49 protein-coding genes and 1 tRNA gene (1 of these 50 only partly in view) are annotated in these 56826 nt (G+C 61.1%); 28 read left to right on the top strand and 22 right to left on the bottom strand.

The genetic code is table 11. The annotated features are described in order from the left end of the window. From HBR94_RS10275 to HBR94_RS10265, 3 genes are all read right to left on the bottom strand, one after another. On the bottom strand, window positions 1-215 hold the 5' end (the start) of the coding sequence (locus HBR94_RS10275) for an ABC transporter permease (RefSeq protein ID WP_057437111.1). 481 nt of this gene lie to the left of the window's left edge; 215 of the gene's 696 nt are visible here — the first part of the coding sequence; it begins with the start codon at window positions 213-215; its stop codon lies beyond the left edge, outside the window. A gap of 74 nt (window positions 216-289) precedes the next feature. Then, the gene (locus HBR94_RS10270) at window positions 290-1042 is read right to left on the bottom strand and encodes an ABC transporter substrate-binding protein (protein WP_170044683.1); all 753 of its coding nucleotides are present in this window, start codon (window positions 1040-1042) and stop codon (window positions 290-292) included. Window positions 1043-1055: 13 nt separating this feature from the next. Then, complete coding sequence (locus HBR94_RS10265) at window positions 1056-1829, bottom strand: ABC transporter ATP-binding protein (RefSeq protein WP_057437115.1); 774 nt, start codon at window positions 1827-1829, stop codon at window positions 1056-1058. A gap of 553 nt (window positions 1830-2382) precedes the next feature. Between HBR94_RS10265 and gabP the strand changes: the two genes are divergently transcribed. Then, window positions 2383-3774 (top strand): GABA permease, encoded by a 1392-nt coding sequence (gene gabP, locus HBR94_RS10260; RefSeq protein ID WP_057437117.1) that lies wholly within the window; start codon window positions 2383-2385, stop codon window positions 3772-3774. A gap of 240 nt (window positions 3775-4014) precedes the next feature. Here gabP and HBR94_RS10255 read toward each other — a convergent pair whose 3' ends face one another. Then, window positions 4015-4428: a hypothetical protein gene (locus HBR94_RS10255; RefSeq protein ID WP_057437118.1), complete on the bottom strand. Its 414-nt coding sequence runs from the start codon at window positions 4426-4428 to the stop codon at window positions 4015-4017. A gap of 70 nt (window positions 4429-4498) precedes the next feature. Further along, window positions 4499-5407, bottom strand: a complete 909-nt coding sequence (locus tag HBR94_RS10250) for an alpha/beta fold hydrolase (protein WP_170044681.1) — start codon at window positions 5405-5407, stop codon at window positions 4499-4501. A gap of 322 nt (window positions 5408-5729) precedes the next feature. On the opposite strand from HBR94_RS10250, the gene HBR94_RS10245 reads away from it, so the two are divergent. Beyond that, a complete protein-coding gene (locus HBR94_RS10245; RefSeq protein WP_170044679.1) occupies window positions 5730-7370 on the top strand; it encodes a glycosyltransferase family 39 protein in 1641 nt (546 codons plus the stop codon). A gap of 29 nt (window positions 7371-7399) precedes the next feature. Here the strand turns inward: HBR94_RS10245 and HBR94_RS10240 are convergent, their stop codons facing one another. The 6 genes from HBR94_RS10240 to HBR94_RS10215 all read right to left on the bottom strand — a co-directional run bounded on the left by HBR94_RS10240 (window position 7400) and on the right by HBR94_RS10215 (window position 14388). Beyond that, window positions 7400-9475 (bottom strand): TonB-dependent siderophore receptor, encoded by a 2076-nt coding sequence (locus tag HBR94_RS10240; RefSeq protein WP_057437686.1) that lies wholly within the window; start codon window positions 9473-9475, stop codon window positions 7400-7402. A gap of 305 nt (window positions 9476-9780) precedes the next feature. Beyond that, the gene (locus HBR94_RS10235) at window positions 9781-10449 is read right to left on the bottom strand and encodes a hypothetical protein (protein WP_057437122.1); all 669 of its coding nucleotides are present in this window, start codon (window positions 10447-10449) and stop codon (window positions 9781-9783) included. A 207-nt stretch (window positions 10450-10656) separates the two neighbouring features. Continuing rightward, window positions 10657-10732: transfer RNA gene (locus tag HBR94_RS10230), tRNA-Phe, on the bottom strand. Between the two features lie 103 nt (window positions 10733-10835). Next, window positions 10836-11108, bottom strand: coding sequence for an oxidative damage protection protein (locus HBR94_RS10225; protein ID WP_038445278.1), 273 nt, complete (start codon window positions 11106-11108; stop codon window positions 10836-10838). Continuing rightward, window positions 11105-12172 (bottom strand): A/G-specific adenine glycosylase, encoded by a 1068-nt coding sequence (gene mutY / locus HBR94_RS10220; protein WP_057958032.1) that lies wholly within the window; start codon window positions 12170-12172, stop codon window positions 11105-11107. The genes HBR94_RS10225 and mutY overlap by 4 nt, the downstream gene beginning before the upstream one ends. Then, a complete protein-coding gene (locus HBR94_RS10215) occupies window positions 12169-14388 on the bottom strand; it encodes an AsmA family protein (protein ID WP_170044677.1) in 2220 nt (739 codons plus the stop codon). The genes mutY and HBR94_RS10215 overlap by 4 nt, the downstream gene beginning before the upstream one ends. A 296-nt stretch (window positions 14389-14684) precedes the next feature. On the opposite strand from HBR94_RS10215, the gene HBR94_RS10210 reads away from it, so the two are divergent. The 7 genes from HBR94_RS10210 (at window position 14685) to HBR94_RS10180 (ending at window position 20468) form a co-directional block, all read left to right on the top strand. Beyond that, on the top strand, window positions 14685-16346 hold the full coding sequence (locus tag HBR94_RS10210; RefSeq protein ID WP_057958034.1) for an OFA family MFS transporter: 1662 nt from the start codon (window positions 14685-14687) through the stop codon (window positions 16344-16346). Window positions 16347-16600: 254 nt separating this feature from the next. Then, window positions 16601-17194 carry an imidazoleglycerol-phosphate dehydratase HisB gene (gene hisB / locus HBR94_RS10205; RefSeq protein WP_003218037.1) on the top strand — a complete coding sequence of 198 codons (594 nt, stop codon included), beginning with the start codon at window positions 16601-16603 and terminating at the stop codon, window positions 17192-17194. Then, a complete protein-coding gene (gene hisH / locus HBR94_RS10200) occupies window positions 17194-17832 on the top strand; it encodes an imidazole glycerol phosphate synthase subunit HisH (protein ID WP_057437127.1) in 639 nt (212 codons plus the stop codon). The genes hisB and hisH overlap by 1 nt, the downstream gene beginning before the upstream one ends. Then, window positions 17832-18089 (top strand): DUF2164 domain-containing protein, encoded by a 258-nt coding sequence (locus HBR94_RS10195; RefSeq protein ID WP_029295898.1) that lies wholly within the window; start codon window positions 17832-17834, stop codon window positions 18087-18089. Before hisH ends, HBR94_RS10195 begins: the two co-directional genes overlap by 1 nt. A 39-nt stretch (window positions 18090-18128) precedes the next feature. Next, window positions 18129-18866 (top strand): 1-(5-phosphoribosyl)-5-[(5-phosphoribosylamino)methylideneamino]imidazole-4-carboxamide isomerase, encoded by a 738-nt coding sequence (hisA, locus tag HBR94_RS10190; protein ID WP_038445290.1) that lies wholly within the window; start codon window positions 18129-18131, stop codon window positions 18864-18866. Window positions 18867-18875: 9 nt separating this feature from the next. Further along, the gene (gene hisF, locus HBR94_RS10185; protein WP_003171107.1) at window positions 18876-19646 is read left to right on the top strand and encodes an imidazole glycerol phosphate synthase subunit HisF; all 771 of its coding nucleotides are present in this window, start codon (window positions 18876-18878) and stop codon (window positions 19644-19646) included. 66 nt (window positions 19647-19712) lie between these two features. Beyond that, window positions 19713-20468 carry an ABC transporter substrate-binding protein gene (locus HBR94_RS10180; RefSeq protein WP_057444609.1) on the top strand — a complete coding sequence of 252 codons (756 nt, stop codon included), beginning with the start codon at window positions 19713-19715 and terminating at the stop codon, window positions 20466-20468. 3 nt (window positions 20469-20471) lie between these two features. Here HBR94_RS10180 and HBR94_RS10175 read toward each other — a convergent pair whose 3' ends face one another. From HBR94_RS10175 to gpmI, 4 genes are all read right to left on the bottom strand, one after another. Beyond that, entirely contained in the window at window positions 20472-21245 is a 774-nt protein-coding gene (locus HBR94_RS10175) for a divergent polysaccharide deacetylase family protein (RefSeq protein ID WP_057958035.1), read from the bottom strand. Between the two features lies 1 nt (window position 21246). Then, on the bottom strand, window positions 21247-22554 hold the full coding sequence (locus HBR94_RS10170) for a S41 family peptidase (protein ID WP_057958036.1): 1308 nt from the start codon (window positions 22552-22554) through the stop codon (window positions 21247-21249). A 29-nt stretch (window positions 22555-22583) separates the two neighbouring features. Continuing rightward, window positions 22584-23870 carry a murein hydrolase activator EnvC gene (locus HBR94_RS10165; RefSeq protein WP_169989249.1) on the bottom strand — a complete coding sequence of 429 codons (1287 nt, stop codon included), beginning with the start codon at window positions 23868-23870 and terminating at the stop codon, window positions 22584-22586. A 258-nt stretch (window positions 23871-24128) separates the two neighbouring features. After that, window positions 24129-25655: a 2,3-bisphosphoglycerate-independent phosphoglycerate mutase gene (gpmI, locus tag HBR94_RS10160; protein ID WP_057958038.1), complete on the bottom strand. Its 1527-nt coding sequence runs from the start codon at window positions 25653-25655 to the stop codon at window positions 24129-24131. Window positions 25656-25806: 151 nt separating this feature from the next. On the opposite strand from gpmI, the gene HBR94_RS10155 reads away from it, so the two are divergent. Genes HBR94_RS10155 through secB form a run of 3 tightly spaced genes read left to right on the top strand, consistent with a single transcriptional unit; the run spans window position 25807 to window position 27006 of the window. Beyond that, entirely contained in the window at window positions 25807-26220 is a 414-nt protein-coding gene (locus HBR94_RS10155) for a rhodanese-like domain-containing protein (protein WP_029295907.1), read from the top strand. A 1-nt stretch (window position 26221) separates the two neighbouring features. Beyond that, entirely contained in the window at window positions 26222-26476 is a 255-nt protein-coding gene (grxC, locus tag HBR94_RS10150; protein WP_115127178.1) for a glutaredoxin 3, read from the top strand. A gap of 44 nt (window positions 26477-26520) precedes the next feature. Next, on the top strand, window positions 26521-27006 hold the full coding sequence (secB, locus tag HBR94_RS10145; RefSeq protein WP_057437139.1) for a protein-export chaperone SecB: 486 nt from the start codon (window positions 26521-26523) through the stop codon (window positions 27004-27006). Between the two features lie 157 nt (window positions 27007-27163). Here the strand turns inward: secB and HBR94_RS10140 are convergent, their stop codons facing one another. Beyond that, window positions 27164-27619 (bottom strand): tRNA (cytidine(34)-2'-O)-methyltransferase, encoded by a 456-nt coding sequence (locus tag HBR94_RS10140; RefSeq protein ID WP_057437141.1) that lies wholly within the window; start codon window positions 27617-27619, stop codon window positions 27164-27166. Here HBR94_RS10140 and HBR94_RS10135 point away from each other — a divergent pair. After that, a complete protein-coding gene (locus HBR94_RS10135; protein WP_057958040.1) occupies window positions 27618-28058 on the top strand; it encodes a hypothetical protein in 441 nt (146 codons plus the stop codon). The genes HBR94_RS10140 and HBR94_RS10135 overlap by 2 nt on opposite strands. A 352-nt stretch (window positions 28059-28410) precedes the next feature. Here HBR94_RS10135 and ntrC read toward each other — a convergent pair whose 3' ends face one another. The 3 genes from ntrC to glnA form a co-directional block, all read right to left on the bottom strand. Continuing rightward, a complete protein-coding gene (gene ntrC / locus HBR94_RS10130; protein WP_057958041.1) occupies window positions 28411-29847 on the bottom strand; it encodes a nitrogen regulation protein NR(I) in 1437 nt (478 codons plus the stop codon). Next, window positions 29844-30929: a nitrogen regulation protein NR(II) gene (gene glnL / locus HBR94_RS10125; protein ID WP_057437145.1), complete on the bottom strand. Its 1086-nt coding sequence runs from the start codon at window positions 30927-30929 to the stop codon at window positions 29844-29846. The genes ntrC and glnL overlap by 4 nt, the downstream gene beginning before the upstream one ends. Window positions 30930-31392: 463 nt before the next feature. Beyond that, window positions 31393-32799: a glutamate--ammonia ligase gene (glnA, locus tag HBR94_RS10120; protein WP_057958042.1), complete on the bottom strand. Its 1407-nt coding sequence runs from the start codon at window positions 32797-32799 to the stop codon at window positions 31393-31395. Window positions 32800-33132: 333 nt separating this feature from the next. On the opposite strand from glnA, the gene thiI reads away from it, so the two are divergent. Then, window positions 33133-34587, top strand: coding sequence for a tRNA uracil 4-sulfurtransferase ThiI (gene thiI / locus HBR94_RS10115; RefSeq protein WP_057437149.1), 1455 nt, complete (start codon window positions 33133-33135; stop codon window positions 34585-34587). A gap of 139 nt (window positions 34588-34726) precedes the next feature. Next, on the top strand, window positions 34727-36547 hold the full coding sequence (gene typA, locus HBR94_RS10110; protein WP_053140412.1) for a translational GTPase TypA: 1821 nt from the start codon (window positions 34727-34729) through the stop codon (window positions 36545-36547). Between the two features lie 196 nt (window positions 36548-36743). Here the strand turns inward: typA and HBR94_RS10105 are convergent, their stop codons facing one another. Continuing rightward, window positions 36744-37178 carry a YkgJ family cysteine cluster protein gene (locus HBR94_RS10105; protein ID WP_032862271.1) on the bottom strand — a complete coding sequence of 145 codons (435 nt, stop codon included), beginning with the start codon at window positions 37176-37178 and terminating at the stop codon, window positions 36744-36746. A 240-nt stretch (window positions 37179-37418) separates the two neighbouring features. Here HBR94_RS10105 and HBR94_RS10100 point away from each other — a divergent pair, with 240 nt between their 5' ends. The 6 genes from HBR94_RS10100 to HBR94_RS10075 all read left to right on the top strand — a co-directional run bounded on the left by HBR94_RS10100 (window position 37419) and on the right by HBR94_RS10075 (window position 46649). Beyond that, entirely contained in the window at window positions 37419-39869 is a 2451-nt protein-coding gene (locus HBR94_RS10100; RefSeq protein ID WP_115127180.1) for a glycogen/starch/alpha-glucan phosphorylase, read from the top strand. A 156-nt stretch (window positions 39870-40025) separates the two neighbouring features. Beyond that, complete coding sequence (locus HBR94_RS10095; protein WP_170044676.1) at window positions 40026-43097, top strand: DUF2339 domain-containing protein; 3072 nt, start codon at window positions 40026-40028, stop codon at window positions 43095-43097. Further along, on the top strand, window positions 43097-44434 hold the full coding sequence (locus tag HBR94_RS10090; RefSeq protein ID WP_170044803.1) for a DUF3999 domain-containing protein: 1338 nt from the start codon (window positions 43097-43099) through the stop codon (window positions 44432-44434). The genes HBR94_RS10095 and HBR94_RS10090 overlap by 1 nt, the downstream gene beginning before the upstream one ends. A 112-nt stretch (window positions 44435-44546) precedes the next feature. Further along, window positions 44547-45557: a class 1 fructose-bisphosphatase gene (locus HBR94_RS10085; RefSeq protein ID WP_057437154.1), complete on the top strand. Its 1011-nt coding sequence runs from the start codon at window positions 44547-44549 to the stop codon at window positions 45555-45557. Window positions 45558-45794: 237 nt separating this feature from the next. After that, on the top strand, window positions 45795-46049 hold the full coding sequence (locus HBR94_RS10080) for a lipoprotein (RefSeq protein WP_038445326.1): 255 nt from the start codon (window positions 45795-45797) through the stop codon (window positions 46047-46049). Window positions 46050-46079: 30 nt separating this feature from the next. Beyond that, on the top strand, window positions 46080-46649 hold the full coding sequence (locus tag HBR94_RS10075) for a lipocalin family protein (RefSeq protein ID WP_032862264.1): 570 nt from the start codon (window positions 46080-46082) through the stop codon (window positions 46647-46649). Window positions 46650-46697: 48 nt separating this feature from the next. On the opposite strand, the gene HBR94_RS10070 is transcribed toward HBR94_RS10075, so the two are convergent. Further along, window positions 46698-47006, bottom strand: a complete 309-nt coding sequence (locus HBR94_RS10070) for a hypothetical protein (RefSeq protein ID WP_170044674.1) — start codon at window positions 47004-47006, stop codon at window positions 46698-46700. A gap of 338 nt (window positions 47007-47344) precedes the next feature. After that, window positions 47345-48709 (bottom strand): formimidoylglutamate deiminase, encoded by a 1365-nt coding sequence (locus HBR94_RS10065; RefSeq protein ID WP_170044672.1) that lies wholly within the window; start codon window positions 48707-48709, stop codon window positions 47345-47347. Window positions 48710-48856: 147 nt separating this feature from the next. On the opposite strand from HBR94_RS10065, the gene hutC reads away from it, so the two are divergent. The 7 genes from hutC (at window position 48857) to HBR94_RS10030 (ending at window position 56628) form a co-directional block, all read left to right on the top strand. Beyond that, on the top strand, window positions 48857-49567 hold the full coding sequence (hutC, locus tag HBR94_RS10060) for a histidine utilization repressor (protein WP_233093227.1): 711 nt from the start codon (window positions 48857-48859) through the stop codon (window positions 49565-49567). Continuing rightward, on the top strand, window positions 49564-50124 hold the full coding sequence (locus HBR94_RS10055) for a HutD family protein (RefSeq protein WP_170044670.1): 561 nt from the start codon (window positions 49564-49566) through the stop codon (window positions 50122-50124). The genes hutC and HBR94_RS10055 overlap by 4 nt, the downstream gene beginning before the upstream one ends. Before the next feature lie 391 nt (window positions 50125-50515). Further along, the gene (gene hutU / locus HBR94_RS10050) at window positions 50516-52201 is read left to right on the top strand and encodes a urocanate hydratase (protein WP_057437164.1); all 1686 of its coding nucleotides are present in this window, start codon (window positions 50516-50518) and stop codon (window positions 52199-52201) included. Between the two features lie 175 nt (window positions 52202-52376). Beyond that, complete coding sequence (locus HBR94_RS10045) at window positions 52377-53846, top strand: cytosine permease (RefSeq protein ID WP_057958050.1); 1470 nt, start codon at window positions 52377-52379, stop codon at window positions 53844-53846. Between the two features lie 68 nt (window positions 53847-53914). Beyond that, window positions 53915-54883 carry an ABC transporter substrate-binding protein gene (locus HBR94_RS10040; RefSeq protein WP_170044668.1) on the top strand — a complete coding sequence of 323 codons (969 nt, stop codon included), beginning with the start codon at window positions 53915-53917 and terminating at the stop codon, window positions 54881-54883. A gap of 72 nt (window positions 54884-54955) precedes the next feature. Further along, on the top strand, window positions 54956-55807 hold the full coding sequence (locus tag HBR94_RS10035) for a proline/glycine betaine ABC transporter permease (protein ID WP_170044666.1): 852 nt from the start codon (window positions 54956-54958) through the stop codon (window positions 55805-55807). Next, entirely contained in the window at window positions 55804-56628 is an 825-nt protein-coding gene (locus HBR94_RS10030) for a glycine betaine/L-proline ABC transporter ATP-binding protein (RefSeq protein ID WP_115127186.1), read from the top strand. The genes HBR94_RS10035 and HBR94_RS10030 overlap by 4 nt, the downstream gene beginning before the upstream one ends. The last annotated feature ends 198 nt before the right edge of the window (window positions 56629-56826 follow it).

Raw genomic sequence — 56826 nt, 5'->3', positions numbered from 1 at the left:
TAAATCAGCAGGACCCACAGCAGTTCGGGAATGCCCCGGACAATGGTCGAGTAAGCGCCGCCAAGCCATTGCAGGAACTTGTACGGGGAAGTCTTGGCCAAGGCGCCGGCCAGGCCGAGCACCAGCCCCAGGCATAACGCCGTGAGTGCCAGTTTGACGGTCATCAGCGCGCCGGCAGCGAGTGCGGGGCCGAATCCGTAGAGATCGAAATTCATGGTTTTTTCATATCGCGCAAGGCTTGCGAAAAGCCGGCGCGCTCAAGCGAGCGCGCCGGACTGGCCAATCAGGATCATTCGATGCTGAAAGGGAAGTACTTGTCGTTGATCTTCTTGTAGGTGCCGTCGGCCTTGATTTCCGCCAGGGCCTTGTTCAGGCGCTCGCGCAGTGGGTCGCCTTTGCGCACGGCGATGCCGATCTTGTCGCTTTCTACAACCGGATCGCCTTTGAACTCGTAGGCCGAACCGTCTTTGCTCTTGAGCCATTCGTATTGCACGTACTTGTCGGCGAGCATCCCGTCCAGGCGGCCGGACGTCAGGTCGAGGTAGGCGTTTTCCTGGGTGTCATAGAGCTTGGCGGTGGTGTCTGGCAGTTTGTCTTCCAGGTAGGTACCGGCCAATGTCGCGCGCTGGGCACCGATGATCTTGCCTTTGAGGTAGTCGGCGTCGGTCTTGAAGTCTTTGATGGATTTGGCCGCGATGAATTGCAGCTTGTTGGAGTAGTACGGGTCGGTGAAATCAACGGCCTGCTTGCGCTCGTCGGTGATCGACAGCGACGACACCAGGAAGTCGAACTTCTTGGCGTTCAGGGCCGGGATGATGCCGTCCCAGTCCGAGACATACACTTCGCACTTCTCGACTTTCATCTTGGCGCACAGGGCGTCGCCGATGTCTTTGTCGAAGCCGACAATGTTGCCGCTGGCGTCTTTATTGTTGAAGGGCGGGTAAGCCGCCTCGATCCCCATTTTCAAAGTCTCGGCCATGGCCGTGGCGCTGAACGCCATGGAAACGGCGGCGGCCAGGAGGAATTTTTTATAGTTCTGCATGCATGTTGCTCCGTTAGCGGTTGCTGGACATGAATTGTTTGCAGCGCGCCGAAAGCGGGTTGTCAAACACCTGCTGTGGCGATCCTTGCTCTTCGACCAGCCCCTGGTGGAGGAACACCACTTCGCTGGACACTTGGCGGGCAAAGCCCATTTCGTGGGTGACCAGCAGCATGGTGCGGCCTTCTTCGGCCAGTGCGCGGATCACATTAAGTACTTCCTGAACCATTTCCGGGTCAAGTGCCGAAGTGGGCTCATCGAACAGAATGACTTTAGGTTGCATCGCCAGGGTGCGGGCGATGGCCGCGCGTTGTTGCTGGCCACCAGACAATTGCGCCGGGTAGGCGTGGCGTTTGTCGCCAATGCCCACCTTGGCCAGCAGCGCTTCGGCCACTTCGATGGCTTCGGCCTTGCTCTGGCCGAGCACGCGGCGTGGGGCCTCGATGATGTTGTCGAGGATGCTCATGTGCGGCCAGAGGTTGAAGTTCTGGAAGACAAAACCGATTTCGCTGCGCAGGCGATTGATCTGCTTGCCGTCGGCGGCCATCAGCTCGCCGTTTTTCGCGGCCTTGAGCTTGAGCTCTTCGCCGGCCACCAGGATCTGGCCCTGGTGCGGGTTTTCCAGCAGGTTGATGCAGCGCAGGAATGTGGACTTGCCGGAACCGGACGAACCCAGGATCGAGATCACATCGCCGTCGCGAGCGGTCAGCGAGATGCCTTTAAGCACCTCCAGCTCACCATAGCGTTTATGCAAGTTGCGGATTTCAAGCGCGGGCGCGGCCAAAGCCATGTGCGGTCCTCATTGTGTTCATTGCGTTCCTGCTGTTGGGTCGCCTTCCTGGCGTGGCGCCAAGCTAGCATAGCGTTCGGATGACAGCCAACAGCGCCACGGGCGTTAAACAGGCGGTGTGTGACAGGTTGTCGCATCGGCACAGTAGCGTGTCGCGCCATCAACAACCGAACAGCCGTTTTAACCGATAAACCCGTGGCAGTCGCGTAAAAAAGGGCGCGATGGTGCCAGCTTTGGCCGGGTGTTGGAAGGGTTAAACGGGTAAACGGCACCTATCGGCCCTTTAATTGGGCGTCACTGACTTTTTGTGTGTGTTTTTGGTGCGCTCATTCGTTCTTGAAGTGAGTCGACCGGTAACGCTGTGGCGGATTGCCAGTAATCTCAATGGCTTGCGAGCGTTGATGGATTGTCCTACAGGCCGCGTCAACCTTGGCTTTGTAACATTTTGGCGCAAATCTTGCGTAAAAAATAAAGAACGCCCCGTTTGTTTCTTTTCACGAAGACTCAGCAAACCGGGTGGACCGAATACGCAATTCCTCGCAAAGGTGTGTCAATGAGTAGTACGCAAAGCTCCAATGACCTCGAACAGGGGCTCAAACCGCGGCATGTCACCATGTTGTCGATTGCCGGTGTGATCGGCGCCGGTTTGTTTGTCGGCTCCGGCCACGCGATTGCGGCAGCCGGGCCTGCCGTGCTGCTGGCCTATGCCGCAGCCGGTACGTTGGTGGTGCTGGTGATGCGCATGCTGGCCGAGATGGCCGTTGCTTCGCCAGACACCGGTTCATTTTCCACCTACGCCGACCGGGCCATCGGCCATTGGGCCGGCTTTACCATCGGCTGGCTGTACTGGTGGTTCTGGGTGCTGGTGATTCCCCTGGAAGCCAACGCCGCCGCAACCATCCTGCATGCCTGGTTCCCCGATGTGGCGATCTGGGCCTTCACCCTGGTCATCACCCTGCTGCTGACCGCGACCAACCTGTTCAGTGTGAAGAACTATGGCGAGTTCGAGTTCTGGTTTGCCCTGATCAAAGTGGTGGCGATCATCGGTTTTGTGATCCTCGGCGTATTGGCGATCTTTGGCTTGCTGCCGGGCAGCCAGGTCAGCGGCGTCTCGCACCTGTTCGACACCCAAGGCTTTTTGCCCAACGGCATGGGCGCGGTGCTGGCGGCGATTCTGACCACCATGTTCTCGTTCATGGGCACCGAGATCGTGACCATCGCGGCCGCAGAGTCGAAGAACCCTGGCCAGCAGATCACCAAGGCCACCAACTCGGTGATCTGGCGGATCGGCTTGTTCTACCTGGTGTCGATCTTCATCGTCGTGGCCCTGGTGCCATGGAACGATCCGACCCTGGCAGCCGTTGGTTCCTACCAGACTGTGCTGGAACGCATGGGCATCCCGAATGCCAAGCTGATCGTCGACCTGGTGGTATTGGTCGCCGTGACCAGCTGCTTGAACTCGGCGCTGTACACCGCGTCGCGCATGCTGTTTTCCCTGGGCCGTCGTGGTGATGCGCCGGCAGTGGCCAAGCGCACCAACAAGAGCGGCACGCCTTACTGGGCGGTGATGCTGTCTACCGGCGCGGCGTTCCTCGCGGTGTTCGCCAACTACGTGGCCCCGGCGGCGGTGTTTGAATTCCTGCTGGCCAGCTCCGGCGCGATTGCGCTGCTGGTGTACCTGGTGATTGCCGTGTCGCAACTGCGCATGCGTCAGAAGCGTACAGCGGCGGGCGAGAAGATTGCCTTCAAGATGTGGCTGTTTCCGGGCCTGACCTATGCGGTGATCGTGTTTATCGTCGGCGCGTTGACCATCATGCTGTTCCAGGAAGCGCACCGGGTGGAGATTATTGCGACCGGTGTGTTGAGCCTGCTGGTGGTGTTGGCGGGGTTGCTGGTGGCGAGCCGGCGCCGGGCCCAGAAGTTGGGGGCTGCGGTGCTCAACTGACGAGTTGAAATGCTTGCTGCCTGGCACCACAAAGCACTGTGGGAGCCGGGCAGTTAAGCGCAGATCCCCTGTGGGAGCGGGCTTGCTCGCGAAAGCGGTGGGTCAGTCAACATCAATGTTGGCTGGGCCGACGTCTTCGCGAGCAAGCCCGCTCCCACATTTGCTCTTCACTACTTTGAGCATTGCGTTCGCTTAACTGATCGGCATTGGGGCTTGCCCGGCTCCCTCATTGGTTTTGTATCAATCCTGCGCGCTGGTCAGCGCCTGGGATGCCGCCACGTAGTCCGCTTGGAACTGTGGCGATTCAATCCAGGCCAACGCCGCTGCTTCATCATCGCTGTCGGTGGACCACTGCCGATACTCGATCAGCGCCGCCAGGATAAAGTCCGTGGCGTTTTCTTCGCCCTCCTGCTCCAGCACCAGCGCCAGCAACGGGTGCGCCAGGAATGCCGCACACAGCGCCTGCTGGCTGGTCTCGCCGGCCGCGCGCATTTCCACGAACAGTTCGGTCAAGTCCACCGACTCAAGGTCAATGCGGTCGTCGTCACCGGCAAACGCATCCGGCTTCGGCGCATTGGCGCGCTGGGTGCGGTTCTGCTTGGCCTTGGCTTTTGCCCGTTGGGCACGTTTTTGCTGCTTGTCTGGCGAAGCCATGGGCTCACGTCCTTGGTTCAGGATCTGGGTGGCGTATTGAAGCGCAGGTCTGGCGAAATCCCAAGGGTTTCTACAGCCGGGTGCCCGGTGTGTCGGGCGCCAGTTGGCCGCGCTGCAGCCACGCCAGTGCAATCGGCCACAACCGATCCTGATATTCACTGCGGAAAAACGCGAAATGCCCGACGACCTCTTCGCCAATATCCCCCGGCGCGATACGCAGGTGCGTGCGCTCGCTGGCCTGGAAGTAATTCAGCAGACGCTCAATGGCGGGCACGGTGCCAAACGGGTCGTCGCTGATGCTGATCGCCAGGATCTGTGCCTGCACCCGGGCAAAAGGCAACTCGTCCAAGGCCCGCCCGCTGGGGCGTGTCTCGTAGGTGGGGGTGGGTGTGCTCCAGTCGCGCACCACGCCGGCGGGCGTGTCTTCCAGCCATCCCAGGCGCTTGCCCGGGAAATACCCGCACACGGCAGTCACCAGTGGCATCACCAGGTGCCACTTGGCAAACATCCGCCAGCGCCCGCTCGCTTGATAGTCACGCCAGTAGGCGAACTGCGCGCCCACCGTCACCAGGCGCCTGATCGCGGCGCCGGAGGCCCCGAGACCGGCCGCGCAGCCGCCAAAGCTGTGGCCGACTACATCAATGGGCTGCCCGGCAAACTCGCGTTGCGCCCGTCGCAGGATGGCCTCGAAATCCAGCCGGCCCCAGTCTGACCACGAGGCTTTGAACCCACGCAACGAGCCACTGCGCGACTCGCCGATGCCGCGATAGTCGTAGGTGATGACATCGAAACCCTTGGCAAACAGGTACTCGGCAAAGCGCGAATAGTGGCGGCAGCGCACTGAGGTGGCGGCGTTGATGATCACCACTGGGCGTTCGATATCGCTGCGGATATGGCGCCAGGTGAAGCCGCCAATGGGGTAGTGGTCGGCGGCGGGCTCGTGGAATGTCTCGGGGTGCGGGCGGCTGGGCAGGTTCATCACTGGCCTCGATCCATGCGCTTTCGATGGGGGGGTGACGACCCGTGCGCAGTTTTTATTGGAGGCTGACACTAACAAAATCGTCAGCCAAAGGCGCGCAATACCTGCCAGCCAATCCCGTAAAAAAGGCGGTTGTGGCGAGCGGGCTTGCCCGCGTTGGGTCGCGCAGTGGCCCCAAAAATGGGACAGCCATGCAGCCCAGCGTGGGCAAGCCCGCTCGCCACAGGTGTGTACAGGTAAATGTTGCATTCGGTTCAGGCGTGATTCAGCCGTGCTGCCGGCAATATACGCCAGCATCTCCCCCGCCCTGGCAGGTTAAACCATGGAACACCGCAACCGTTTTCGTGTGGAGGCCCTGGGCATTTTCCTGGTGGCCTTGTTGTTATTTACCCTGGGCATCTGGGATCAGTCGCCGCAAGGGTTTGACGGGCGTTGGGCGGTGTTTATGCAGGAGATGTTTCGCCACGGCGCGAGCCTCTTCCCCACCACCTACGGTGAGCCTTACCCGGATTATCCGGGCACGGCGACCTATTTCAGCCTGCTCTTTGCCCGGCTGTTCGGTGCGCCTAACGACCTGGCTAACGTGTTGCCCACCGCTCTGGCGTCGGCCGGGGTCGTGGCCCTGATCTACCGCTTGCTGGTGCCCTGCGGCCGGACCTGGGCGTTGCTGACGGTAGTGCTGACGGCATTGACCGCGCAATGGCTGGAGAAGTCGCGCTCAGTCTGCCTGGATCAGATGGTCTCCCTGCTGTGCCTGGGCTGTTTTTACTTGCTGCACACCGGCGAGCGCCTGGGCTCGCGGCTGCGCCAATACGCAATCTTTCCCTTGTTCGTGGCGGCGTTTGCCATGCGTGGCCCTTTGGGCTTGATCGAGGTCTGTGGGGTTGCTTGCGTGTACTGGGCGCTGGGGCCTGCCCGCACGCGGGAAGAGAAGATTGGCTTGCTGAAAAAGGTGCTTGCCCACGGCGTGATCGGCCTGGTCCTGCTCCTTGCCTGTTGGTGGGTGTTGCTGAAGCTGGCGCGGATCAGCGGGGGTGATGCTTTTGCCGACGAGGTGATGAAGATGCAGGTGGCCGGTCGCCTGGATGAAAGCGGCGAGCCGTTCTACTTCTACTTCAAGCTGAGCCTGTATCGCTATTTCCCGGTGATCCCGCTGGCGCTGGCGACGTTGATTGCCCTGCGCCACACCTGGTCGGCGCGCAATGCTGATGCCGATGTGCGCCTGATGCTGCGCCTGGGCGGCTGTGGCCTGATGATCCTGCTGGGGTTGTCGGTGCCGAACTTCAAGCGTGCCTACTACATCCTGCCGATGGTCCCGATGTTTGCCGCAGTGGCGGCTTATGGGCTGCTTCAGGCCCGGGGTTGGTTGCTTGGGGTGCGTCGGGGTTATGAGTGGCTGGTGGCGATCCTGCCGCTGCTGGGGGTTGTCGTGGTCTTGGTCTGCCGCCAGTTGTGGAGCAAACACGGTTACTGGCCTGATGTTTCAGTGCCGGGGTTGATTGCGCTGCTGATCGCCCTGCAGTTGGCGGCGGTGGTGGCCTGGCGTCGCTGGCGCAGCCGTGTGGGGGCGCGACTGGTGGTGCTCAGCCTGATCGCGCTGGCCACCCAATGGCTGGTGCTGGTGACGGTCGTGGAGCCGGCCAAGGATCTGCAGTTCGACACCAAAAACTTTGTGGGTGCGGTGGAAACCCTGCGGGCCGAGCACCCCGGGCCGCTGGTGTTTCTCAACCTTGGCAAGGACACCTGGGCCATTCGCTACATCATGAACCTGGATCATGACGAGCAGCCGCTGTTTATCGGGCGCGATGACCTTGCGCGCCTGAACGCACTGCCGCGCTCGTCCTGGGTGATTGTCGCGCGCAAGGAAACCGAACTGCTGCAGGGCACGCCGCTGCAGCATCTGGTACCGGCTTTCAATGGGCGGCTTAATGACAACCCGTTGCTGGTGTTCCGGGTGCCATGATCAGCCGCCGCCGTGGATTTACAACTCAATCAAAAGTTGTAGGCCAGCGTACCGACGAGCGTACGACGGTTGCCGATAAAGCAGTCGCCTCGCGCCAGGCATGTGGTGTAGTAGGTCTTGTCTTCAAGGTTGGTCGCGTTGAGCGTCAGGTTCCAGTTCTGGTAGCGGTACCCGAGCATCGCATCCACCAGGGTAGAAGACGGCGTTTTCAGGCGGTCGGCGCCATCCCAGCTGGTTCCCACATAGCGAATACCGGCACCGACACTGAACCCGGAAATGTCGCCGATGCTGAACCGATGTTGGCTCCATACCGAGGCCATGTTCTCTGGAACGCTGGACAGGCGTTTGCCTTGCTCGGCGGGCGCGCCCTTGATGACGGTGGTGTCGGTGTAGCTGTAGGTGCCAATCAGGTCCCAGTCGGGCGTGACCGTCACCAGCGCTTCGAGCTCCAGGCCACGGGCGCGGGTTTCACCACTTTGCAGGGTGTTCATCGCATCCAGGGGGTCGGGCATGCGGCGGTTCTGCTCGCGAATGTCATACACCGCTGCGGTGTAGAGACTGTTGCTGCCAACCGGCTGATATTTCACCCCCAGCTCCCACTGTTTGCCCTTGAGCGGTACGTAGGGCTCCAGCGTTCGCCGGTTGAGGCCGATTTGGGGCTGGAATGATTCGCTGTAGCTCAAGTAGGGCGCTATGCCGTTGTCGAACAGGTAGGTCAGGCCTGCGCGGCCGGTCACCTTGTCGTCCTTTTGCCGGGCGCTGCCTTGGGTTTGGCTGGCGGCCCAATCCTTGCGCAGGCCGAGGGTCAGCAGCCACTGTTCGTATTTGATCTGGTCCTGGGCATACAGCCCTTGTTGCATGACCCGTTGTTCCGGGTCTGCGGTGAGGCGAATGACCGAGGGATCAAAGGTGCCATACACCGGTTCGTACACGTTCAGTGGTGTTGCGTTACCGCTGGCACCTTCCCGGTTGGAGACCGCATGCTGGTAGTCGCCCCCCAGCAGCAGCGTGTGCTGTAGCGGGCCGGTGTCAAATCGGGCCTCGGCGTTTTGGTCGGCAACCCAGACTTTGACCTCTGGTTTGGAAACGTAATAGACACGGTCGAGGGTCTGGTTATCGGCGTTAAACGGTGGGTTTCTTGCGAATTTCGCATAAATCGACTGGTAGCTGACTTTGCTTTTCTGCCAGCGCAGGTTCTGGCGCAGCGTCCATGTGTCATTCAGGTGCCACGAGAATTGCGACGTCAGGGCTGTCTGGTCACTGTCGTATTCGTCGAACCCTGGCTCGCTGGCGAACCGGTTGCTGTGGATTCGGCCATATGGCGCATTCCAGACGGTACCTTTGTGTGGGAAGAACTGCGTGGTGGAGCCGCTGTCATCGCGCTGGATGTTGGCCATGACGGTCCAGTCGATATCTTCGTTGGGGCGCCAGGTCAGCGATGGCATCAGCACCTGGCGGTTGTCTTTGACATGATCAACCTGGGTGTCGCTGTCGCGCTGGATCGCCACCAGCCGGTACAGCAGCGTGCCTTGCGGGTTCAGGGCGCCGGTGGTGTCGACGGCGACCTGCTTGCGGTTGTAATTGCCGTATTGCAGTTGCAGTTCGGTGTGCTGTTCGGCTTTGGGGCGTTTGCTGACCTGGTTGATCAGGCCGCCCACCGGGCTTTGCCCATACAGCATCGACGCAGGACCCTTGAGCACTTCAAGGCGTTCCAGGGTGAAGGGGTCGGTGCGCACGTTGGTGTAAGTGCCGAAGCTCTGCTGTAAACCATCAAGGAACAGGGCCGGCGAGCTGCCTCGCACTTTCGACCAGTCTCCGCGGCTATCGAGCCCGAAGGTCTCGGCCCGCACCCCGGAAACATATCGCAATGCGTCTTGCACGGTCAGCGCGCCCTGATCGCGCATGCGGTCGGCGCTGATGACGGAAATCGACTGGGGGATCTCAGTGATGGGGGTGTCGGTCTTGGCCCCCGTTGTACTGCGCTTGGCGACGTAGCCTTTGACCGGGCCGTCGGCCGTTTCTTCTGAGGCAGTTGCCGTAATACTTTGGCTGGGCAGTTCGAGCTGGCCTGTTTTCTCGGCCGCGTCTGCGACCGGGACAAGCATCGAAGCGAATCCGAAGGGGGCAAGGCCAAACGCCTTTAACCATGAACCTGACTCGCGTGCAGAGGGCATCGCAGCTCCTTGATTATTTTTAGTGGGGCAGGGGGGATTTTGCGCGCCAGCTTAAATGATAATAATTGCTATTAGCAACCATGAGCTTCAGTCGAGCCTGGCTTTTTGGCGGGGGTGTTTGATGCGGGCGACCGGGTGGGGTCGCCCTCAGCGGGGAGTGGCAATCAAGGCTGGCAGTCAGGCAGGAGTGCGAAGTGACATTCGTCCTGAACTATCTGGAGGGGGGGGGCGGCGAACTATTTGCAGCGATACCCCTCGGGCATCGTGACGGTGTAGTTGCGCTGCACGCGATCCTGGAAGTTCAGGTTCTGCAGGCCCTGCTGCACCAGGAAGGCTTCGACTTTGGCGGCCTGGCAGTCCTCGTTGTAGGACGTTACCCGCAGCAGGTACACCGCGCGTTTGCTCGCTTCATCCCGGGCCGTGGCGGTGAAGGTGGTGAGGGTGGTGTAGCCGGTGCGCTCCGAGCTGCCTACCGGGCCATAGGTGGTGTTTGGCGTGCTGGTGCAGATCATCTGGTCGCTTTTTTTCTTGCTGTTCTTGCACACGGTGGAGGTGCTGGTTGGCACCTGCCCATACTCGGTGGCGGTATAGCGGTAGGTCACCTGGTGACTGTCGATGTCGAGGGTGATCGTGATTTTCGGCGTGCGGTTCTTGGGCAGGGACACGTCGGTATACACCTCGCGAAACCCCTGGTCCTTCATCGCGCTGACCATATCGCGCAGGTAGTAGCGGGCATTGAGCGCGTTCTCGGCATTGCCGCCGACCGACGTCACCAGCACCGTCGCCTGTCGGTCAAAGTGATAGTCCGGGTCAGGGGTTGCGTTGATCGCGACGTCCATCGTAGTAGCGCATCCGCTGAGCAGCGCTGTCAGCATTAACAGCGTGCATAACAAGTACCGGGTCATGAAATAACTACCTTGCTGAAGATTGGATTAAGGCTAGACGGTTGAGCAGGGAAATAAATAACACATCAGGTGCCAGCAAGGCTTGGCGTTAACCTAAAAGTAACCAGAGGGGCGCTGGCGATACTAAATCGCAGGCAACAAAAAACCCGCACTAGGCGGGTTTCTTGGGTGTTCCAGATGATTTTTGCACCACCTGAAACTAATAAGTGGTGCCCAGAGACGGAATCGAACCGCCGACACGGGGATTTTCAATCCCCTGCTCTACCGACTGAGCTATCTGGGCAACGGGGCGCATTAAACGGGTTTTTCAGGGGGTCGTCAAGCAAGTTTTCAAAAAATATTTAATTATTACCGTCGCTTACGTGCCAACCCCGGTTTTTGCTCAATTATTGAGCAGGCGGCACGTAGCCGTCGGCCTTGGCGTAATCCTCGCCGGAAAAGTACTTGTCCATCTCGCCCTGCAGATATTTGCGGTCTTCGGCGTTCATCATGTTCAGGCGTTTTTCGTTGATCAGCAGGGTCTGGTGCTTCTGCCAGTCGGCCCAGGCCTTGGCGGAGACGTGGTCGAAAATGTCCTGGCCCTTGGCGCCCGGGAATGGGGCACGCTCAAGGGCTGGCAGTTCTTCGTGATACTTGCGGCAGATGATGGTGCGGGTCATGACGAAACTCCTGCGTTCAATACGTCGGCCGCGCGCTTCAGCAGTTTTTTCACCGGGGCGGCAAGGCCCAGGCGCGGCGGGGTGGCGAGGTTATACCAGAGCCAGTCGGCCTCGGCCACGTGATGGGCCGATTCCTCGACCTGCACCAGCCAGGGTTCGATAGCCAGCTGGAAGTGGCTGAAGGTGTGGACCAGCCCAGGTAGCGCCTGATGCTTGCCCAGCGCCAGTGAGTGCTGGTTGGCCAGGTGTTCCAGGTCGTTCAGGTCGTCCAGCTCCGGCAAGCTCCACAGCCCGCCCCACAGGCCCGTAGAGGGGCGACGGTAAAGCAGGATCGCGCCCTCCTGGTTGGCCAGCATCGGCATCAGCGTGCGCTTTTGCGGGATGGTCTTGCGCGGCTTGGGGATCGGGTAGCGGGTTTCCAGGCCCAGCATGTGTGCCTCGCAGCCCTTTTCCAGGGGGCACAGCAGGCAACTGGGCTTGCTGCGGGTGCAGAGGGTGGCGCCCATGTCCATCATGGCCTGGGTGTAGGCATTGACGCGGTCGTGGGGGGTAAAGCGCTCGGCAGTGGCCCACAGCTGCTTGGCCACCTTGGGCTCGCCCGGATAGCCCTCCTGGGCAGTAAAACGTGCCAGCACGCGCTTGACGTTGCCGTCGAGGATCGGTGCGCGCAGGCCCATGCTCAGGCTGGCGATGGCACCAGCGGTGGACAGGCCGATGCCCGGCAGTTCGGTGAGTTTCTCTACATCGCGGGGAAACTCGCCGCCGTATTCGGCCACCACGATCTTGGCAGTCTTCTGCAGGTTGCGCGCCCGGGTGTAGTAGCCCAGCCCGGTCCACAGGTGCAGTACTTCATCTTCCGGCGCGGCCGCCAGGGCCTCGACCGTTGGCAGCGAAGCCATGAAACGGTCGAAGTAATTGAGCACGGTGCTGACCTGGGTCTGTTGCAGCATGATTTCCGAGACCCACACCCGATACGGGGTGATGCCCTGTTGCCAGGGCAAGTCATGGCGACCGTGGCGGTCGTACCAGTCGAGCACGGCCGCTGAAAATTGCTCGTTTCTCATCGGTTGAACAAACCTTTGAGGGCGTCTTTGAGCTTGGGGTTGACCTTGTCGAGCTTCTCTTCAATCTTCTCGCTGAGCTTGTTGCCCGCCATCTTGGCGGCCACCTGGCCCAGGCCGTCCTTGTCCAGGCGGCAGGCTTTGGCGCCCAGTTCCAGCGGGCCACGGCAGCGCAGCGGCACTTCGATACCCCGGAAGTTCGAGCCGACCTGGCAGGCCGGGTCCGGCATGTCGCGCTTGTCGCCCTCGACGATGATGCCCACGCGGTAGTCCATGCCCAGTACACGCAGGTCCACGTCGCCATTGCCGTTGACGGTCAGGCCGGGGATGCGCACTTTCAGGTCCGGGTTGCTCGCCACGCCGTTACGGAAAGTCAGGTTGCCCTTGAGTTCCTGGAACGGTGTGTCCTTGCTACGTGGTGTCGTGGTCAAGGTCTTGCGGTTGAGCAGGGCAATACCCGTGCACAGCTGTTGCTCAAGGTTGGCATTGAGCAGCACACCATTGTTGATGACGAAGCTGGCGGTGCCGTTGAGGCTGTCGATCAGCGCTTTCTGGCTGTTGCCACGCCCGTTCAGGTTGCTGTCGAGGGTGATCTGGCCCTTGACCGGCGGGGTTTGCCCCTGGGCTTGCAGGATGCGCTCGACCGGTACTTGCTTGATTTTGGTCTGCAACGCCAGCACCGGCACATCTTCCCGTGCATCGAGGCTGCCGTTGGCCTGGAACGTGCCGTTATAGAGGCCACCGCTCAAGGTGTCGAGCTTGAACTGGCCACCCTGGCCGGAGGCCTTGAGGGCTGCATTCTCGATGGGCAACTGGCTCAGGGTCAGTTGGCCGAAGGACAGGTCGGCAATCACGTCCAGGCTGCGCAGGCGCGCCAGGGGCAGCAGCTTGTCGGTGCTCCAGGCGCCTTTGGTCGGCGCGTCCGGCAACGGCGTGGTGCCACCGGCGGCCATGGCTCCGGCTTCGCTGCTTTGCACTTCGGCCTGGCGTGCGACGGCGGCGCTGTTGGCGGCTTCGGACTTGGCGGGCAGGTAATGGTCGGCATTGAACGTGTCGCCCTTGAGCTGCACGCGCAGGGATTGCTTGGCAAAGTCCTCCACCGCCAGGCGCCCGGTAAAGGTGCTGCCGTCGACTTTCAGGTTGAGGTCTTCCAGGGCCATGCTCGACGGCGTGCCTTGCAGGCGGCTGACCAGTTCAACTTTGCTCAGGCTCCCTGGGGCCATGGCCGGCAGGGGCTGGCCGACGCTGTCGAGGAACTTGGCCAGGTCAAACTGGGCAATCGACAGGGCGCCGCTGATCTGTGGGGTTTTATCCAGGTCGTTGACCTTTACTTCGCCCAGTGCCCGCAGTTGGTTGAGCGACAGCTTGAGGCCGGTCCACTCGGCAATGTTCGCCGACAGGTCCACCAGCAACTGGCCCTGGGTGGCAAAGGTCACGGTCTTGCCTTGCAGCGGCTCGCCGGTGGCTTCGCCTGCGACTTTCATGTCTTCGAACTGATAGCGCTTGAGGGCGCGATCAAAACGCAGTTCGCCGCTGAGTTCGCTCTTGACCCGCATCACTGGCTGGTTGCTGCCGAAGAAGGCAGTGAGTTTGACCGGGATGCTCGCGCCTTCATGCACGGCACCGGTGCTCAACTGAATGCTCTCGGCGCTGAATTGCTTGCCGGTCTGCTCGTCGTTGTACTCGATGCGGGCGTTGTTGACCGTCAGGCTGTCGATATCCAGGCGGATCGGCTGAGCCGGTTTGTCCGGCGCTGGCGCCGTGGTTGGCGCAGTCGTCACGGGTGCCTCGGCGGTGCCGGTGGCTGCAACGGGTGGTGCCTTGCCGATATCTTCCCAGTTGCCGTGGCCTTGCTTGTCGCGGTTGAGGCGCAGGTTCAGGCCCTCGACGCGCACATCGCTCATCTGCACTTCACGACGCAGCAGCGGCAGCACCCGTACCGACAGGCCGAGCATCTGCAGGTCGGCAAACGGCTGGGTAGGATTGCTCAGGGTGGCCACGCTGGCTTCATGCAACTCCAGGCCCAGCCACGGGAACAGGCTCCAGCCGATATCGCCATTGAGCGTCAGCTCGATGTGGGCCTTGTCGCGGGCAATCTGGCGAATCTCGTCTTTGTAGTCGTTGGGATCGAAGAGGTGGGTCAGGGCAAAGCCCAGAGCCACAATGATCAGCAACAGCCCGAGAAGTACCAGACCCAGGATTTTGCCGAACGCTTTCATGGGCGAGTCCTTGTATGTCGATTTCAAAATTTAGCCGCAGAGTATAACGCCGCTGGACCTGCGGCTGTTTACGCATCGTTACATAGTGTCAAACAAAACAGATGAGCCGAAAAAGGTAGTGTCAGTTTGGTTTTTCTCGCGGCGCCAAATGCTAATCTTTGCGCGTTCGCCCGCCTTCTGCGACGAAACGTCGCGCTTACAGGGAGCTTCACTCGACAAAACGGCCACGCATTGCGTGCAAAGGCCGAGGAGGAGAGCGCCTGGCGAACACAGACCAACAACTGGGGGAAACACCAATGAACACTAGCACTGCGGCCGGCATTCCTGCTGCGCAGCCTGCGTTCCTGTCCAAGGAACGCATCATCGCCAAGCCAGGGTTTAACCGCTGGCTGGTTCCGCCGGCCGCCCTGGCTATCCACTTGTGCATCGGCATGGCCTACGGCTTTTCGGTGTTCTGGCTGCCACTGTCCAAGGCGCTGGGCGTCACCGCACCGGTCGCGTGCGCGCCGGACATGAGCTTTATCGCGCAGATCTTCTCGTCGTCCTGCGACTGGCCGATCTCCATGCTGGGCTGGATCTACACCCTGTTCTTCATCTTCCTGGGCTGCTCGGCCGCTATCTGGGGCGGCTGGCTGGAACACGCCGGGCCGCGCAAGGCCGGTGTGGTCTCGGCACTGTGCTGGTGTGGTGGCCTGCTGATCTCGGCGCTGGGGATCTATACCCACCAGATCTGGCTGATGTGGCTCGGCTCCGGAGTCATCGGCGGTATCGGCCTGGGCCTGGGCTATATCTCACCGGTCTCGACCCTGATCAAGTGGTTCCCGGACAAGCGCGGCATGGCCACCGGCATGGCGATCATGGGCTTTGGTGGTGGTGCGATGGTCGGCGCCCCCCTGGCAGCGGCACTGATGGGCCACTTCGCTTCGCCGACGGGCGTGGGTGTATGGCAGAGCTTCCTGGTGATGGCCGCGATCTACTTCGTGTTCATGATCGGCGGCGCCTTGTCCTACCGCGTCCCGCCGACCGGCTGGAAGCCTGAGGGCTGGACCGCGCCGGCGAAAAAAGCCAGCAACGCGATGATTACCCATCGCCATGTGCACGTGAACGTGGCCTGGAAAACCCCGCAATTTCGCCTGGTATGGCTGGTGCTGTGCCTGAACGTATCGGCCGGTATCGGCATTCTCGGCATGGCGTCGCCGCTGTTGCAGGAAGTGTTTGGTGGCAAGTTGCTGGGTGTGGATGTGCCATTTGGCCAACTGGATGCCGGGCAACTGGCCTCCATCGCAGCCATCGCTGCCGGTTTCACCGGGTTGTTGAGCCTGTTCAACATTGGTGGGCGGTTCTTCTGGGCGTCGTTCTCTGACTACCTGGGCCGTAAAAACACCTACTTCGTGTTCTTCGCCCTGGGCTTTGCCCTGTATGCGCTGATCCCGAACCTCGGCCACTTGGGCAACGTCTCGCTGTTCGTGGCGGCGTTCTGCATCATCCTGTCGATGTACGGCGGCGGCTTCGCGACCGTGCCGGCCTACCTGGCGGACCTGTTCGGTACGCAAATGGTCGGTGCGATCCACGGTCGCCTGCTGACTGCCTGGGCGGCGGCCGGCGTGCTGGGCCCGGTGCTGGTCAACTACCTGCGTGAGTATCAGCTGAGCATTGGCGTGGAGCGTGCTGCGGCTTATGACATCACCTTGTACATCCTCGCCGGCCTGTTGGTGCTGGGCTTTATCTGCAACCTGCTGGTGCGTCCGGTGGCCGACAAGTACTTCATGACCGACGCCGAACTGGCCGCCGAACAGGCGCTGGGCCATGACAAGGGTGCCGATGCCAGCACTTCCCTGGAGTGGAAAGCCGCTTCCGGCACCGTGCCATTGGCAATTGCTGCGTGGCTGGTGGTGGGTATTCCGCTGGCGTGGGGCGTGTGGGTGACCTTGCAGAAGACTGCAGTGCTGTTCCACTAACACCGCATAACCCGTGTGGGCCCGGTTCCTGTGGGAGCCGGGCTTGCCCGCGATTGAACCCGCTTGGTGTATCTGTAGTACGCAGGCGTCTGCATCGCAGGCAAGCCAGCTCCCACACACGCCAGCTCCCGCACTTGTACTGACATGTCTATGCCCGACAGGCCGTCAGTCTTATCCCCTTCGATGTTTCTGTTTAGCGCCCGCAGCCCCTATAATGGCCACCTTTTTCGCCCAATGATTTTGCGGAGCTGGTGATGGCCGAACGTAAGGCGTCCGTCGAGCGCGACACTCTGGAAACCCAGATCAAAGCCTCGATCAACCTGGATGGCACCGGAAAGGCCCGATTTGATATCGGTGTTCCTTTTCTTGAGCACATGCTGGATCAAATCGCCCGTCATGGGCTGATCGACCTGGATATCGTCAGCAAGGGTGACCTGCATATCGACGACCACCACACCGTGGAGGATGTCGGTATCACCCTCGGCCAGGCGTTTGCCAAGGCCATCGGCGACAAAAAGGGCATCCGCCGTTACGGCCATGCCTATGTCCCGCTGGACGAGGCGCTGTCGCGTGTGGTCATCGACTTCTCGGGCCGCCCAGGCCTGCAGATGCACGTGCCTTACACCCGCGCCACGGTGGGTGGCTTTGACGTGGACCTGTTCCAGGAATTCTTCCAGGGCTTCGTCAACCACGCTCTGGTCAGCCTGCACATCGACAACCTGCGTGGCACCAACACCCACCACCAGATCGAAACCGTGTTCAAGGCTTTCGGCCGCGCCCTGCGCATGGCCGTGGAGCTCGATGACCGCATGGCCGGGCAAATGCCGTCGACCAAGGGCGTTCTGTAATGCAGACGGTCGCGGTTATCGACTACGGCATGGGTAACCTGCATTCGGTGGCCAAGGCCCTCGAGCACGTCGGTGCCGGCAAGGTGCTGATCACCAGCGATGCGCAGGTGATCCGCGAAGCCGACCGTGTGGTGTTCCCCGGTGTGGGCGCGATTCGCGACTGCATGGCCGAAATCCGCCGCCTGGGCTTTGACAGCCTGGTGCGCGAAGTCAGCCAGGACCGGCCGTTCCTCGGGATCTGCGTGGGCATGCAAGCCTTGCTCGACCGCAGTGAAGAGAACGGCGGCGTCGACTGCATCGGCCTGTTCCCAGGCGCGGTGAAGTTTTTCGGCAAGGATCTGCACGAAGACGGCGAGCATCTGAAAGTCCCGCACATGGGCTGGAACGAAGTGCGCCGCACCGTCGATCATCCGCTGTGGCATGACATCCCGGACATGGCGCGTTTCTACTTCGTCCACAGCTACTACATCGCCGCCGGTAACCCGCGCCAGGTGGTGGGTGGCGGGCACTACGGCGTCGATTTTGCCGCAGCGCTGGCCGAAGGTTCGCGCTTTGCCGTGCAGTTCCACCCGGAGAAAAGCCATACCCATGGCCTGCAGCTGTTGCAGAACTTCGCCAGTTGGGACGGGCGCTGGTAATGGCCAAGAAGATCAAGCCACCGATCCTCAATCTCACTCCCCAGCAGGAGAGTGAGGCGACCGACAAGATCAAGCGTTTCATGGAAGATCGCTTCGAGCTCCGTCTCGGGTCGTTCGAGGTGGCTGAGATCCTCGAGCTGTTCACCACTGAAATTGCTCCGCACTATTACAACAGGGCGATTTTCGATGTGCAGACGCACCTTAAAGAAAGGTTCGAAAGCATCGAAAGCGACTTGTGGGCGCTCGAAAAACCCTGATTTTCCGAGCAATGCTGAATATCGAATAAGGTTTGCCAGATGCTGATTATTCCCGCTATCGATCTCAAGGACGGCGCTTGTGTACGTCTGCGCCAGGGCCGCATGGAAGATTCCACGGTGTTTTCCGATGACCCGGTGAGCATGGCTGCCAAGTGGGTGGAGGGCGGCTGCCGTCGCCTGCATCTGGTGGACTTGAACGGCGCCTTTGAAGGCCAGCCGGTCAATGGCGAAGTGGTGACGGCCATCGCCAAGCGCTACCCGAACCTGCCGATCCAGATCGGTGGCGGTATCCGCTCCCTGGAAACCATCGAGCACTACGTCAAGGCAGGCGTGAGCTACGTGATCATCGGCACCAAGGCGGTGAAAGACCCGGCCTTCGTCGCCGAAGCCTGCCGCGCGTTTCCGGGCAAGGTCATCGTGGGCCTGGACGCCAAGGATGGTTTCGTCGCTACAGACGGCTGGGCGCAAATCAGCACCGTGCAGGTGATCGACCTGGCCAAGCAGTTCGAGGCCGACGGTGTGTCCGCCATCGTTTATACCGACATCGCCAAAGACGGCATGATGCAGGGCTGCAACGTACCGTTTACCGCTGCGCTGGCGGCCGCCACCAAGATCCCGGTGATTGCTTCCGGCGGTATCCACAACCTGGGCGATATCAAGTCGCTGCTGGACGCCAAGGCGCCGGGGATCATCGGCGCCATCACCGGCCGGGCGATCTACGAAGGCACCCTGGACGTCGCCGAAGCCCAGGCTTACTGCGATGCCTACAAAGGCTGAGGACTGACCATGGCGCTGGCCAAACGCATCATCCCTTGCCTGGACGTCGACAACGGTCGGGTGGTCAAGGGCGTCAAGTTCGAGAACATCCGTGACGCCGGCGACCCGGTGGAAATCGCCCGTCGCTACGACGAGCAGGGTGCCGACGAGATTACCTTTCTCGACATCACCGCCAGCGTCGACGGCCGCGATACCACGCTGCATACCGTCGAGCGCATGGCCAGCCAGGTGTTTATCCCGCTGACCGTGGGCGGTGGCGTACGCACCGTGCAGGATATTCGTAACCTGCTTAACGCGGGTGCGGACAAGGTCTCGATCAACACGGCCGCGGTGTTCAACCCGGAGTTTGTCGGCGAAGCGGCGCAGCACTTCGGTTCGCAATGCATCGTCGTCGCCATCGACGCCAAGAAAGTCTCCGGCCCGGGTGAAACCCCGCGCTGGGAGATCTTCACCCACGGCGGGCGCAAGCCGACCGGCCTGGATGCGGTGGAGTGGGCGATGAAGATGGAAGGCCTGGGCGCCGGTGAAATCCTGCTGACCAGCATGGACCAGGACGGCATGAAAAACGGCTTTGACCTGGGCGTGACCCGTGCCATCAGTGACGCACTGGGCATTCCAGTGATTGCGTCCGGTGGTGTGGGCAACCTGCAACACCTGGCCGACGGCGTTATCGAAGGCCACGCCAGCGCGGTGCTGGCGGCGAGTATTTTCCACTTTGGCGAATACACCGTGCCTGAGGCAAAGGCCTACATGGCAGCACGCGGAATCGTCGTCCGCTAAACGTCACTGGACACCATGACAGGCTCGCGGCACTCTGGGGCCTGCCATGGATTCCGGTACCCCTACATGCTCAAAGACCTGCTGCTTGCCCTCGCCAGTTCTTCCATTCTGTTGGCGGGCTCGGCCAATGCCGCTGAGCCGTCTGGCACTTCTCTGGTGCTGCTGACGGAAAACTTTCCGCCCTACAACATGGCGAAAAACGGCAAGAACTTCGCCAAGGACGAGAACATTGAAGGCATCGCGGTGGACATTGTCCGCGAGACTTTCAAGCAGGCTGGCATTTCCTACAACCTCACGCTGCGCTTCCCTTGGGAGCGGATCTATAAACTCGCCCTGGAAAAGCCAGGCTACGGCGTGTTTGTCATGGCGCGCCTGCCGGACCGCGAAGCGCTGTTCAAGTGGGTCGGCCCCATCGGCCCGGATGACTGGGTGCTGCTGGCCAAGGCTGACAGCAAGATCCAGCTGACCGACCTTGAGCACGCCCGTAGCTACAAGATTGGTGCCTACAAAGGCGATGCCATTGCCCAGACCCTGGAAAAGCGCGGGCTCAAGCCGATCATCGTGCTGCGCGATCAGGACAATGCGCAAAAGCTGATGGAGGGGCAGATTGACCTCTGGGCCACCGGCGACCCGGCCGGGCGCTATCTGGCGCGCCAGGTGGGGGTTTCCGGGCTCAAGACGGTGCTGCGCTTCAATAGCGCCCAGTTGTACCTGGCGCTGAACAAGGAGGTGCCGGATGAGGTGGTGGCCAAGCTGCAGGCGGCGCTGGACCAGCTACGCAAGGAAGGTGTGGTGGATCAGATCATGGCGCGCTATCTGTAGGTTTCAGCGGTAAACCCCATCCTTGCCGTGCCCAGCCATCGCTCGATTGCTGCGCACACTGATCATCAGCTTGATATCAATCCACTCGATACCCTGGGCCTTGAGCTTGGGCAGTTCGCGCTCCAGCACCGCCAGGGTCTGTGGATAAGGATGGCCGATCATCACCGCCGAGCCCTGTTTGTGGGCCAGCTTGATAGCCGTCTGCAACTGCGTGGCGATGGCCGCTTCGGTACGCTCGTCATCCAGAAATACATCCCGTGAGACGTGGGCCAGGTTGATTTTCTGAGCCTCGGCGGCCGCCACGGTCTTGGCGCTGGTACGGCTGTCGACGAAAAACTTGTGCCGACGCTGCAGCTCGCCCATCAACCACGCCATGGCGCCAGGCTCGGCCGTCATGCGGCTGCCCATGTGGTTGTTGATGCCGGCGGTGTAGGGCACGGCCTTGAACGCTGCATCCAGGCGCTTGCCCAGTTCTTCGATGGGCAGCTCGGGGTGCCAGGCGAAGGGGCCGGTGGCCGGGTCCATGGGCATGTGCAGAATCACGATCTTGCCGGCGCGGTGGGCTTCGCGGGCGACTTCAGCAGCGTGGGGCGTGTCGGGCATGATTGCCGCCGTCACCGGGCCGGGCAGGGCCAGCACACGACGATCCCTGGGCAGGTTTTGCCCAAGGTCGTCGATGATAAGCGTGAGGTAGGCTTTGTGGGGCTTGTCGGCCGGCGTCGCTTGGGCGACTCCGGCCAGGCTGCACAACATTGCAAGGATTAGCGCAAAACGCATATCAACGGCTGCGCGTAATGCTCAAGCCCTTGAGCAGGCTCAGCGCCTGGGCCAGTTGGTAATCGTCGTCCTGTGGCATCGGCTTGGCTTTCGGGCCGCTGCCGGTTGGCTGGTCGGCGCCGCCGTTGCCATTGCCCAGGTGACCTTGCAGGTCGGCTTCCTTGAAGTACTCGTTGTCGCTTTCGTTGGTGATCTTGGCCCGACGCACCTCGATATCCGGCACGATGCCCTGGGCCTGGATCGAGCGACCATTAGGCGTGTAGTACAACGCCGTGGTGATCTTCAGCGCCCGCTCGTTGTTCAGCGGCAGCACGGTTTGCACCGAGCCCTTGCCGAAGCTGGTGGTGCCCATCAGTACGCCGCGTTTCTGGTCTTGCAGGGCGCCGGCGACGATTTCCGAGGCCGAGGCGCTGCCGCCGTTGATCAGCACGGCCAGGGGGACGTTTTCGCTGAGGTCCTTGCCAGTGGCCGAGAAGCGCAGCTCGGAGTTGGCAATGCGGCCCTTGGTGTACACGATCAAGCCTTTGGTGATGAAGTGGTCGACCACTTCCACCGCCGATTGCAGCACGCCGCCGGGGTTGTTGCGCAGGTCCAGGACGATGCCGTTGAGCTTCTTGCCGTTGTCCTTGCGCAGCTTGGCCAGGGCCTTGGCCACTTCGTCGCCGGTCTTGACCTGGAACTGGGTGATGCGGATGTAGCCGTAGCCCGACTCCAGCAACTGGCTCTTCACGCTCTTGACCACGATGGTGGCGCGGGTCAGGGTCACGTCAAACGGGCTGCCGCCGTCGCGCACCAGGGTCAGGGTGATTTTCTGGCCGACCTTGCCGCGCATCTTGTCGACGGCTTCGGTCATGGTCTGGCCACGGGTCGGCTGGCCGTTGATCTTGACGATCAGGTCGCCGGCCTGGATGCCGGCCTTGGACGCCGGGGTGTCGTCGATTGGCGACACCACCTTGATGATGCCGTCCTCGGCGCCGACTTCGATGCCCAGGCCGCCGAATTCGCCGCTGGTGCTTTCCTGCAGCTCGGCGAAATCTTCCGGGCCCAGGTAGGCAGAATGCGGGTCGAGGTTGCTGAGCATGCCTTTGATGGCGTTTTCCAGCAGGGTCTTGTCGTCCACGGGTTCGACATAGGCGGCCTTGATCCGGTCCATGACCTCGGCAAAGGTGCGCAATTCGTCCAGCGGCAGCGGTGCCTTGGTGGTCGCGGCCATGGCAGACGGTGCGGTCTGGTCGGCGAATGCCATAGGCGCGCCGATCACCAGGGCGATCGTCAGGGCCAGCGAAGTGAGGCGGGACAAATGCAGCATGTCGAACGAACTCCTAATGTAGGTGCGGCCTATCCTTGGGCGCGACACCATTGTGCAGGGTCGCTCGGGCGGCCCTGCTGACGAATAGCAAAGTACAGCGCCGGGGTGTCCTGGCCACCACTGTTACCGACAGTGGAGATGGATTCACCGGCTTTTACAACATCACCTGCGGCCTTGAGTAACGTCTGATTGTGGCCGTACAGGCTCAAATAGCCATTGCCGTGGTCAAGAATCACCAGCAACCCGGCGCCGCGCAGCCAATCGGCGAACACCACGCGCCCGCCGTGGACGGCGTGCACCTGGCTGCCCGCAGAGGCGCTGATCATCACGCCGTCCCACTTGGTACGGGTGTCATCGCCACGTGTTTCACCAAAGCGTGCCAGTAGTCGACCATCAACTGGCCATGGAAGTTTGCCTCGGGCAGTAGCAAAAGGCCCGCCAAACGATTCGCCGGCACTGGAAACCAGCGGGCCGGGTGCTGCACGCGCCGGTTTACGCGGGGCGTCGCTGGCGAGCGCCTCGGCTTCACGCTGGCGCTTTTTTTCTGCTTCCTGCTGGGCGATCAGCGCTTTCTGCCGCGCTTCTTCGGCCTCGCGGGCCTGGCGTGCCAGGGTTTCCTCGATGGTTTTGAGTACTTTGGCCAGGTCGGCCTGGTCCTGCTGACGCGCCTGCAACTTGGCATCACGGGCTTTTACGTCGCTGTTGAGCTTGGCCAGGGCCTGCTGGCGCTCCTTGCGCACTTTGTCCAGTTCGTCGCGCTGGGTGTCCAGGCTGCTCTTCTGGGCCAGCAGTTGGCTTTGCTGGTCAGCGATTTCCTGCTCGACGTTGGCCAACTGGCGCAGGGTCTCGTTGAAACTCTTGAGTTGCTCCAGGCGCGCGGTGCTCAGGTAGTCGTAGTAGGTCAGGGTGCGGGCGAATTTTTCCGGGTTCTGCTGGTTGAGCAGCAGCTTGAGGTATTCCTGGCGGCCGTTCTGGTAGGCGGCACGGGCCTGGATCGCGATCAGGCGTTGCTGTTCAACGCGCGCGCTCTGGAGTTTTTTTTTCTCACCGTCGAGTCGCTCCAGTTCCGACTCGCTCTTCTTTAATTCTTTTTGCAGCTCCTGGACCTGCTTCTCCAGCTTGCCCATTTCGGTTTCCGTGCCGCGCAGGTCTTTCTGCACCCCGGATTTTTCTTCCTGGAGCTTGCCGAGCAGCTTTTTCAGCTCGGTAATGTCCTGACGCGTAGCGTCCAACTGTTGTTGGGTTTGCGCACGTTCGTCGGCCAAGGCCGGTTGGAGCACGCAGACAAGAGCAAGGGTAATCAAGGCGCGAAGCATAGAGGCGGGCGACACCAGGGAAAGGGACGGCCTAGTATGCCCGCCCCACGCTGCAAAAAAAACGCCCAATTCAGGCTGGCGGGCAAGTTAGGTGCCGAGTGGCGGGGGTGTGGCTAAAAGCCACCTTCAAAAACGCCACTTACCCATGTGGGAGCGGGCTTGCCCGCGATTGCGCTGTGTCAGCCATAGCAATGTCGGCTGATCCGTCGCTATCGCGGGCAAGCCCGCTCCCACATTGTTTGGTGGTGGGTTTTAAAATCAGACCAGAATCGAGGTGCCGGTCATCTCGGCAGGTTTCTCCAGGCCCATCAGCATGAGCATGGTTGGTGCCACGTCCGCCAGCACGCCGCCTTCGCGCACCTTGAAGTCGCGTTTGCCGACATAAATGAACGGCACTGGCTCGGTGGTGTGGGCTGTGTGGGCCTGGCCGGTGGATTCGTCGGACATCTGCTCGCAGTTGCCGTGGTCAGCGGTGATCAGCGCTTCGCCGCCGACCTTCTCCAGGGCCTCGACGATCCGGCCTACGCACAGGTCCAGGCATTCCACAGCCTTGATTGCCGCTTGCAGGTTGCCGCTGTGGCCGACCATGTCGCCGTTGGCGTAGTTGACCACGATCACGTCATAACGCTGGTGTTCGATGGCGTCGACAATTTTATCGGTAACTTGCGGCGCGCTCATTTCCGGCTGCAGGTCGTAGGTGGCGACTTTCGGCGACGGGATCAGGATGCGCTCTTCGCCGGGGAACGGTTCTTCGCGGCCACCGGAGAAAAAGAACGTGACGTGGGCGTATTTCTCGGTCTCAGCGATGCGCAGCTGGGTCTTGCCGTTCTTCGCCAGGTAATCACCCAGCACGTTTTCCAGGCTGCCCGGGGCGAAGGCCGACGGGGCCGGGATGTTGGCGGCGTATTGGGTGAGCATCACGAATTCGACCTGCGGGCGGCGCGCGCGCTCGAAGTCTTTGAAACCCTCATCGACGAACACATGGCTCAACTCGCGGGCACGGTCGGCGCGGAAGTTCATGAACACCACGGCGTCGCCATCTTCGACCTTCACCGGCTCGCCGATGGTGGTGGCCTTGACGAACTCATCGCTCTCGCCACGGGCGTAGGCGGCTTCCAGGCCTTGCTGGGCGGTAGCAGCGTTGAATTCGGCGTTGCCGTCGACGATCAGGTTGTAGGCCTGGGACACGCGGTCCCAGCGGTTGTCGCGGTCCATGGCGAAGTAGCGGCCGACCAGGCTGGCGATACGGCCCTTGCCGAGGGCGGCGAAGGTCGCGTCCAGCAGTTCGATGGACGATTGCGCGCTTTTGGGCGGGGTATCGCGGCCATCGAGGAAGGCGTGCAGGTAGATCTTCTCGGCACCGCGCTTAAAGGCCAGTTCGGCCATGGCCACCAGATGATCCTGGTGGCTGTGTACGCCACCGTCGGACAGCAGGCCCATGAAGTGCACGGCCTTGCCGGCGGCAACGGCTTTATCCACCGCGGCGCAGATGGTCGGGTTCTCGAAGAACTCGCCATCGCGGATGGCTTTGGTCACACGGGTGAAGTCCTGATATACCACTCGTCCGGCGCCCAGGTTCATATGGCCGACTTCGGAGTTGCCCATCTGGCCGTCCGGCAGGCCGACGTCCATGCCCGATCCGGAGATCAGGCCATTGGGTACGCTGGCGCACAGGCGGTCCAGTACCGGCTTGTTCGCCGCGAATACGGCGTTGTCGTGGGGGTTTTCACTGTGACCGAAGCCATCGAGAATCATCAGGACCAAAGGTTTAGGCGTGGTAGTCATAGATCCTCTCGCGGCGTTATTAAAGGAAGGCGATTGAAAAGGGAGTGGCAGTTTAAAGCGAAGTTCCGATGCCGTCACCGCTTTACGGGGGTTGGCCCCCCATGGCGGCTGTGTATACTTACCGCCATTTTAACGCCCTGGAACCTCCTTGATGGTTGATCACCTGATTGCATTTGCTACCTCTCACTATCTGCTGGTCGGTGCCTTCGTCGTACTGCTGGCGCTGCTGATTGCTCATGAAGTGAGCCGTGGCGGCCGTAGCCTCAGCACCGCCGAGCTGACCGCGCTGGTCAACAAGGACCAGGCCGTTGTCGTCGACATCCGCCCGGCCAAGGACTTTGCCGCCGGTCATATCGTCGGCGCGCTGAATATTCCCCAGGACAAGCTGATCGCCCGCATCGCCGAGCTGGAAAAGCACAAGGCCAAGACCATTATCCTGGTCGACGCCCAAGGCCAGCACTCCGGTGGCCATGCCCGCGAAATGATGAAAAGCGGCTTCACCGCCGCCAAGCTGTCGGGTGGTATCTCCAGCTGGCGCGCCGATAACCTGCCGTTGGTGAAGTGATATGAGCCAGGTTGTCGTTTATTCCAGCGATTATTGCCCCTATTGCATGCGAGCCAAGCAGTTGCTCCAGAGCAAAAAGGTTGCCTTCGAAGAGATCAAGGTCGATGGCAAGCCTGCGGTGCGTGCCGAGATGGCCCAGAAGGCGGGGCGCACCTCTGTGCCGCAAATCTGGATCGGTACCCAGCATATCGGTGGATGCGACGACCTGTTCGCCCTGGAGCGCGCCGGTAAACTCGACGCGCTGCTTCACGTCTGACTCCAAAAACCTAAAAGACCCCAAGATCAAGAAGGATCTGCGAGATGACTGACCAACCGAACATCGAAGCGGCAGCAGAAGAGGCTCAAGGCCCACAATTTTCCCTGCAGCGTATCTACGTGCGTGACCTGTCGTTCGAAGCGCCGAAAAGCCCGGCGATCTTCCGTCAGGAATGGACCCCAAGCGTCGGCCTGGACCTGAACACCCGTCAGAAGCAGCTCGAAGGCGACTTCCACGAAGTGGTACTGACCCTGTCGGTCACCGTGAAGAACGGTGAAGAAGTGGCATTCATCGCTGAAGTCCAGCAGGCCGGTATCTTCCTGATCCAGGGCCTGGACGATGCGTCCATGAGCCACACCCTGGGCGCGTTCTGCCCGAACATCCTGTTCCCGTATGCCCGCGAGACCCTGGACAGCCTGGTCACCCGTGGCTCGTTCCCGGCCCTGATGCTGGCCCCGGTGAACTTCGATGCCCTGTATGCGCAAGAGCTGCAGCGCATGCAACAGGAAGGCGCACCGACGGTTCAGTAAGCTGAACCCGACGCTGCTCTAAATGTGGGAGCGGGCGTGTGTGGGGGCTGGCTTGCCAGCGATAGCATCACCTCTGTGTCACTGACACACCGAGGTGCCTGCATCGCGGGCAAGCCCGGCTCCCACACACGCCCGCTCCCACATTTGGTTTTGGGGGTTATTTGAACCCGAGCTGGCGCCAGCCTTCATAGACGGCGACGGCCACGGTGTTGGACAGGTTCAGGCTGCGGCAGCCTTCGCGCATCGGCAGGCGCAGGCGCTGGCCGTCGGGCAGGGCGTCGAGTACGTCTGCCGGCAGGCCACGGCTCTCTGGGCCGAACAGGAAGGCGTCCCCTTCGGCAAAGCTGGCATCATGAAACGGCCGCGAGCCCTTGGTGGTGAACGCAAACAGGCGCGGCTGGCCCAGGCTCTCCAGGCAACTGGCGAGGTCGGCGTGGCGCTGCAGGGTGGCGTACTCGTGATAGTCCAGGCCCGCGCGGCGCAGGCGCTTGTCGTCCATCTCGAAGCCCAGCGGCTCGATCAAATGCAGGTGGCAGCCACTGTTGGCGCACAGCCTGATAACGTTGCCGGTATTCGGCGGAATTTCTGGTTGAAAAAGGATGACGTGAAACATGCACGGCTCCGAAGATAAAGATGCAGCGCATTCTACCCCTGAAGACGACCCCAGGCCGAAGCTATTGCCTCGCGTCCTGGGCTCGCTGGCGATTGTCGGCCTGATGGTGGGTTTGATGATCGGTCGCCTGACCACCCCGGACCCGACTGCCTTGCTGCAGGTCGAGCCCGCCGCAGATGGCCTGGTGGTGTGGTTCAACAGCGAGCCGAAGCTGCATGGCGAGCATATCGACGGCACCGTGGCGCTGCTGTTCGACGCCCAGGGCCAGGCCCAGGCGGGGCAATTGAAGGTCAATGACAAGGATGTGAACTGGCGCGTGCGCAAGACCGATGCTGGCTTGCTGCTGAACCTGGTGGCGGCGCGGCCGCTGCGGGGGGAATGGTCGGGCAAGGCGGTCGATGACCGCTGGCGACTGGAGATCCATCTCCTGGAGCAATAAAAGAGGGAGTTCCCGGCCTGCCTGTACCAGGGCTCCCAAAACGGTTTGACGCTCGAATTAAAGAGGGGATTCTCGGCCTGCCTGTACCAAGGTCCCCGAAACTGGGTAGTACCAGGGTTATTGCAGGGGGCGTGCCAGAGTGGCGAGATTGTCTGAGAGTTTTCTTTTATAAAGCGCAAAGCCCCGGATTACGGGGCTTTGGTGTTTTCGGGGCTCAGGACTTATTTAAAAGTGGCCTGGGTTTTGTGCGCGATACCGGTTCATGGTGCGTTGAAGCGGTGCACACCAAACAAATGTGGGAGCAGGCAAGCCAGCTCCCACATTAGGTCATTCATGTGCTGGAGGGCTGTACTCAGCCCTCTTCGCCCTCATCATCATCCCCACCATCGACCTTCATCCCCAATTCCTTGATCTTGCGGGTCAAGGTATTGCGGCCCCAGCCCAGCAGCACTGCGGCATCACGACGCCGGCCTGCGGTGTGCTTGAGGGCGGTTTCGATCATGATCCGCTCAAAGGTCGGCACGGCGCTGTCCAGCAGGCTTGACTGGCCACGGGCCAGGGCCTGGTCGGCCCATTGGCGCAGGGCCTGTTCCCAGTTGGTCACCGGTGCTGAATCTTGCGGCAGGCTCAACAGCTCCGGTGGCAGGTCGCTGATATGCACTTCGCGCCCGGACGCCATCACCGTGATCCAGCGGCAAGTGTTCTCCAGTTGGCGCACGTTGCCCGGCCATGGCAGGTTCTTCAGGTATTCCTCGGTCTCCGTCTTCAGCAGCTTGGGCTCCACCGCCAGCTCCTGGGCGGCGCGGCTGAGGAAGTGGCGGGCCAGGGTCGGGATATCTTCGCGGCGGTCCGACATGCGTGGGATATGGATGCGGATCACGTTCAGGCGGTGGAACAAGTCCTCGCGAAACTTACCGGCGTGCACCAGGGTTTCCAGGTTCTGGTGGGTCGCGGCGATGATGCGCACGTCGACCTTGACCGGCGTATGGCCGCCGACACGGTAGAACTCACCGTCGGCCAGTACCCGCAACAGCCGGGTCTGGGTGTCGGCCGGCATGTCGCCGATTTCATCGAGGAACAGCGTGCCGCCGTCCGCCTGTTCAAAACGCCCGCGACGCAGGTTGGCCGCGCCGGTAAACGCGCCTTTTTCGTGGCCGAACAGCTCGGACTCCATCAAGTCCTTGGGGATCGCCGCCATGTTCAGTGCGATGAACGGCGAGGCCGCCCGTGGGCTGTGACGGTGCAGGGCATGGGCCACCAGCTCTTTACCGGTCCCGGACTCACCGTTGATCAACACGGTGATGTTGGAGTGGCTCAGGCGCCCGATGGCGCGAAACACTTCCTGCATCGCCGGTGCTTCACCGATGATCTCCGGGGTGCGGGTCAGGGTCGGTACCACGGCCTGGCCTTGCTGTTCCTGGGCGTGCTGGTTGGCGCGCTTGACCAGCGCAACCGCCTCATCGACATCGAACGGCTTGGGCAGGTACTCGAAGGCGCCGCCCTGGTAGGACGCGACAGCGCTGTCCAGATCCGAGTGCGCGGTCATGATGATCACCGGCAAACGCGGGTGCTGCTCGCGAATCCGCGCCAGCAAGTCCAGGCCACTGGCGCCGGGCATGCGGATATCGGAGATGATCACGTCGGGCTGCTGGCGCGCCAGGCGGCTCATCACTCCATCGGCGCTGTCGAAGCTCTGGGTGGTCATGCCTTCCTGTTGCAAGGCTTTCTCCAGGACCCAGCGGATGGAACGGTCGTCATCGACGATCCAGACAGTTTCACTACGGCTCATGTCGATGGGGCTCCTTGTTCCAGTGGCAGAAAGATCGAAAAGGTCGTGTGGCCGGGATGGCTTTCACATTCGATCAGGCCCTGGTGCTGGCTGATGATGTTCTGGGTAATGGCCAGGCCCAGCCCGGTACCGTCCGGGCGGCCGCTGACCATTGGGAAGAAAATGGTTTCCTGCAGTTCGGCCGGGATACCCGGGCCGTTGTCGATGATCTCGACCTTGGTTACCAGGCGATGGCGCACATGGCCGATGGTGAACTGGCGCAAGGCGCGGGTGCGCAGGCTGATGCGCCCCAGGCGCAGCTCGTTCTGGCTGCTGATGGCTTGCATGGCGTTGCGCACGATATTGAGCACCGCCTGGATCATCTGCTCGCGGTCGATCAGGACATCGGGAATGCTCGGGTCATAGTCGCGCACCAGGGTGATGCAGCCCTGGCTTTCGGCCTCCACCAACTGGCAGACGCGCTCCAGCACCTCATGGATATTGGTCATTGCCAGCGACGGCAGCTTGTTGGAGCCGAGCATGCGGTCCACCAGATTACGCAGGCGGTCGGCTTCTTCGATGATGACGTTGGTGTAGTCCTTGAGGTTCTCATCCGGCAGCTCGCGGGCCAGCAACTGTGCGGCGCCGCGAATCCCGCCCAACGGGTTCTTGATCTCATGGGCCAGGCCGCGCACCAGCATCTTGCTGGTTTCCTGCTTGGACAGCTGGGCTTCTTCCTTGGTGATGCGCAGCAGGCGATCCCGGGGATGCACTTCCAGCAGCAGCAAGGTGGCGCCGTGGCTCAGGATCGGCGTTACCGCGTAGTCGACGGTCAGGGTCTGGCCGGTGAGGGCCGTGAGCATCGCTTCACGCTTGGTAAACGGGTGGGCCTGCTCCACGGCCTGGCGCAAGGAACTCAAGGCCTCGGCGGACTCGGTGAACAGCTCGCTGATAAATTGCCCATGGCTGCGCTGACCGCTGATGGCCAGGAGCATCTCCGCCGCGGGGTTCATGTACTCAAGGCGCAGTTCGTCATTGAGCAGAATGGTCGCGGTGGTCAGGTTGTCGAGTAGCAAGCGGTGCAGTGCGTCGCTGATGGTCATTAGGACCTCTTTTGGAGCAAGGCGTGGGCTTGAGGCACACGCTGATACCAGGAAAATGCAAAAACCAAACCAAGGCTCCGAAAAGAAGCGTAAAAGCCCTGAAATGGGGGCTTTAGGCGCGAAACTATGGCGCTCGGCCAGCTCTCTCGGGAGATTTCGACCCAAAATGGGTTGATGGGTGGGCCAGGGTGCAACCTATCGCACCAATATAGTGCGAATTCCCACATTCTGTTCAGCGATCAAATATTTCCTGAAAAACCCCAGTCAAACTGTAGGAGCTGGCTTGCCTGCGATAGCGGTGGTTCAGTCAGTCGTGATGTGACAGATACACCGCTATCGCAGGCAAGCCAGCTCCCACAGTTCTGATGGGGTTTGCAAAGGTGGATAGTCATTGTTTCAGGCAAAAAAAAGACCTCCCGAAGGAGGTCTTTTTTGTCACGCCACGTTAAGCAGCGCTACCGGATCAGCAGCTGTAGTACAGCTCGTATTCCAGTGGGTGTACGAAGGTGCGGACCTTGATTTCTTCTTCGCTTTTCAGGGCGATGTAGGCGTCGATAAAGTCGTCGCTGAACACGCCGCCTTTGGTCAGGAACGCACGGCCCTTGTCCAGCTCTTCCAGGGCTTCTTTCAGGCTGCCGCACACTTGTGGGATCTCTTTGGCCTCTTCAGGCGGCAGGTCGTACAAGTTCTTGTCGGCGGCGTCGCCTGGGTGGATCTTGTTCTGGATGCCGTCCAGGCCAGCCATCAGCAGTGCAGCAAAGCCCAGGTATGGGTTGGCTGCTGGATCCGGGAAGCGTGCTTCGATACGGCGAGCGCGAGGGCTGGACACGTAAGGAATACGGATCGACGCGGAACGGTTGCGAGCCGAGTAGGCCAGCATTACCGGTGCTTCGAAACCTGGGACCAGACGCTTGTAGGAGTTGGTCGACGGGTTGGTGAAACCGTTCAGGGCTTTACCGTGCTTGATGATACCGCCGATGAAGTACAGGGCAGTGTCGGACAGGCCGGCATAACCTTCGCCAGCGAAGGTGTTCTTGCCATCTTTGGCGATGGACAGGTGAACGTGCATACCCGAACCGTTATCGCCGTACAGTGGCTTAGGCATGAAGGTAGCGGTACGGCCGTAGGCAACGGCAGTGTTGTGTACGCAGTACTTCAGGGTCTGGACTTCGTCAGCCTTGGCCACCAGGGTGTTGAACTTCACACCGATTTCGTTCTGGCCGGCAGTGGCCACTTCGTGGTGGTGCACTTCGATGACCAGGCCCATGTCTTCCATGGCGTTGCACATGGAGGTACGGATTTCGTGGTCGTGGTCGAACGGCGGAACTGGGAAGTAACCACCTTTGATGCCTGGACGGTGGCCATGGTTGCCGCCTTCCACGTCCTGGTCGGACATCCACGAACCTTGTTCGGAGTAGATCTTGAACATCGAGCCGGAGATGTCGGACTTGAACTTCACTTGGTCGAAGATGAAGAATTCTGGTTCCGGGCCCACGAATACGGTGTCACCGATACCGGTGGACTTCAGGTATTCCTCGGCACGCTTGGCGATCGCACGTGGGTCGCGGTCGTAGCCTTGCATGGTCGAAGGCTCGATCACGTCGCAGACGATGATCAGGGTCGGCTCTTCGGTGAACGGATCGAGTACGGCGGTGGAGTCGTCCGGCATCAGGATCATGTCGGAGGCTTCGATGCCTTTCCAGCCAGCAATGGAGGAGCCGTCGAACATTTTGCCTTCTTCGAAGAAGGCGTCATCCAGCGCATCGCGAGCCGGCATGGTCACGTGGTGCTGAGTGCCTTTTGTGTCCGTGAAGCGCAGATCAATCCATTTAACGTCATGATCTTTGATGAGTTGAACCGACTTCGACATAGTGTCCTCCGGGTGGCTTCGGGCTTGGGTAGTGGAGTAGCCCTTAGAATGTGGGTGATGCCGGCGCGGATAGTCCGCCATGGCAACCTGCCTCACAAGAGAGCAAATTGCATGCCAGTGCCCCGACATGGGTTTTTTGCCTCAAAATCGCCCCTATAAAGGTGCAAATCGAAAAAACGGCAAAAATTGCGCACTGCAATGTAGCGCAATTGCCCGTAAATGCACCTGTTTGGTGCGTTGTGTGCCGTTTGTATATTAACTGGTTAAACCTTGAGCGATTTCCGCTATAATCCGCGCCCCCCTTTTTCGGCTGGCCCTGCGCGCGCTGTTTCCATGAAATTAATCGTTAAAGTCTTCCCCGAAATCACCATCAAGAGCCGACCGGTACGGATGCGTTTCATCCGTCAATTGGCCAAGAATATCCGCGCCGTGCTCCGTGACCTGGACCCGGCTGTGGTGGTGAACGGTGTGTGGGACAATCTCGAGCTGGAAACCCGCATTACTGACGCCAAAGCCTTGAAAGACATGACCGAGCGCCTGAGCTGCATGCCGGGCATCGCGCACTTCCTGCAGGTCGACGAGTACCCGCTGGGCGATTTCGACGACATCACTGAAAAATGCAAACTGCACTTCGGCAACAGCCTTGAAGGCAAGATTTTTTCAGTGCGTTGCAAGCGTGCCGGCAAGCACCCGTTCAGCTCCATGGATGTCGAGAAATACGTCGGCAGCAAGCTGCGTCGCGAGTGCGGCGCCGCTGGAATTTCGCTTAAAGAGCCGCAAATCGAAGTGCGCATCGAAATTCGCGACCAACGGTTGTTTGTGATCCACAGCCAGCACAACAGCATCGGCGGCTACCCGCTGGGCGCGCTGGAGCAGACCCTGGTACTGATGTCCGGCGGTTTCGACTCTACAGTGGCGGCCTACCAGATCATGCGCCGCGGCCTGATGAGCCACTTCTGCTTCTTTAACCTGGGCGGGCGTGCACACGAATTGGGCGTGATGGAAGTCGCGCACTATATCTGGAAGAAGTACGGCAGCTCCCAGCGCGTGCTGTTTGTCAGCGTACCGTTCGAGGAAGTCCTGGGAGAAATTCTCGGAAAAGTCGATAACGGTCATATGGGCGTCGTATTGAAGCGTATGATGTTGCGCGCAGCGTCGAAAATCGCCGACCGCCTGCAAATCGAAGCGCTGGTTACCGGCGAGGCGATTTCCCAGGTCTCCAGCCAGACCCTGCCGAACCTGTCCGTGATCGACTGTGTGACCGACAAGCTGGTATTGCGCCCGCTGATCGCCAGCCACAAGCAAGACATCATCGACCTGGCCAACGAAATCGGCACCGCTGATTTCGCCAAGCACATGCCAGAGTACTGCGGGGTCATCTCGGTGAACCCCAAGACCCATGCCAAGCGCTACCGCGTGGAGCATGAAGAGAAAGAATTCGACATGGCGATTCTGGAGCGAGCGCTCGAGAACGCCAAACTGGTGCCGATTGATCGGGTAATCGATGAATTGGGCCAGGATGTGCAGATCGAAGAAGTCAGCGAAGCCCTGGCCGGCCAGATCGTCATCGACATCCGTCACCCGGATGCCGCTGAAGATGAGCCACTGGAAATCGCTGGCATCGACGTGCAAACGCTGCCGTTCTATGCACTGAACGCGCGTTTCAAGGAACTGGATAACAGCCGTCAGTACCTGCTGTATTGCGACAAAGGCGTGATGAGTCGCCTGCATGCCCACCATTTGCTCAGTGAGGGATATGCCAATGTGCGCGTTTATCGACCGAGCTAAGAGCCCGGGGCTGTTTGCCTGTGGCCTGCGTCACCGGCCCCCCGACTCTGCCGTCAAGCTGTAACGGCAAGGCCTGACTCTACTGTTAATCGCTGCCACGACCTGTCAGCACACCGAATCCTCTGATCGAGATACACAAGTGATCGAAAATCTACGTAACATCGCCATCATTGCCCACGTTGACCATGGTAAAACCACCCTGGTAGACAAACTCCTGCGTCAATCCGGCACCCTGGAGCGCAACGAGCTCAACGACGAGCGCGTGATGGACTCCAACGACCAGGAAAAAGAGCGCGGTATTACCATCCTGGCAAAAAACACCGCTATCAACTGGAACGGCTACCACATCAACATCGTGGACACCCCGGGCCACGCCGACTTCGGCGGCGAAGTAGAACGCGTAATGTCGATGGTTGACTCCGTTCTGCTGCTGGTTGATGCCCAAGACGGCCCTATGCCGCAAACCCGTTTCGTGACCAAGAAGGCTTTCGAAGCCGGCCTGCGTCCGATCGTGTGCATCAACAAGGTTGACCGTCCAGGCGCGCGTCCGGACTGGGTTCTGGACCAGATCTTCGACCTGTTCGACAACCTGGGTGCTACCGAAGAACAACTTGATTTCCAAGTGATCTACGCCTCTGCCCTGAACGGTATTGCCGGTCTGGAACACACCGCCATGGCGGAAGACATGACCCCGCTGTACCAGGCGATCGTTGACCACGTTCCACCTCCGAAGGTTGACCGTGAAGGCCCGTTCCAGATGCAAATCTCGGCACTGGACTACAACAGCTTCCTGGGTGTTATCGGCGTTGGCCGTATCGCTCGTGGTAGCGTCAAGCCGAACACCCCGGTTGTGGCTATCGGCGCCGACGGCAAGAAGCGTAACGGTCGTATCCTGAAGCTGATGGGTCACCACGGTCTGCACCGTATCGACGTTGAAGAAGCTTTCGCTGGCGACATCGTGTGCGTAAGCGGTATGGACTCGCTGTTCATCTCCGACACCCTGTGCCAGCCGGACACTGTCGAGGCGATGAAGCCTCTGACCGTTGACGAGCCAACCGTTTCCATGACCTTCCAGGTAAACGACTCGCCTTTCTGCGGTAAAGAAGGCAAGTTCGTGACTTCCCGTAACATCAAGGAACGTCTGGACAAAGAGCTGCTGTACAACGTTGCACTGCGCGTTGAAGAAGGCGACTCGGCTGACAAGTTCAAGGTTTCCGGCCGTGGTGAGCTGCACCTCTCGGTACTGATCGAAACCATGCGTCGCGAAGGCTTCGAAATGGGCGTTGGTCGTCCTGAAGTGATCATCCGTACCGTTGACGGCGTGAAGCAGGAACCGTTCGAAAACGTCACCATCGACACCCCTGAAGAATCCCAGGGCAAGGTCATGGAAGAGATGGGCCTGCGTAAGGGCGACCTGACCAACATGGTGCCGGATGGCAAAGGCCGTGTGCGTCTGGAATACAACATCCCTGCTCGTGGTCTGATCGGTTTCCGTAACCAGTTCCTGACCCTGACCAACGGTGCTGGCATCCTGACCTCGATCTTCGATCGCTACGACACCATGAAGTCCGGCGACATGTCCGGCCGTCAGAACGGTGTTCTGGTATCGGTAGAAACCGGCAAGGCGCTGACCTACTCCCTGGAAACCCTCCAGGCGCGTGGCAAGCTGTTCGTTGAACACGGTCAAGAGATCTACAACGGCCAGATCGTTGGTCTGAACAGCCGTGACAACGACATGGGCGTCAACCCAACCAAAGGCAAGAAGCTCGACAACATGCGTGCTTCGGGTAAAGACGAAACCATCGCCCTGGTTCCACCTGTTCGCTTCACCCTGGAACAGGCTCTGGAATTCATCCAGGACGACGAGCTGTGCGAAGTAACGCCGAAGTCCATCCGTCTTCGTAAGAAGATCCTGGACGAAGGCGAGCGTACCCGCGCTGCCAAAAAGGCCAAGAACTGATACTTAGTTCCAGCTGAAAAAAAACGCCCCCGGTCGAAAGGCCGGGGGCGTTTTTTTATGCCTGCAGATTGTGTGGTGTCTGGCCTGTGATCGTTCCCACGCTCTGCAGCCTTGGACGCTCTGCGTTTGCCCTTGGCAGCGGGGCGCAGAGCGCCCCAGGAGGCATTCCCACGCGGAGCGTGGGAACGATCATCGGTTAGAACTTGTCGAGCGTACGCAACTTGGTTTCGCGCACCACTTCCTTGGGCTTGTACGCGCAATACCCCGGCCGTGGCCCGATTTTCGGGTGATTGCGGCAGGTATCCGGGCGCTTGTCATAAATAGTGCAGAAGCGCGTCTTACGATCCAGGTACAGGCAATCGTTGTTGCTCATGCGCTGCAGGGTAAAGATCTCGGACTTGGAGTTGAACCGCTCGACGATGCCTTCCTTCTGCAAGCGCTTGGCGATGTTCTTCGGCGGGTCACCACGCTCGAACTCGTCGACGATACCAATGCGGATCAAATCCTTGATCTTCACCTCAACCGGCAGGGTGCAGCAGTTGGATGTGCAGCCGCCGCACATGTGGCTGGAGTATTTCTGCCACGTTTCGAGACGGTCGAGTTCCGCGGCGGCGATCAGTTGAGGCTTCATCAGGTTTCCAAGAGGGGCTTTGTCCGGGCGCGCGATGATACCGGGATTGGTGATTTTTTGAACAATATTTTGCGGGTTTCGGCTCAAAGGCCGGTCCGACGTGCAAACGGGCACGGCCCCTGCATCTAAAACCGGTATGCGTGAATGAGTGAAAAAACTGCCGAACCGTCAGCCATGCCATGGGTCAGACCGTCTAGGCTCTAGGATTTCCCTTCTTCTATCTCGCCCGAGGTTGCACCGATGTCTCAGGAACCGCTTGCACGAGAAGCAGAGGTAGCCGCGTTTCGCGATGCTGTCTTGACCAAACTCACTTATGCGGTGGGCAAGGACCCCGATCACGCCTTCGACCACGACTGGTTCGAAGCCATTGCCCTGGCGGCGCGCGACCATATGGTCGAGCACTGGATGGACCACACCCGGCGTATCTACCGCAGCGGGCAGAAGCGGGTGTATTACCTGTCCCTGGAGTTCCTGATCGGCCGTCTGCTGTTTGACAGCCTGAGCAACCTCGGCCTGTGGGAGGTGGCGCGCGAAGCTGTCGGCGAGTTGGGTGTGGACCTGGAGCGCATTCGCCTGCTGGAGCCCGATGCGGCCCTGGGCAACGGTGGCCTGGGGCGCCTGGCCGCGTGCTTTATGGAAAGCATGTCGACCCTGGGCATTGCCGGCCATGGTTATGGCATTCGCTACGAGCACGGGCTGTTTCGCCAGGCGATTGTCGATGGCTGGCAGCAGGAACAGACCGAGCGCTGGCTGGATTTCGGCAACCCCTGGGAGTTCGAGCGCGCCGAGGTGATCTACCCGATCGGTTTTGGCGGCAGTGTCGAGACCGTGCTGGATGCGTCCGGCAAGTCGATCCAGGTCTGGTCGCCCAATGAAACCGTGCGCGCGGTGGCCTACGACACCCCGGTGGTCGGCTGGCGCGGTGCCAGTGTGAACACCTTGCGCCTGTGGCGCGCGCGGGCCGTGGAAGACCTGCACCTGGAGCGTTTCAATGCCGGCGACCATTTGGGCGCCGTCGCCGAAGTGGCCCGTGCCGAAAGCATCTCCAGGGTGCTTTACCCGGCCGACAGCACCGAAGCGGGGCAGGAGCTGCGCCTGCGCCAGGAATACTTCTTCGTCTCGGCCTCCCTGCAAGACCTGCTGCGGCGCCACAAAAACATGCACGGCTCGGTCCTGAGCCTGGGCGAGCACGCGGCCATCCAGCTCAACGATACCCACCCGTCCATCGCCGTGGCCGAGTTGATGCGCCAGTTGGTCGACTTGCACGATATTGCCTGGGAGGCGGCCTGGCAGGTCACGGTGGAGACACTGTCCTACACCAACCACACCCTGCTCCCCGAAGCCCTGGAGACCTGGCCGGTGGGCCTGATGGAACGCATGCTGCCCCGGCACATGCAGATCATCTACCTGATCAACGCCCAGCACATTGACTCGCTGCGGGCCAAGGGCATCCACGATTTCGATGTGCTGCGCGCCGTTTCGCTGATCGAAGAGGACAACGGCCGGCGTGTGCGCATGGGCAACCTGGCGTTCCTTGGCTCCCATAGCGTCAACGGTGTCTCGGGGCTGCACACGCAGTTGATGCGCAGCACGGTGTTCTCCGAACTGCACAAGCTCTACCCCGAGCGTATCAACAACAAGACCAACGGCATTACCTTCCGCCGCTGGCTGTTTCAGGCCAACCCCAAGCTCACCGCGATGCTGGTGGAAGCCCTGGGCCCGGATATTCTCGACAATATGGAACAGCGCCTGGTGGAGCTGGAAACCTTTGCCGAGAAACAGGCATTTCGCAAAGCCTTTGCCGAGCAACGCCTGCACAGCAAGCGCGTGCTGGCCGATATCATCCATGAACGCCTGGGGATCGCGGTCAACCCGGCGGCGATGTTCGACGTGCAGGTCAAACGCATCCACGAGTACAAGCGCCAGTTGCTGAATCTGTTGCACACCGTCGCCCTGTACCAGGCGATTCGTGCCGAGCCCGAGGTGGACTGGGTGCCGCGGGTGAAGATCTTCGCCGGCAAGGCAGCGGCCAGTTATCACCAGGCCAAGCTGATCATCAAGTTGACCAACGACATCGCCCGTACGGTGAACAACGACCCGACCGTGCGTGGTTTGCTCAAGGTGGTATTCCTGCCTAACTACAACGTCAGCCTCGCGGAAAACATCATCCCGGCCGCTGACCTGTCGGAGCAGATATCCACCGCCGGCTTCGAGGCCTCGGGCACCAGCAATATGAAGTTCGGCCTCAATGGTGCATTGACCATCGGCACCATGGACGGCGCCAACGTGGAGATGCACGAGCGCATCGGCGGCGAGCATATGTTTATCTTCGGCCTGAGTGCCGAACAGGTGGAAGCGCGTAAACAGGCCGGTGAATTCAGCGCCGCTCCCGAAATCGCCGCCTCCCATCGCCTGAACGATGTGCTGCAGGCGATTCGTGGCGGGGTGTTCTCGCCGGATGATCCGGGGCGCTATGTGGGGCTGATTGATTCGTTGATCGACTACGACCGCTTCCTGGTGTGCGCCGATTTTGATTCCTACTGGGACGCCCAGGCACGGGTCGAAGCCCATTGGCATGACTCCAAGGAATGGTGGCGTTCGGCGGTGCTCAACACCGCGCGTACCGGGTGGTTCTCGTCGGACCGCACCATCCGGGAATATGCGACCGAGATCTGGAAAGCCCTGGACTAAACGCCGCAGGAGCAAAATGTGGGAGCGGGCTTGCCCGCGATAGCGGTACGTCAGTTAGCAAATAGTTGACTGATGCACCGCTATCGCGAGCAAGCCCGCTCCCACATGGGTTATGCGTCTATATACTGGGTCTCGGTTTGCTTAGGGATTTGGACCATGCAATGGATGTTCATGCTGATTGGCCTGGTGCTCGGCTGGGCGCTGGATGAATCGTTCAGTGATGCAGGCTTCGGTGCACTGCTGGGTTTGGGGATTGGCCAGGCCATTCGCCTGTCGCACCTCGGTAGTGCCCTGAAGGCGCTGGAGCAACGCCTCGCGCTGCTGGAAAAGCCGCCTCAGGTTGAACCGTCCATGGCCGAACCCGCGCCCGCCCCAGAGCTGGTCTGGGAGTTGCCCGCCGAACTGCAATCCACCCCGGCTCCCGAACCGAGCCCGCCGCTGCCGGACGATCTGTGGAAACCGGCCGCCGTTGCCCGCGAAGCTGAACCCGAAATCCCCCGTAGCCCCACCCTGATCGAACGTGCCATCGGCGCCGCGCGCAACTGGCTGCTGGGCGGCAATACCGTGCTGCGGGTCGGCGTGGTGCTGTTGTTCCTCGGCCTGGCATTTTTGCTGCGCTATGCCACCGAAGGCATGGTGGTGCCCATCGAGCTGCGCTACGCCGGTGTCGCTGCCTGTGCCCTGGGCTTGCTGGGCCTGGGGTGGTGGCTGCGCCTGCGCCGGGGCAGTTATGCGCTGATCCTGCAAGGCGCGGGCATCGCCGTGTTGTACCTGACGGTGTTCGCCGCCATGCGCCTGCACCCATTGCTCGATCCGAGCGCGGCACTGGGCCTGTTGGTGGCGGTGACGGTGTTTTCGGCGATCCTGGCGATTACCCAGGACGCCATCGGCCTGGCCTGCGCCGCCGCGCTCGGCGGGTTTGCCGCGCCAATCCTCGCGTCCACCGGCGAGGGCAACCATGTGGCGTTGTTCAGCTACTTCGCCCTGCTCAACGCCGGGATCCTCGCCATCGCCTGGTTCAAGGCCTGGCGCTTGCTCAATGTGATTGGCTTTGCCGGCACCTTCGGTATCGGGTTTGCCTGGGGTATTCGCTCTTACACACCGGAACTGCTGTGGAGTACCGAGCCGTTCCTGATTCTGTTTTTCCTGATGTACCTGGCCATCGGCTTGCTGTTTGCGCGCCGCAAACTCCTGGAAACGGCCGACGCCCCGGCCGATGACAGCCGTGCCGCGCTGCTGCGCTGGTCGGCGGCCAAGGGCGATTATGTGGATGGCGGCCTGTTGTTCGGCCCGCCGCTTGTGGCATTTGGCTTGCAGTTCACCCTGGTGCAGCACCTGGCCTTCGCCCCGGCCTTCAGTGCGTTGGCATTGGGCATCATCTATATGGTCCTGGCGCGGGTGCTTAGCGGTGGGCGCACCGTGTTGCTGGCAGAAACCTGCCTGGCCCTGGGTGTGATCTTCGCCAGCCTGGCGATCCCGCTGGGCCTGGACGCGCGCTGGACCGCGGCGGCCTGGGCGGTGGAAGGCGCCGGCATCCTTTGGCTCGGTCTGCGTCAGCAACGCTCGTTGGCGCGGGCGTTTGGCCTGCTGTTGCAGTTGGGCTCGGCGCTGGCGTTTCTCAGTGAACTGGACGTGGGCGAACACACGCTGCTGGACGGCGCGGCGCTGGGCGCCTTGTTGCTCGGCGTAGCGTTGCTGTTCAGCTTCCAGCAACTGCGCACGGCCGCGCTGGAGCAGACCTCGAAGTGGGAGCGCCAGGGCTTTCCGGTCCTGGCCGGCCTTGGCCTGGGCTTTGTGTACCTGCTGGCGCCGTTGCTGGTGGCCGAGCAGGGCACCGCGATCAGCTGGGCGCTGGCGGGACTGGTGACGGTGTTTGTCGGCGTATCTATCGCTTCGCGCACCTTCCTGTTCTGCGCGCTCGGCGTGCAGGTGCTGGCGGGGGCTTTGGTTACGCTGACATCCTGGGGCGGCGAAGAACTGCCGGCGTTCCGGCATATCGGTTTCTGGGCGCCGATGCTGGTCGGGTTGGCCGCATTTGTCGGCGCCTGGCGCTTGCGGGGCAGTGATCAACGACTCAAGTTGCCCCATGTATCCAACGGCCTGCTGGCCTGGGGCGCGGCGTGGTGGGTATTGGCGCTGAACCACGAAGTGCTGCGTTTCACCCCGCCAGAGCTGCAAGCCACCTTCCTGTTGGCGGCGGCAGCGGCCAGTGCAGCGCTGTGGACGTTGTTGGCGTTGCGCTTGCGCTGGGCCGCGCTGGGCACCCTCTGCCTGTTACTGATGCCGGCGGTGGCGCTGGTGGTATTGGTGTCGTTGCATCGCTATTACCACCCGGCGGCCGAATGGGGCTGGTTGGCCTGGCTTGCGGTGTTCGCCGTGCATTTCATCGCGCTGCGTTATTTGGCCGACCTGGCGGCGGCAAAAGCCTTGAGCGTCGCCCACGTGCTGGGATGCTGGATGCTGATCGGCATGCTGGCCCTGGAATTGCGCTACGGCCTGTTGGTGCTTTCGGTGCAATACAACGCCTGGCGCTGGCTGGGCTGGGCGATTTTCCCAAGCCTGTACCTGATAGCCATTGCTGCGCCGCGCCAGTGGCCGTGGCCGCTATCGGCTTACCCACGCGAATATCGCCTGCTGGCCGCGCTGCCGTTGGCCGCGCTGATGCTGGTGTGGTTCTGGTTGGCGAATATGTTCAGCGACGGCACGGCCAGGCCATTGCCGTATGTGCCGTTGCTCAACCCCTTGGATCTTGGCCTGCTGTTTGCGTTGCTGGGCGTGTACCTGTGGGCGCGCAGCGCGGCGCCGCAACTGGGCGGCCGCACCCCGTGGATTGCCCAGGGCGTTGCCGGGGTCTCGCTGTTTGCCTTCTTCACTGCACTGGTGATGCGCGCGGCGCACCATTGGGGCGGCGTGCCGTTTGATCTGGATGCGTTGCTTGACTCGATGCTGGTGCAGGCCGGGCTGTCGATTGTCTGGACCCTGATTGCCCTGGGCCTGATGATCGGCGGGCACCTGCGCAATCGCCGGGAAGTGTGGCTGGTCGGCGCGGTGCTGATCGGCGTGGTGGTCGCCAAGTTGTTCCTCGTCGAGTTGAGCAACCGTGGCGGGCTGGAGCGGATCGTGTCGTTTATCGGCGTGGGCGGGCTGTTGCTGGTGGTGGGCTATTTCGCTCCGTTGCCGCCCAAACGCAGCGAACCTGAGATTCAAACCCAAGGAGCGTCCTCTTGATCGGCAAACTGAGCATTGCACTGGTGGGCCTGTGCGCCGCGTTATCGGCGTCGGCCGCAGAAGGCCCCGCAGACTTCACCGCCCAAGTGCCGCTGACGGTCAGCGGCGAAGGCCCCTGGTATCGCCTGGAGTTGCCGCTGGCGGTGCAATTGAGCGCCCGTCAGGCCGATCTCAGTGACCTGCGGGTGTTCAACGCGGCGGGCGAGCCCCAGGCATATGCATTAGTGCGGCAGTCGCCCGCAAGCGCAAACAACTTGGCCCGGCTGAAGGGCTTCCCGCTGTATGCCGCCGACAACGCCAGCGACAGTGTGCCCAGCGTGCGCGTGCAATCCAGCGCCACGGGCACCCTGGTGCAGGTGCAGCCGTCCAGCGAGGCGCCGGCCGGCGCGCAGGTGCGACGCGGCTGGCTGCTGGATGCCAGTGCAATCAAGGCGCCGTTGCAAAAGCTGATCCTCGATTGGGCTGCCGAGCATGATGGCTTCCAGCGTTTCAGTATCGAAGCCAGTGACGATTTGCAGCACTGGCGCTCCTGGGGCGACGGGCAGGTGGCGCGCCTGGCATTTGCCGACGAACGGGTGGAGCAGCGTGAAGTCGCCTTGCCAGGGCAGCCAGCGCGCTACCTGCGCCTGCTATGGCAAGGCCAGGCCGCGCCCGAGTTGACCTCCATTGAAGTGCAGAGCACCAGCAGCCTGCCGTTGTCGCTGGTGTGGTCCGAGCCATTGGCCGGCAGCACCCTGGAGCCTGGGCAGTACAGCTGGCAGTTGCCTGGCGTGTTAAGCATCGAGCGGGTGCGCGTTGAGTTGCGCCAGCCCAACAGCCTGGCGCCGGTGGGTCTGCAAGGGCGGCAGGACAGCAAGCAGGCATGGCAGCCATTGAGCCGTGGTTTGCTCTATCGGTTGACGCAGGGCGGGCAAGAAGTCACCCAGGATCAATTGCAGTTGCCGGGTTACCCGGTACGGCAACTCAAGCTGGACGTAGACGAGCGGGGCGGAGGCCTGGGGGCGCAGGCGCCGGCGTTGAGTTTTGCCGTGCGTGCCACGCAAGTGGTGTTCCTGGCGCGGGGCGAACCGCCGTTTACCCTGGCGCTGGGCAACCCGTCGGCCAAGGCTGCGAACCTGCCGTTGACGACCCTGATTCCCGACTACCAACCCCAGCGCCTCGCGGCTCTGGGCCAGGCTCGGGTCGATGGCGAATGGCACACCAACCCGCCAGCCGCGCCAAATGTCGCAGGTATCAACTGGCAGACAATCGGCCTGTGGGCCGTATTGCTGCTGGGCGTAGCGGCACTTGGGGCGATGGCCTACAACCTGTTGCGCAAGCCGCCTACCAGGCCCTGAGCCGGGGCCTACATGAACTCTGTCAGGGTTATCTCGTCTGATAGGAGGAAATGCGCCCCGACTCGCGCTAAACTGCGCGGGTTTTTAGCCCCCCCATTCTCCGGAGCCGTCCATGTCCCGCGTTACCCTGAGTCGCTATTTGATTGAGCAGACCCGCAGCAACAACACCCCTGCCGATCTGCGCTTCCTGATCGAAGTGGTGGCGCGTGCTTGCAAGGAAATCAGCCACGCCGTGTCCAAAGGCGCGCTGGGCGGCGTCCTGGGCAGCATGGGCACTGAAAACGTGCAAGGCGAAGTGCAGAAGAAACTCGACGTGATTTCCAACGAAATCCTGCTCGAAGCCAACGAATGGGGCGGTCACCTGGCCGGCATGGCGTCCGAAGAAATGGACAATGCCTACCAGATCCCGGGCAAATACCCTAAAGGCGCGTACCTGTTGGTATTCGACCCGCTGGACGGCTCGTCGAACATCGACATCAACGCGCCAGTCGGCACCATCTTCTCGGTACTGCGTTGCCCTAACGAATACCTGAGCCAGAACGAAGCGCTGAACGAAAAGGCCTTCCTGCAGCCAGGCACCGAGCAGGTTGCTGCCGGCTATGCGATCTACGGCCCACAGACCATGCTGGTGCTGACCCTGGGTGATGGCGTCAAGGGCTTTACCCTGGACCGCGAAATGGGCAGCTTTGTGCTGACTCACGAAGACATCTCCATTCCTGCCTCGACCCAGGAATTCGCGATCAACATGTCCAACCAGCGCCACTGGGAAGAACCGGTCAAGCGCTACGTCAACGAGTTGATGGAAGGCGAAGAAGGCCCGCTGAAGAAAAACTTCAACATGCGCTGGGTGGCCGCGATGGTTGCCGACGTACACCGCATCCTGACCCGTGGCGGTCTGTTCATGTACCCACGCGACAGCCGCGAGCCGTCCAAGCCGGGCAAACTGCGCCTGATGTACGAAGCCAACCCGATGTCGTTCCTGGTTGAGCAGGCTGGCGGTGCGTCGACTGACGGCCACCAGCGCATCCTCGACATCCAGCCTGAAGGCCTGCACCAGCGTGTGGCGGTGTTCCTGGGGTCCAAGGAAGAAGTGGCGCGTGTGACGGGTTACCACAAGGCCTAAGGCCTTCTGTAGGAGCAGGCTTGCTCGCGAAGTATTCCCGGCGCAGCGCTGCGTTGGCTGGATGTTTTTCGCGAGCCAGCTCGCCTTTACAATGAATCATGCGCCAGACCAAGGCCCCGAAACGTTTCAGCGATTCGGGGCTTTTTTTGTTTTTGCCTTGCGGGAACCAGACCCCCCTTTTCCCTTCTAAGCTTCTGGCAGACCCCCACTGCTGCGTGTCCCTCCAGGAGCTCTACCATGTCGTTACGCCGTCTCGCCCTCTTGTGCTTTTGCGTGCTGTTGGCCGCTTGCAGCAAGGTCACCCAGGAAAATTACCAGAAGCTCTCGGCTGGCATGGCCAAGGCCGAGGTGGAGTCGCTGTTGGGTAAGCCCACCGATTGTTCTGGCGCACTGGGCATGTCCAGTTGCACCTGGGGCGATAAAAACAGCTTTATCAGCGTGCAGTACGCCGGTGACAAAGTTCTGATGTTTTCCGGGCAAGGCCTGAAGTAAACCGGGGCGCAAGCCTGCGGGAGAAGAAGAATGATGCGTTTTGTTTTATACCTTTGCGCCAGCCTGTTTTTGGCAGGCTGCGCCAGCCATTCTGGCGATGATCTGCAACCCAAGACTGTCGGCAGCGTCAACCTCAAGCGTTACCAGGGCACCTGGTACGAACTGGCCCGCCTGCCCATGTACTTCCAGCGCAACTGCGCGCAATCCGAGGCCCGTTACTCCCTGCTGCCCGATGGCGACATGTCAGTGTTCAATCGCTGCCTGACCACCGAGTGGAAGTGGGAAGAAGCCAAGGGCACGGCCACGCCGCAGGTCCCGGGCAAGACCGACAAGCTGTGGGTCGAATTCAATAACTGGTTCACCGCGTTGCTACCGGGCGTGGCCAAGGGCGATTACTGGGTGTTGTACGTCAGCGATGACTACAAGACCGCCATCGTCGGCAGCCCGAGCCGGCGCTATATGTGGCTGTTGTCACGCACGCCGACCGTCAGTGCCGACACCCGCGAAGACCTGCTGAGCAGGGCGCGCCAGCAGGGTTACGACACCACACGTTTGATCTGGCGTACGTCGGACAAGCAGATGGCCAAGACCTCGCAGTAATGCGAAACAAAGGGCGGGTTTTTTAATAAACCCGCCTTTTTTTTGCCCTCAGGTTCTGGCCGTGGCGGGGTGCAGGTATGCAATGGATCGATCAACCGTGGTCTTGGCGATCTCCAGTAAATGCCACACCGCCAACACCTTTGCCCGTTCGGGGCTTTGCAGCATCTCTCCACAATCGAGCGCCGTCGCTGACGCACTGTCCAGCAGGCTGGCGATGTAGAGCAGGGCGTCTTCGAAGCTCAAATCGTCGCGGGCACTGTGAGCATCTTGGGTCGGCAGGTAGTGGTCGATGGCGCGGTTGAAGGCGGCGCGGTCTTTGGCGGGGTCGCTGGGTGGGTCGGGGACAATTTTATGCATGGTGAAGCTCCTTGTGAGAATCGGAGCCGGTCCGTCGCGACTAAACGAAGGGTGGCGGCTGTACGCAGGTTAGTCGACCGGCCACAAGGAATCCGGCGCACCCGAGGGTGCCCTGCGCACAGCCGCCATAAAACTTCATGTGACCATGCGCCTTGTGATGTGCCGGGCGACTAAACCCGATCACTGATGAGCAGTGACAGACCGCAGGCTAGCCATCGAATCCAACAGGCACAAGGCGGCAGGGATTGTCTCGGAAACGTCCTGCAATTTAAAGGGACACGCCTTGCTGGCCCTTTACAAACCATGACCAACACTCCCACATGGGTTATGGGTTGTTCTTAAGACAACAAGTCTCTCAGGACTTGCGTGAAGGCCCGGCTGCTCTCTTCCTCGCCCGCATGATGCCCATCGCGCACCACCCACTGGCCGTTGACCAACACATCACGCACCTGCCGATCACCCCCGGCAAACAGCCAGCGGTTGAGAATCCCGTCTGCACTGGCCGTCGCCAGGTACGGATCATTGCCGTCCAGCACCAGCCAGTCCGCACGCTTGCCGACTTCCAGGCGACCAATCGGTTGCCCCAGCGCCTGGGCGCCGCCGTCGAGGGCTGCGTCATACAAGGTGCGGCCAACCATCGGTTGATCGCTGCGATACAGGCGGTTGCGCCGCTGGTCGCGCAGGCGCTGGCCGTATTCCAGCCAGCGCAGTTCTTCAACCACGCTCAATGACACATGGCTGTCCGAACCAATCCCCATGCGCCCGCCCTGGGCCAGGAAATCCACCGCCGGGAAAATCCCGTCGCCCAGGTTGGCCTCAGTGGTCAGGCACAGCCCGGCAATCGCCCGGCTGTTGGCCATCAATGTCACTTCGTCGGAGTTGGCGTGGGTGGCGTGCACCAGGCACCAGCGCTGGTCGACGTTCACATTGTCATACAGCCATTGCAGCGGGCGTTTGCCACTCCAGGCCAGGCAGTCATCAACTTCCTTTTGCTGTTCGGCGATGTGGATATGCACCGGGCAGCTCTTATCGCTGGCGGCCAATACCGCGCTGATCTGTTGCGGGGTGACTGCGCGTAATGAGTGGAAACACAGGCCCAGTTGCTGCGCCGGTTGCGCGGCCAGGATCGGTTGCAGGCGCGCTTGCAGCTCCAGGTAGTTATCGGTGCTGTTGATAAAGCGGCGCTGGCCGTCGTTCGGCGCCTGGCCGCCAAAGCCCGAGTGGCTGTAGAGCACTGGCAGCAAGGTCAGGCCGATCCCGCTGCTGGCCGCCGCCTGGCTGATCTGGCGCGACAGTTCGGTGGGGTCGGCGTAAGGCTGGCCGCTGATGTCGTGATGCACATAGTGGAACTCGGCGACCGAGGTGTAGCCGGCCTTGAGCATCTCGATATACAGCTGGCGGGCGATGACCTGCAATTGCTCGGGGCTGATCTGGCCGACCATGCGGTACATCAGGTCGCGCCAGGTCCAGAAACTGTCATTGGGGTTGCCGGCGACCTCCGCCAGCCCCGCCATGGCCCGTTGAAACGCGTGGGAATGCAGGTTCGGCATGCCCGGTAACAACGGGCCTCTCAGCCGCTCGGCACCGTCTGCACTGGCATTGGCCATCACGTTGGTCAGCAGGCCATCGGCGCTGACTTCAAGGCGTACATCAGTGGCCCATCCATTAGGCAGCAGCGCGCGTTCGGCAAAGAAAGCGGACATGATCAAGGCACCCCGGTCGTGTGTTTATTTGTATATACATATACAGACGTTTGCCTGCTCGGTAAACTCCGGCAATCTATGCATCTTTTCCCCCTGCAAGGATTCCCCGTGCCGACTCCGCCCGCCAAGTCCCCGCTGGCTGCCCACATGGACGAAAGTCCGGCGCCCTTGTATGCCCGCGTCAAGCAGATGATCAGCCAGCAGATTCTCAACGGCAACTGGCCGCCGCACTATCGCGTGCCGTCGGAAAGCGAGTTGGTCAACCAACTGGGCTTTAGCCGCATGACCATCAACCGGGCCCTGCGGGAGCTGACCGCCGAAGGTCTGCTGGTGCGCATGCAAGGCGTCGGCACTTTTGTCGCCGAGCCCAAGAGCCAGTCGGCGCTGTTCGAGGTGCATAACATCGCCGATGAGATCGCCTCCCGTGGCCATCGCCACACCTGCAAGGTGATTACCCTGGGCGAAGAAGCCGCCGGTTCCGAGCGCGCCGTGGCCCTGGAAATGCGTGAAGGCGGGCGGGTGTTCCACTCGCTGATCGTGCACTACGAAAACGATATCCCGGTGCAAATCGAAGACCGTTTCGTCAACGCGTTGGTGGCACCGGAATACCTGCAACAGGATTTCACCCAGCAAACCCCTTACGCCTATCTCAACCAGGTGGCGCCGCTGACCGAGGGTGAGCATGTGGTGGAAGCGATCCTGGCCGACCCGCAGGAATGCAAGCTGCTGCAGATCGAGACCGGCGAGCCGTGCCTGCTGATTCGCCGGCGCACCTGGTCCGGGCGTCAGCCGGTGACTGCCGCACGCCTGATCCACCCCGGTTCCCGCCATAGCCTCGAAGGACGTTTCAGCAAATGAGTGCAGTCAAGGTCTGGCGTGCTGCCGATTACGTACGCATGCCGTGGAAAAACGGCGGCGGCAGCACCGAAGAAATCACCCGTGATGCCGGCCACGGCCTGGAAGGTTTTGGCTGGCGCCTGTCGATTGCCGATATCGGGGAGTCGGGCGGCTTTTCCACGTTTGCCGGGTATCAACGGGTCATCACCGTGATTCAGGGTGCGGGCATGGTGCTGACCGTGGACGGTGAAGAGCAGCGCGGATTGTTACCGCTGCAACCGTTTGCCTTCAAGGGTGAAAGCCAGGTGGTGTGCCGCCTGATCACCGGGCCGATTCGCGACTTCAACCTGATCTACGCGCCCCAGCGTTACCACGCACGTTTGCAGTGGGTGGATGGGGTGCAGCAGTTTTTCAGTTCCGCGCACACCGTGCTGGTGTTCAGTGTGGCTGATGAGGTGAAGGTGCTGGGCGAAGTGCTGGGCCATCATGATTGTTTGCAGGTGGACGGTAACAGTGGCTTGCTGGATATCAACGTGACAGGCCGCTGCTGCCTGATCGAACTGACCGCACGCGATTAAACATATGGGAGCTGGCTTGCCTGCGATTGCGGTGTGTCAGACAAGTGGCTATCGCAGGCAAGCCAGCTCCCACATGGATATGTAGAGGCTGCACAATCTGTTTCCAGGCCCGCACCAAGTTGTTACCGAATGCCCCAGCATGGCGCAATGCCCTGCCTTTGTAGCAATCCTCCAGCGGTTCAAATCACCCCTTTCAGAAATTTCATAAAGCCTTTAAGCCTTTATTTCCAAGGCTTACACGCGCCTCGGCAATAAATCTTCAGCACGGACTTCCCAAGTTGGCAGTCAGATTGCATATGCTTGTATGTACAAGTAAAGGTGTGTGCATAAGAGTCGCTAAACATCCTCTTCGCACCATCGTGTTCGCGCATCGATTGCTGAGGAGTTTTTTGTGACTGACTTTTCCCAGAACAAGCCTACCAAGTACCGCGACGTTGAAATCCGCGCCGCCCGTGGCAACACGCTCACCGCCAAAAGCTGGCTGACTGAAGCGCCGCTGCGCATGCTGATGAACAACCTCGACCCGCAAGTGGCCGAGAACCCGAAAGAGTTGGTGGTGTACGGCGGTATTGGCCGTGCGGCGCGTAACTGGGAGTGCTACGACCAGATCGTCGAAAGCCTGACCAACCTGAACGACGACGAAACCCTGCTGGTGCAATCCGGCAAGCCGGTCGGCGTGTTCAAGACCCACAGCAATGCCCCGCGTGTGCTGATCGCCAACTCCAACCTGGTGCCGCACTGGGCCAGTTGGGAGCATTTCAACGAACTGGATGCCAAGGGCCTGGCCATGTACGGCCAGATGACTGCCGGCAGCTGGATCTACATCGGCAGCCAGGGCATCGTCCAGGGCACCTACGAAACCTTCGTTGAGGCCGGTCGCCAACATTACGACAGCAACCTCAAAGGCCGTTGGGTGCTCACTGCCGGCCTCGGCGGCATGGGCGGCGCCCAACCGCTGGCCGCGACCCTGGCCGGCGCGTGCTCGCTGAACATTGAATGCCAGCAGGTCAGTATCGACTTCCGCTTGAACAGCCGTTATGTCGACGAACAAGCCAGCGACCTCGACGACGCCCTGGCGCGCATCGCCAAGTACACCAAGGAAGGCAAGGCCATCTCCATCGCCCTGCTGGGCAACGCTGCCGAAATCCTCCCGGAACTGGTCAAGCGCGGCGTGCGCCCGGACATGGTCACCGACCAGACCAGCGCCCACGACCCACTCAATGGTTACCTGCCAGCCGGCTGGACCTGGGAGCAGTACCGCGCCCGTGCCAAGACCGAGCCGGCTGCCGTGATCAAGGCCGCCAAGCAGTCGATGGCCGTACACGTCAAGGCGATGCTGGACTTCCAGAAGATGGGCGTACCGACCTTCGACTACGGCAACAACATCCGTCAGATGGCGCAGGAAGAAGGCGTGGAAAATGCCTTCGACTTCCCAGGCTTTGTACCGGCCTACATCCGCCCGCTGTTCTGCCGTGGCATCGGCCCGTTCCGTTGGGCGGCACTGTCGGGCGACCCGCAGGACATCTACAAGACCGACGCCAAGGTCAAAGAGCTGATCCCCGACGACGCCCACCTGCACAACTGGCTGGACATGGCCCGCGAGCGCATCAGCTTCCAGGGCCTGCCGGCGCGCATCTGCTGGGTTGGCCTGGGCCAACGCGCCAAGCTCGGTCTGGCATTCAACGAGATGGTACGCAGCGGAGAACTGTCGGCGCCGGTGGTGATCGGCCGTGACCACCTGGACTCCGGCTCGGTGGCCAGCCCCAACCGCGAAACCGAATCCATGCAGGACGGTTCCGATGCTGTGTCCGACTGGCCGCTGCTCAATGCCCTGCTCAACACCGCCAGCGGCGCGACCTGGGTTTCGCTGCACCACGGTGGCGGCGTGGGCATGGGCTTCTCCCAGCACTCCGGCATGGTCATCGTCTGCGACGGCACCGACGAAGCCGCCGAGCGTATTGCCCGCGTGCTGCACAACGACCCGGCCACCGGGGTGATGCGTCATGCTGATGCGGGTTACCAGATCGCGATTGATTGCGCCAAGGAGCAGGGTCTCAATCTCCCGATGATCAAGTAACGCCTAGCTCGGTTTCTGTGGGAGCTGGCTTGCCTGCGATGCGGGCGACTGGGTCTGTCAGGCAGACCACAGTGATGTAATCGCAGGCAAGCCAGCTCCCACATTTGACCTGCTGTGTATTTGAAACATGTTTGAGCCGCACCACCGAAAACAATCCATTAGAGGTTGAACACCCATGGCTGCAAAAGACGCGCGTGCAAGCTCCACCCCGTTGATCGAAAGGCGTTCGATCGACTACATCCCGGAAGCGGAAAGACACGGTCGTCTATTGAGCCAGTTCACCCTGTGGATGGGCGCCAACCTGCAAATCACCGCGATTGTCACCGGGGCCCTGGCCGTGGTGCTGGGCGGTGATGTGTTCTGGTCGTTGATCGGTCTGTTGATCGGTCAACTGCTGGGCGGCGGCGTGATGGCGTTGCATGCGGCGCAAGGGCCCAGGCTTGGCCTGCCGCAGATGATTTCCAGCCGGGTGCAGTTCGGTGTGTACGGCGCAGCCATCCCGATTGTGCTGGTGTGTTTGATGTACCTCGGTTTCACCGCCACCGGGACCGTGCTGTCCGGCCAGGCGCTGGGCCAGTTGTTTGGGGTCAGCGACAGTGTCGGCATTCTGATTTTCGCCAGTGTCATCGTGCTGGTCACGGTGCTCGGTTACCGGGTGATCCATTTCATCGGCCGTGTCGCCAGCGTCATTGGGGTGATTGCCTTTGTCTACCTGTTCAGCCGTCTGATGAGCCAGACCGACGTTGGCGCGCTCCTGCAAATCCGTCACTTCAGCTGGAGCAGCTTCCTGCTCGCGGTGTCGCTCGCGGCCTCCTGGCAAATCGCCTTTGGGCCTTATGTGGCTGACTATTCCCGCTACCTGCCGCGCAACACATCCTCGGTGAAAACCTTTCTGGCCGCAGGCGCAGGTTCGGTCATTGGCGCCCAGGTGGCGATGATCCTCGGCGTGTTTGCCGCTGCGATGTCCAACGGGCAATTTGCCGGTAACGAAGTGGCCTACATCGTAGGTCTGGGCGGCACGGGGGCCACGGCGGCATTGCTGTACTTCAGCATCGCATTCGGCAAGGTCACCATCTCCACGCTGAACTCCTACGGCAGCTTTATGTGCATTGCGACCATCGTCAGCGGCTTTCGTGGGCGCATGGAGGTCACGCGCCTGCAGCGCCTGGTTTTCGTGCTGCTGATCGTCGGTGCGGCGACCCTGATCGCGCTGCTCGGCCAGCACTCGTTCCTCAGTGCGTTCAAGTCCTTCATCCTGTTTTTGCTGGCGTTCTTTACACCCTGGAGCGCGATCAACCTGGTGGACTACTACTGCATCACCCGCGACCGCTATGACGTGCCGGCACTGGCCGATCCGAACGGTCGCTACGGCCGCTGGAACCTGCTGGGTATCAGCGTCTATGTGTTCGGGGTGCTGGTGCAGTTGCCGTTCATCGCCACCAAGTTCTACACCGGCCCCCTGGTGGCCAGCCTGGGCGGGGTGGATATTTCCTGGATCATCGGCCTGGTACTGCCCGCCGCCCTGTATTACGTGTGTGCAAAAAAATGGCACGGCGCAATGCCTGAACGACTGATTTTGCCGATAGAGCAGGGCGCTACAGCTATAGCTACCCCTAAAAACAACGGGCTGATTACACAAGCCTGATGGGACGTGGACAAGGCAGGATGCCTTTTGACTGCCGTAATCCATTTCATGATTGGGAGCGTCACATAATGAGAATGCATAAGACCCTGCTGACCCCATTGCTCGCCGCCGGCCTGTTGGCCAGTGCTGGCGCCACCCAGGCGGCCGGCTGGTGCGAGTCGGGCAAACCGGTGAAGTTCGCCGGCCTGAACTGGGAAAGCGGCATGTTGCTGACCGACGTCCTGCAAGTGGTCCTGGAAAAAGGCTACGACTGCAAAACCGATAGCCTGCCGGGCAATTCCATCACCATGGAAAACGCCCTGGGCAGCAACGATATCCAGATCTTCGCCGAAGAGTGGGTTGGCCGTAGCGAAGTGTGGAACAAGGCCGAGAAGGCCGGCAAGGTCGTGGGTGTCGGTGCCCCTGTGGTCGGTGCGGTTGAAGGCTGGTACGTGCCGCGCTATGTGATCGAAGGCGACGCCAAGCGCAAACTCGAAGCCAAGGCCCCGGACCTGAAAAACATCGCCGACCTGGCCAAGTATTCTGCGGTGTTCAAGGACCAGGAAGAGCCCGCCAAAGGCCGCTTCTACAACTGCCCGGCCGGCTGGACCTGCGAGCTGGACAACAGCGAAATGCTCAAGAGCTATGGCCTGGAAAGTTCCTACACCAACTTCCGCCCTGGCACCGGCCCGGCGCTGGATGCGGCGGTGCTGTCGAGCTACAAGCGTGGCGAGCCGATCCTGTTCTACTACTGGTCGCCGACGCCGCTGATGGGCCAGGTGGACCTGGTCAAACTCGACGAAAAACCCGGTGTGGATAAACGCGTGACCATCAAGGTCGGCCTGTCCAAGACTTTCTACGAGCAGGCCCCGGAACTGGTGGCGGTGCTGGAGAAGGTCAACCTGCCCATAGACCTGCTCAACCAGAACCTGGCGCGTATGAGCAAAGAGCGCATTGACTCGGCGAAGCTGGCGAAGCTCTTCCTCAAGGAGCACCCGCAGGTTTGGCACGCCTGGGTCAGTGAAGACGCAGCCAAGAAAATCGACGCGGCCTTGTAGGCCCAGTGCCCCCGGCTACCCTGAACAGGCAGCCGGGCACCCGGCCACACTCCACTGGATCGAGAGCACGTTATGTTTCCTGAGAGTTTTACGTTTTCCATCGCCGACTGGGTCAACGGTTGGGTCGATGCACTGGTGACCAATTACGGCGATGTGTTCCGGCAGATCTCCGACACCTTGCTGTGGGCCATCGTCAACCTGGAAGGCCTGCTACGCGCGGCACCCTGGTGGCTGATGCTGGCGATAGTCGGCGGCGTTGCCTGGCACGCCACCCGCAAGGTGCTGACCACGGTGGTGATCGTCGGCCTGTTGTTCCTGGTGGGTGCGGTCGGCCTGTGGGACAAGCTGATGCAGACCCTGGCGCTGATGATGGTGGCCACGGTGATCTCGGTGCTGATCGGCATTCCCCTGGGCATTCTCTCTGCGCGCAGCAATCGCCTGCGCTCGGTGTTGATGCCGCTGCTGGACATCATGCAGACCATGCCCAGCTTCGTGTACCTGATCCCGGTATTGATGCTGTTCGGCCTGGGCAAGGTGCCGGCGATTTTCGCCACGGTGATCTACGCCGCGCCGCCACTGATTCGCCTGACCGACCTGGGCATTCGCCAGGTGGACCGGGAAGTGATGGAAGCCATCAATGCCTTCGGCGCCAACCGCTGGCAGCAACTGTTTGGCGTGCAACTGCCGCTGGCCCTGCCGAGCATCATGGCCGGGATCAACCAGACCACGATGATGGCCCTGTCAATGGTGGTGATCGCCTCGATGATCGGCGCCCGTGGCTTGGGTGAAGACGTATTGGTGGGCATCCAGACCCTTAACGTCGGGCGCGGCCTGGAGGCTGGCCTGGCGATTGTGATTCTCGCAGTGGTCATCGACCGCATTACCCAGGCCTATGGTCGTCCACGGCATGAGGCGAGCAAATGACTACTGTCAGCAAGATCGAAGTGAAAAACGTATTCAAGATTTTCGGTGCGCGTGAGCAGGAAGCCCTGGCGCTTATTGGCCAAGGCCAGACCAAGGACCAGGTGCTGGCACAGACCGGTTGTGTGGTGGGCGTGAATGACCTGTCCCTGAGCATCGGTACCGGCGAGATCTTTGTGATCATGGGCCTGTCGGGTTCCGGCAAGTCCACCCTGGTGCGCCACTTCAACCGCCTGATCGACCCCACCAGCGGCGCGATCCTGGTGGACGGCGAAGACATCCTGCAACTGGATATGGAAGCCCTGCGCCAGTTCCGCCGGCACAAGATCAGCATGGTGTTCCAGAGCTTCGGCCTGCTGCCCCACAAGAGCGTGCTGGACAACGTCGCCTATGGCCTGAAAGTGCGCGGTGAAACCAAGCAAGTGTGCACCGAGCGTGCATTGCACTGGATCGAAACCGTGGGCCTGAAGGGCTACGAAAGCAAATACCCGCACCAGTTGTCGGGCGGCATGCGCCAGCGCGTGGGCCTGGCCCGGGCCCTGGCGGCCGACACCGACATCATCCTGATGGACGAGGCGTTCAGCGCCCTTGACCCACTGATCCGCGCCGAGATGCAGGACCAGTTGCTGGAGCTGCAAAAGACCCTGCACAAGACCATCGTGTTTATCACCCACGACCTGGATGAGGCCGTGCGCATCGGTAACCGCATCGCGATCCTCAAGGACGGCAAGCTGATCCAGGTCGGCACGCCGCGGGAGATCTTGCATTCGCCGGCGGATGAGTATGTGGACCGGTTTGTTCAGCGGCGGGCGGCGGTGGTCTGAGCTGGGGTTTGTGGTGAGTCGGCTGGCCTCTTCGCGAGCAAGCCCGCTCCCACAGGGGAACGCATTCCAAGTGTGGGAGATTCTATGGTTTTGGGGAAGCCCCCAAAACCGCTTTTGACTGGTATTCGCTCAGGTTTTTCATGAGCGAAAAGGCGATGCGCGCCAGCTTGCGGCCAATGATGACCAGGGCTTGAGTCG

It is taken from the genome of Pseudomonas sp. WS 5412 (assembly GCF_012985615.1).
GTDB classification, from domain to species: domain Bacteria; phylum Pseudomonadota; class Gammaproteobacteria; order Pseudomonadales; family Pseudomonadaceae; genus Aquipseudomonas; species Aquipseudomonas shahriarae.
This window is presented reverse-complemented; position numbering and strand designations above follow the sequence as displayed.

Bases quoted from the DNA above. Each gene is read 5' to 3' on its own strand.
- grxC (WP_115127178.1), top strand. From the start codon at position 26,222: ATGAGCCAGGTTGTCGTTTATTCCAGCGATTATTGCCCCTATTGCATG.
- HBR94_RS10045 (WP_057958050.1), top strand. From the start codon at position 52,377: ATGGCTGCAAAAGACGCGCGTGCAAGCTCCACCCCGTTGATCGAAAGG.
- HBR94_RS10100 (WP_115127180.1), top strand. From the start codon at position 37,419: ATGTCTCAGGAACCGCTTGCACGAGAAGCAGAGGTAGCCGCGTTTCGC.
- HBR94_RS10030 (WP_115127186.1), top strand. From the start codon at position 55,804: ATGACTACTGTCAGCAAGATCGAAGTGAAAAACGTATTCAAGATTTTC.
- HBR94_RS10255 (WP_057437118.1), bottom strand. From the start codon at position 4,428: ATGGCTTCGCCAGACAAGCAGCAAAAACGTGCCCAACGGGCAAAAGCC.
- gpmI (WP_057958038.1), bottom strand. From the start codon at position 25,655: ATGACTACCACGCCTAAACCTTTGGTCCTGATGATTCTCGATGGCTTC.
- HBR94_RS10195 (WP_029295898.1), top strand. From the start codon at position 17,832: ATGGCCAAGAAGATCAAGCCACCGATCCTCAATCTCACTCCCCAGCAG.
- HBR94_RS10155 (WP_029295907.1), top strand. From the start codon at position 25,807: ATGGTTGATCACCTGATTGCATTTGCTACCTCTCACTATCTGCTGGTC.
- HBR94_RS10070 (WP_170044674.1), bottom strand. From the start codon at position 47,006: ATGCATAAAATTGTCCCCGACCCACCCAGCGACCCCGCCAAAGACCGC.
- HBR94_RS10165 (WP_169989249.1), bottom strand. From the start codon at position 23,870: ATGCTTCGCGCCTTGATTACCCTTGCTCTTGTCTGCGTGCTCCAACCG.
- HBR94_RS10080 (WP_038445326.1), top strand. From the start codon at position 45,795: ATGTCGTTACGCCGTCTCGCCCTCTTGTGCTTTTGCGTGCTGTTGGCC.
- HBR94_RS10210 (WP_057958034.1), top strand. From the start codon at position 14,685: ATGAACACTAGCACTGCGGCCGGCATTCCTGCTGCGCAGCCTGCGTTC.
- HBR94_RS10250 (WP_170044681.1), bottom strand. From the start codon at position 5,407: ATGAACCTGCCCAGCCGCCCGCACCCCGAGACATTCCACGAGCCCGCC.
- HBR94_RS10270 (WP_170044683.1), bottom strand. From the start codon at position 1,042: ATGCAGAACTATAAAAAATTCCTCCTGGCCGCCGCCGTTTCCATGGCG.
- gabP (WP_057437117.1), top strand. From the start codon at position 2,383: ATGAGTAGTACGCAAAGCTCCAATGACCTCGAACAGGGGCTCAAACCG.
- HBR94_RS10140 (WP_057437141.1), bottom strand. From the start codon at position 27,619: ATGTTTCACGTCATCCTTTTTCAACCAGAAATTCCGCCGAATACCGGC.
- thiI (WP_057437149.1), top strand. From the start codon at position 33,133: ATGAAATTAATCGTTAAAGTCTTCCCCGAAATCACCATCAAGAGCCGA.
- HBR94_RS10075 (WP_032862264.1), top strand. From the start codon at position 46,080: ATGATGCGTTTTGTTTTATACCTTTGCGCCAGCCTGTTTTTGGCAGGC.
- HBR94_RS10055 (WP_170044670.1), top strand. From the start codon at position 49,564: ATGAGTGCAGTCAAGGTCTGGCGTGCTGCCGATTACGTACGCATGCCG.
- HBR94_RS10245 (WP_170044679.1), top strand. From the start codon at position 5,730: ATGGAACACCGCAACCGTTTTCGTGTGGAGGCCCTGGGCATTTTCCTG.
- secB (WP_057437139.1), top strand. From the start codon at position 26,521: ATGACTGACCAACCGAACATCGAAGCGGCAGCAGAAGAGGCTCAAGGC.
- glnL (WP_057437145.1), bottom strand. From the start codon at position 30,929: ATGACCATCAGCGACGCACTGCACCGCTTGCTACTCGACAACCTGACC.
- hisB (WP_003218037.1), top strand. From the start codon at position 16,601: ATGGCCGAACGTAAGGCGTCCGTCGAGCGCGACACTCTGGAAACCCAG.
- HBR94_RS10240 (WP_057437686.1), bottom strand. From the start codon at position 9,475: ATGCTTGTCCCGGTCGCAGACGCGGCCGAGAAAACAGGCCAGCTCGAA.
- HBR94_RS10235 (WP_057437122.1), bottom strand. From the start codon at position 10,449: ATGACCCGGTACTTGTTATGCACGCTGTTAATGCTGACAGCGCTGCTC.
- HBR94_RS10065 (WP_170044672.1), bottom strand. From the start codon at position 48,709: ATGTCCGCTTTCTTTGCCGAACGCGCGCTGCTGCCTAATGGATGGGCC.
- hutC (WP_233093227.1), top strand. From the start codon at position 48,857: ATGGACGAAAGTCCGGCGCCCTTGTATGCCCGCGTCAAGCAGATGATC.
- hisF (WP_003171107.1), top strand. From the start codon at position 18,876: ATGGCGCTGGCCAAACGCATCATCCCTTGCCTGGACGTCGACAACGGT.
- hisH (WP_057437127.1), top strand. From the start codon at position 17,194: ATGCAGACGGTCGCGGTTATCGACTACGGCATGGGTAACCTGCATTCG.
- ntrC (WP_057958041.1), bottom strand. From the start codon at position 29,847: ATGAGCCGTAGTGAAACTGTCTGGATCGTCGATGACGACCGTTCCATC.
- HBR94_RS10105 (WP_032862271.1), bottom strand. From the start codon at position 37,178: ATGAAGCCTCAACTGATCGCCGCCGCGGAACTCGACCGTCTCGAAACG.
- HBR94_RS10265 (WP_057437115.1), bottom strand. From the start codon at position 1,829: ATGGCTTTGGCCGCGCCCGCGCTTGAAATCCGCAACTTGCATAAACGC.
- HBR94_RS10170 (WP_057958036.1), bottom strand. From the start codon at position 22,554: ATGCTGCATTTGTCCCGCCTCACTTCGCTGGCCCTGACGATCGCCCTG.
- HBR94_RS10225 (WP_038445278.1), bottom strand. From the start codon at position 11,108: ATGACCCGCACCATCATCTGCCGCAAGTATCACGAAGAACTGCCAGCC.
- hisA (WP_038445290.1), top strand. From the start codon at position 18,129: ATGCTGATTATTCCCGCTATCGATCTCAAGGACGGCGCTTGTGTACGT.
- HBR94_RS10085 (WP_057437154.1), top strand. From the start codon at position 44,547: ATGTCCCGCGTTACCCTGAGTCGCTATTTGATTGAGCAGACCCGCAGC.
- HBR94_RS10215 (WP_170044677.1), bottom strand. From the start codon at position 14,388: ATGAAAGCGTTCGGCAAAATCCTGGGTCTGGTACTTCTCGGGCTGTTG.
- HBR94_RS10095 (WP_170044676.1), top strand. From the start codon at position 40,026: ATGCAATGGATGTTCATGCTGATTGGCCTGGTGCTCGGCTGGGCGCTG.
- mutY (WP_057958032.1), bottom strand. From the start codon at position 12,172: ATGAGAAACGAGCAATTTTCAGCGGCCGTGCTCGACTGGTACGACCGC.
- HBR94_RS10180 (WP_057444609.1), top strand. From the start codon at position 19,713: ATGCTCAAAGACCTGCTGCTTGCCCTCGCCAGTTCTTCCATTCTGTTG.
- HBR94_RS10135 (WP_057958040.1), top strand. From the start codon at position 27,618: ATGCACGGCTCCGAAGATAAAGATGCAGCGCATTCTACCCCTGAAGAC.
- HBR94_RS10040 (WP_170044668.1), top strand. From the start codon at position 53,915: ATGAGAATGCATAAGACCCTGCTGACCCCATTGCTCGCCGCCGGCCTG.
- HBR94_RS10035 (WP_170044666.1), top strand. From the start codon at position 54,956: ATGTTTCCTGAGAGTTTTACGTTTTCCATCGCCGACTGGGTCAACGGT.
- HBR94_RS10175 (WP_057958035.1), bottom strand. From the start codon at position 21,245: ATGCGTTTTGCGCTAATCCTTGCAATGTTGTGCAGCCTGGCCGGAGTC.
- glnA (WP_057958042.1), bottom strand. From the start codon at position 32,799: ATGTCGAAGTCGGTTCAACTCATCAAAGATCATGACGTTAAATGGATT.